Annotated in this window: 50 protein-coding genes and 2 pseudogenes (1 of these 52 running past the window's edge); 15 read left to right on the top strand and 37 right to left on the bottom strand. The window is 62.9% G+C overall.

Going from position 1 to position 57,671, the window contains the following annotated elements:
- The 4 genes from KZO25_RS10490 to KZO25_RS10475 form a co-directional block, all read left to right on the top strand.
- Window positions 1-588 carry the 3' portion of an alpha/beta hydrolase family esterase gene (locus tag KZO25_RS10490; RefSeq protein WP_223136919.1) on the top strand. Its footprint begins 315 nt before the window's first position, so the window shows 588 of its 903 coding nt (coding positions 316-903); its start codon lies beyond the left edge, outside the window; it ends in the stop codon at window positions 586-588.
- 762 nt (window positions 589-1,350) lie between these two features.
- Window positions 1,351-1,557 (top strand): hypothetical protein, encoded by a 207-nt coding sequence (locus tag KZO25_RS10485; RefSeq protein ID WP_066448188.1) that lies wholly within the window; start codon window positions 1,351-1,353, stop codon window positions 1,555-1,557.
- A gap of 508 nt (window positions 1,558-2,065) precedes the next feature.
- Window positions 2,066-3,124 carry a GGDEF domain-containing protein gene (locus KZO25_RS10480; RefSeq protein ID WP_223136918.1) on the top strand — a complete coding sequence of 353 codons (1,059 nt, stop codon included), beginning with the start codon at window positions 2,066-2,068 and terminating at the stop codon, window positions 3,122-3,124.
- A 166-nt stretch (window positions 3,125-3,290) separates the two neighbouring features.
- A complete protein-coding gene (locus KZO25_RS10475) occupies window positions 3,291-4,037 on the top strand; it encodes a dienelactone hydrolase family protein (protein ID WP_223136917.1) in 747 nt (248 codons plus the stop codon).
- A gap of 292 nt (window positions 4,038-4,329) precedes the next feature.
- Here the strand turns inward: KZO25_RS10475 and KZO25_RS10470 are convergent, their stop codons facing one another.
- Together KZO25_RS10470 and KZO25_RS10465 are read right to left on the bottom strand one after the other, a co-directional pair.
- Window positions 4,330-6,144 (bottom strand): diguanylate cyclase domain-containing protein, encoded by a 1,815-nt coding sequence (locus KZO25_RS10470; protein WP_223136916.1) that lies wholly within the window; start codon window positions 6,142-6,144, stop codon window positions 4,330-4,332.
- 393 nt (window positions 6,145-6,537) lie between these two features.
- Window positions 6,538-7,062 (bottom strand): DUF6622 family protein, encoded by a 525-nt coding sequence (locus KZO25_RS10465; protein ID WP_223136915.1) that lies wholly within the window; start codon window positions 7,060-7,062, stop codon window positions 6,538-6,540.
- A 285-nt stretch (window positions 7,063-7,347) separates the two neighbouring features.
- Here KZO25_RS10465 and KZO25_RS10460 point away from each other — a divergent pair, with 285 nt between their 5' ends.
- Complete coding sequence (locus KZO25_RS10460; protein WP_223136914.1) at window positions 7,348-7,527, top strand: hypothetical protein; 180 nt, start codon at window positions 7,348-7,350, stop codon at window positions 7,525-7,527.
- Here KZO25_RS10460 and KZO25_RS10455 read toward each other — a convergent pair.
- Window positions 7,520-7,729, bottom strand: a pseudogene (locus tag KZO25_RS10455) (integrase core domain-containing protein); the annotation flags it as partial. The gene KZO25_RS10460 and the pseudogene KZO25_RS10455 overlap by 8 nt on opposite strands.
- A gap of 12 nt (window positions 7,730-7,741) precedes the next feature.
- Between KZO25_RS10455 and KZO25_RS10450 the strand changes: the two are divergent.
- Window positions 7,742-7,948 (top strand): annotated as a pseudogene (locus tag KZO25_RS10450) (IS3 family transposase); the annotation flags it as partial.
- Between the two features lie 292 nt (window positions 7,949-8,240).
- Here the strand turns inward: KZO25_RS10450 and KZO25_RS10445 are convergent.
- The 4 genes from KZO25_RS10445 to KZO25_RS10430 form a co-directional block, all read right to left on the bottom strand.
- A complete protein-coding gene (locus tag KZO25_RS10445) occupies window positions 8,241-9,002 on the bottom strand; it encodes an SDR family NAD(P)-dependent oxidoreductase (RefSeq protein ID WP_223136912.1) in 762 nt (253 codons plus the stop codon).
- A 27-nt stretch (window positions 9,003-9,029) separates the two neighbouring features.
- Complete coding sequence (locus KZO25_RS10440; protein ID WP_223136911.1) at window positions 9,030-10,373, bottom strand: TRAP transporter large permease; 1,344 nt, start codon at window positions 10,371-10,373, stop codon at window positions 9,030-9,032.
- Entirely contained in the window at window positions 10,366-10,857 is a 492-nt protein-coding gene (locus KZO25_RS10435) for a TRAP transporter small permease (protein ID WP_223136910.1), read from the bottom strand. The genes KZO25_RS10440 and KZO25_RS10435 overlap by 8 nt, the downstream gene beginning before the upstream one ends.
- Before the next feature lie 82 nt (window positions 10,858-10,939).
- On the bottom strand, window positions 10,940-11,947 hold the full coding sequence (locus KZO25_RS10430) for a DctP family TRAP transporter solute-binding subunit (protein ID WP_223136909.1): 1,008 nt from the start codon (window positions 11,945-11,947) through the stop codon (window positions 10,940-10,942).
- Window positions 11,948-12,146: 199 nt separating this feature from the next.
- On the opposite strand from KZO25_RS10430, the gene KZO25_RS10425 reads away from it, so the two are divergent.
- From KZO25_RS10425 to KZO25_RS10410, 4 genes are all read left to right on the top strand, one after another.
- A complete protein-coding gene (locus KZO25_RS10425) occupies window positions 12,147-12,962 on the top strand; it encodes an IclR family transcriptional regulator (protein WP_223136908.1) in 816 nt (271 codons plus the stop codon).
- Window positions 12,963-13,114: 152 nt separating this feature from the next.
- Window positions 13,115-14,284 (top strand): acetyl-CoA acetyltransferase, encoded by a 1,170-nt coding sequence (locus KZO25_RS10420; RefSeq protein ID WP_223136907.1) that lies wholly within the window; start codon window positions 13,115-13,117, stop codon window positions 14,282-14,284.
- Complete coding sequence (locus KZO25_RS10415; RefSeq protein ID WP_223136906.1) at window positions 14,281-15,882, top strand: acyl-CoA synthetase; 1,602 nt, start codon at window positions 14,281-14,283, stop codon at window positions 15,880-15,882. Before KZO25_RS10420 ends, KZO25_RS10415 begins: the two co-directional genes overlap by 4 nt.
- The gene (locus KZO25_RS10410; RefSeq protein WP_223136905.1) at window positions 15,879-16,748 is read left to right on the top strand and encodes a PCC domain-containing protein; all 870 of its coding nucleotides are present in this window, start codon (window positions 15,879-15,881) and stop codon (window positions 16,746-16,748) included. Before KZO25_RS10415 ends, KZO25_RS10410 begins: the two co-directional genes overlap by 4 nt.
- A 256-nt stretch (window positions 16,749-17,004) precedes the next feature.
- Here the strand turns inward: KZO25_RS10410 and KZO25_RS10405 are convergent, their stop codons facing one another.
- On the bottom strand, window positions 17,005-17,622 hold the full coding sequence (locus KZO25_RS10405; protein WP_223136904.1) for a LysE family translocator: 618 nt from the start codon (window positions 17,620-17,622) through the stop codon (window positions 17,005-17,007).
- Between the two features lie 332 nt (window positions 17,623-17,954).
- Complete coding sequence (locus tag KZO25_RS10400; protein WP_223136903.1) at window positions 17,955-19,508, bottom strand: alpha/beta fold hydrolase; 1,554 nt, start codon at window positions 19,506-19,508, stop codon at window positions 17,955-17,957.
- 726 nt (window positions 19,509-20,234) lie between these two features.
- Here KZO25_RS10400 and KZO25_RS10395 point away from each other — a divergent pair.
- On the top strand, window positions 20,235-20,450 hold the full coding sequence (locus KZO25_RS10395) for a DUF3820 family protein (RefSeq protein WP_066448211.1): 216 nt from the start codon (window positions 20,235-20,237) through the stop codon (window positions 20,448-20,450).
- Between the two features lie 27 nt (window positions 20,451-20,477).
- On the opposite strand, the gene KZO25_RS10390 is transcribed toward KZO25_RS10395, so the two are convergent.
- The gene (locus KZO25_RS10390) at window positions 20,478-21,113 is read right to left on the bottom strand and encodes a cell division protein ZipA C-terminal FtsZ-binding domain-containing protein (RefSeq protein WP_223136902.1); all 636 of its coding nucleotides are present in this window, start codon (window positions 21,111-21,113) and stop codon (window positions 20,478-20,480) included.
- 432 nt (window positions 21,114-21,545) lie between these two features.
- Between KZO25_RS10390 and KZO25_RS10385 the strand changes: the two genes are divergently transcribed.
- Window positions 21,546-22,961, top strand: coding sequence for a PhoH family protein (locus KZO25_RS10385; protein ID WP_066448217.1), 1,416 nt, complete (start codon window positions 21,546-21,548; stop codon window positions 22,959-22,961).
- A gap of 35 nt (window positions 22,962-22,996) precedes the next feature.
- Here the strand turns inward: KZO25_RS10385 and KZO25_RS10380 are convergent, their stop codons facing one another.
- The 13 genes from KZO25_RS10380 to KZO25_RS10320 all read right to left on the bottom strand — a co-directional run bounded on the left by KZO25_RS10380 (window position 22,997) and on the right by KZO25_RS10320 (window position 38,158).
- Entirely contained in the window at window positions 22,997-24,805 is a 1,809-nt protein-coding gene (locus tag KZO25_RS10380; protein ID WP_223136901.1) for a complex I subunit 5 family protein, read from the bottom strand.
- Window positions 24,802-26,307 (bottom strand): complex I subunit 5 family protein, encoded by a 1,506-nt coding sequence (locus tag KZO25_RS10375; protein ID WP_066448227.1) that lies wholly within the window; start codon window positions 26,305-26,307, stop codon window positions 24,802-24,804. Before KZO25_RS10375 ends, KZO25_RS10380 begins: the two co-directional genes overlap by 4 nt.
- Window positions 26,304-27,797 carry a complex I subunit 5 family protein gene (locus tag KZO25_RS10370; RefSeq protein ID WP_223136900.1) on the bottom strand — a complete coding sequence of 498 codons (1,494 nt, stop codon included), beginning with the start codon at window positions 27,795-27,797 and terminating at the stop codon, window positions 26,304-26,306. The genes KZO25_RS10375 and KZO25_RS10370 overlap by 4 nt, the downstream gene beginning before the upstream one ends.
- The gene (locus KZO25_RS10365) at window positions 27,794-28,465 is read right to left on the bottom strand and encodes an NADH-quinone oxidoreductase subunit K (RefSeq protein ID WP_223136899.1); all 672 of its coding nucleotides are present in this window, start codon (window positions 28,463-28,465) and stop codon (window positions 27,794-27,796) included. The genes KZO25_RS10370 and KZO25_RS10365 overlap by 4 nt, the downstream gene beginning before the upstream one ends.
- A gap of 15 nt (window positions 28,466-28,480) precedes the next feature.
- Window positions 28,481-28,705 (bottom strand): hypothetical protein, encoded by a 225-nt coding sequence (locus KZO25_RS10360; protein WP_066448228.1) that lies wholly within the window; start codon window positions 28,703-28,705, stop codon window positions 28,481-28,483.
- 119 nt (window positions 28,706-28,824) lie between these two features.
- The gene (gene trpB / locus KZO25_RS10355; protein WP_223136898.1) at window positions 28,825-30,027 is read right to left on the bottom strand and encodes a tryptophan synthase subunit beta; all 1,203 of its coding nucleotides are present in this window, start codon (window positions 30,025-30,027) and stop codon (window positions 28,825-28,827) included.
- Between the two features lie 87 nt (window positions 30,028-30,114).
- Window positions 30,115-31,044 (bottom strand): prenyltransferase, encoded by a 930-nt coding sequence (locus KZO25_RS10350; protein WP_223136897.1) that lies wholly within the window; start codon window positions 31,042-31,044, stop codon window positions 30,115-30,117.
- A 31-nt stretch (window positions 31,045-31,075) separates the two neighbouring features.
- The gene (locus KZO25_RS10345; RefSeq protein ID WP_066448234.1) at window positions 31,076-31,744 is read right to left on the bottom strand and encodes an alpha/beta hydrolase; all 669 of its coding nucleotides are present in this window, start codon (window positions 31,742-31,744) and stop codon (window positions 31,076-31,078) included.
- Between the two features lie 78 nt (window positions 31,745-31,822).
- On the bottom strand, window positions 31,823-33,592 hold the full coding sequence (locus KZO25_RS10340) for an SLC13 family permease (RefSeq protein ID WP_223136896.1): 1,770 nt from the start codon (window positions 33,590-33,592) through the stop codon (window positions 31,823-31,825).
- Window positions 33,593-33,791: 199 nt separating this feature from the next.
- Entirely contained in the window at window positions 33,792-33,998 is a 207-nt protein-coding gene (locus KZO25_RS10335) for a cold-shock protein (protein WP_066448238.1), read from the bottom strand.
- A 265-nt stretch (window positions 33,999-34,263) separates the two neighbouring features.
- On the bottom strand, window positions 34,264-34,470 hold the full coding sequence (locus tag KZO25_RS10330) for a cold-shock protein (RefSeq protein WP_043517745.1): 207 nt from the start codon (window positions 34,468-34,470) through the stop codon (window positions 34,264-34,266).
- A 270-nt stretch (window positions 34,471-34,740) separates the two neighbouring features.
- Window positions 34,741-36,396 (bottom strand): GMC family oxidoreductase, encoded by a 1,656-nt coding sequence (locus KZO25_RS10325; RefSeq protein WP_066448241.1) that lies wholly within the window; start codon window positions 36,394-36,396, stop codon window positions 34,741-34,743.
- A gap of 250 nt (window positions 36,397-36,646) precedes the next feature.
- Entirely contained in the window at window positions 36,647-38,158 is a 1,512-nt protein-coding gene (locus KZO25_RS10320) for a CoA-acylating methylmalonate-semialdehyde dehydrogenase (RefSeq protein ID WP_223136895.1), read from the bottom strand.
- A 171-nt stretch (window positions 38,159-38,329) separates the two neighbouring features.
- Here KZO25_RS10320 and KZO25_RS10315 point away from each other — a divergent pair, with 171 nt between their 5' ends.
- Together KZO25_RS10315 and KZO25_RS10310 are read left to right on the top strand one after the other, a co-directional pair.
- Window positions 38,330-39,232, top strand: coding sequence for a LysR family transcriptional regulator (locus tag KZO25_RS10315; protein WP_223136894.1), 903 nt, complete (start codon window positions 38,330-38,332; stop codon window positions 39,230-39,232).
- 73 nt (window positions 39,233-39,305) lie between these two features.
- On the top strand, window positions 39,306-40,289 hold the full coding sequence (locus KZO25_RS10310; RefSeq protein WP_223136893.1) for a sugar kinase: 984 nt from the start codon (window positions 39,306-39,308) through the stop codon (window positions 40,287-40,289).
- An 11-nt stretch (window positions 40,290-40,300) separates the two neighbouring features.
- Here the strand turns inward: KZO25_RS10310 and KZO25_RS10305 are convergent, their stop codons facing one another.
- From KZO25_RS10305 to KZO25_RS10240, 14 genes are all read right to left on the bottom strand, one after another.
- Window positions 40,301-41,791, bottom strand: a complete 1,491-nt coding sequence (locus KZO25_RS10305) for a mannitol dehydrogenase family protein (protein ID WP_223136892.1) — start codon at window positions 41,789-41,791, stop codon at window positions 40,301-40,303.
- 8 nt (window positions 41,792-41,799) lie between these two features.
- The gene (manD, locus tag KZO25_RS10300; RefSeq protein ID WP_223136891.1) at window positions 41,800-43,011 is read right to left on the bottom strand and encodes a D-mannonate dehydratase ManD; all 1,212 of its coding nucleotides are present in this window, start codon (window positions 43,009-43,011) and stop codon (window positions 41,800-41,802) included.
- A 34-nt stretch (window positions 43,012-43,045) separates the two neighbouring features.
- Window positions 43,046-44,467, bottom strand: a complete 1,422-nt coding sequence (uxaC, locus tag KZO25_RS10295; protein WP_223136890.1) for a glucuronate isomerase — start codon at window positions 44,465-44,467, stop codon at window positions 43,046-43,048.
- Window positions 44,468-44,510: 43 nt separating this feature from the next.
- A complete protein-coding gene (locus KZO25_RS10290; RefSeq protein ID WP_223136889.1) occupies window positions 44,511-45,800 on the bottom strand; it encodes a TRAP transporter large permease in 1,290 nt (429 codons plus the stop codon).
- Window positions 45,797-46,288, bottom strand: a complete 492-nt coding sequence (locus KZO25_RS10285) for a TRAP transporter small permease (protein ID WP_223136888.1) — start codon at window positions 46,286-46,288, stop codon at window positions 45,797-45,799. Before KZO25_RS10285 ends, KZO25_RS10290 begins: the two co-directional genes overlap by 4 nt.
- Before the next feature lie 97 nt (window positions 46,289-46,385).
- Complete coding sequence (locus KZO25_RS10280; protein ID WP_223136887.1) at window positions 46,386-47,345, bottom strand: C4-dicarboxylate TRAP transporter substrate-binding protein; 960 nt, start codon at window positions 47,343-47,345, stop codon at window positions 46,386-46,388.
- Between the two features lie 101 nt (window positions 47,346-47,446).
- The gene (locus KZO25_RS10275) at window positions 47,447-48,178 is read right to left on the bottom strand and encodes a GntR family transcriptional regulator (RefSeq protein ID WP_223136886.1); all 732 of its coding nucleotides are present in this window, start codon (window positions 48,176-48,178) and stop codon (window positions 47,447-47,449) included.
- 208 nt (window positions 48,179-48,386) lie between these two features.
- Entirely contained in the window at window positions 48,387-49,193 is an 807-nt protein-coding gene (locus KZO25_RS10270; RefSeq protein ID WP_223136885.1) for an ABC transporter permease, read from the bottom strand.
- Window positions 49,190-50,077 (bottom strand): ABC transporter permease, encoded by an 888-nt coding sequence (locus tag KZO25_RS10265; RefSeq protein ID WP_066446972.1) that lies wholly within the window; start codon window positions 50,075-50,077, stop codon window positions 49,190-49,192. Before KZO25_RS10265 ends, KZO25_RS10270 begins: the two co-directional genes overlap by 4 nt.
- On the bottom strand, window positions 50,061-51,236 hold the full coding sequence (locus KZO25_RS10260; RefSeq protein ID WP_223136884.1) for an ABC transporter ATP-binding protein: 1,176 nt from the start codon (window positions 51,234-51,236) through the stop codon (window positions 50,061-50,063). The genes KZO25_RS10265 and KZO25_RS10260 overlap by 17 nt, the downstream gene beginning before the upstream one ends.
- A gap of 263 nt (window positions 51,237-51,499) precedes the next feature.
- Window positions 51,500-52,615 carry an extracellular solute-binding protein gene (locus KZO25_RS10255; RefSeq protein WP_066446978.1) on the bottom strand — a complete coding sequence of 372 codons (1,116 nt, stop codon included), beginning with the start codon at window positions 52,613-52,615 and terminating at the stop codon, window positions 51,500-51,502.
- Between the two features lie 213 nt (window positions 52,616-52,828).
- Entirely contained in the window at window positions 52,829-53,908 is a 1,080-nt protein-coding gene (locus KZO25_RS10250; protein WP_223136883.1) for an NAD(P)-dependent alcohol dehydrogenase, read from the bottom strand.
- Between the two features lie 191 nt (window positions 53,909-54,099).
- Window positions 54,100-54,666 carry an NnrU family protein gene (locus tag KZO25_RS10245; RefSeq protein WP_223136882.1) on the bottom strand — a complete coding sequence of 189 codons (567 nt, stop codon included), beginning with the start codon at window positions 54,664-54,666 and terminating at the stop codon, window positions 54,100-54,102.
- Between the two features lie 169 nt (window positions 54,667-54,835).
- A complete protein-coding gene (locus KZO25_RS10240) occupies window positions 54,836-56,326 on the bottom strand; it encodes an FAD-dependent oxidoreductase (RefSeq protein ID WP_223136881.1) in 1,491 nt (496 codons plus the stop codon).
- Between the two features lie 256 nt (window positions 56,327-56,582).
- On the opposite strand from KZO25_RS10240, the gene KZO25_RS10235 reads away from it, so the two are divergent.
- Window positions 56,583-57,074, top strand: coding sequence for a ferritin-like domain-containing protein (locus KZO25_RS10235; RefSeq protein WP_223136880.1), 492 nt, complete (start codon window positions 56,583-56,585; stop codon window positions 57,072-57,074).
- Window positions 57,075-57,671: the final 597 nt, after the last annotated feature.

Genomic DNA, 57,671 nt, shown 5'->3' with positions numbered 1-57,671 from the left:
CATATGATTGAGCAGGTCGTTGAAGATCATGGCATCGACCCGGCGCGCGTCTTCATCACGGGCTTGTCCTCGGGTGGCGCCATGACATCTGTGATGTTGGCGACCTATCCGGAGGTGTTCGCGGGGGGCGCGATCATCGCCGGGCTGCCCTACCGCAGCGCGGACTCCCTGATGCAAGCAATGGTTCGCATGAAGGGAGTTGGGGGCCCATCGGATAGCAAGCTCGACGCGCTAGTACGCGGCGCCTCGACATTCGACGGCCCTTGGCCAACGATCTCGGTCTGGCATGGCGGCAGCGACTCGACCGTCGACAATGCCAACGCCGATTCTATCGTCCGGCAGTGGCAGAAGATTCACGAGGTCGAGGGACCACCGACACGGGTGGAGAAGATTGACGGTTTTCCGCGACAGGTATGGTGCAACGCGGACGGCCGGGAGGTGATCGAGGAATACATCATCGAAGGAATGGGCCACGGCACCCCGATCATGGCCGAGGGAGACGAGGGCCTCGGGGAAGAAGGCAAGTATATGCTGGAAGTCGGCATTTCCTCGACCCGCCACATAGCGCATTTCTGGAACCTTACGTAGTAGGGGAACTGTGGCCGGGCGTTTCATGACGATGCCGCTCAACACGTGTAAAGCACGGCTGTACGGCAACGCTCGGCCGTCGTATTCAGCGACCGCAGGCTGCCATTTAATGGCTTTGTTAAAGCCATTCCGGGCGACCTCTCAGCCTTGCAAGAATATACAGCCATCAGCCCAATAACGATAAAAGTGCCTATCATTGCAATGTAGACATATCCTGGAATCTGCTCTTGGTACTGTTCCATGCTTGTGAGATACAAGACCAAGCTGGGCACATTGTGGGTCACTTGGACTAAAAGCCATAGTGAGAACTACCATAGTACTATTGCTGTGACTTCTTTCGTGGTCATACTTTACCCTTTAACGCTGACGTTAGCTCGCAGCCCCGTCAGGAGCACTCGATCGCGTGGGCTAGTGGCGCCGACATTACAAGATATTCCAGCTCTTCAAGACCTTTGTTGTAAAGCTGATGCGGGACCCCAGCGGGGAGATGACGCCAGCGCCGCTGCGCGCTTCCAAGGCCTCGCAAAAAAAGCTCAAGATTAATATGGGCAAGCCGATGAACTTTATACTAGGCAAAATGCAACTTAATGTTAGCAAATAAGCAATTAGTATATCCGAGTGGACGGCACCGGCAGTGGCTAATGGATGCAGAGGCGCCTTGGCGCCATGAAGCCCGCCGAGCAGACGAAATCGAAGCCGAGCGCAAGCGTGCTGTCGTGAACTGTAGAATCCTGGCGTTGATGCGCCAGTGGAGGTGACGCCATGAACTGGACCAAACTCCCTGACAACTGGTGGTGCAACGAATTCGGCGACCAGATCCACCGCTACGAGATCCTGGACGACGAGGACCGATGCCAGACCGAGTACCACCTCCGCCACGCAGGGGAGCGTCTGCCTTGGAGTGGCAAAACCCACACATTGGCCGAAGCCCAGCGGCAGTTGGAGCACAGCCGGATGTCGATGACCTGAGAATCAGCGTTTCCTCTGGCTCACGGCACTCTATAGCACTGCTCCGCGAAGCCCGTACCCACCTGGCGAACGGAGACCAGCTTCAGCGGCGGGTTCGTAATGCGGCGCTCCAACAGCGGTATTTTCTGACAAGGATGAGCTGCTTCTGGCACCTGGAAGATGAGCTTCGCCACGGCATAAGAAAAATTTATGGTCAGTGCAGCTTTAGCTCGCGACTGGCGCCGTCAGGCGGCTGGATAACAACCCACTCGCTTAATGTAACTTGATGTAAGTCATAACCTGCCTCTGGCTCAGCGCGTACGCTGAACGCATGATTTCCTACTTTTCTAGACGAGCCCTCCTGACCATGGATTCCTGATCTTGAAGGGCCACCTGATGCCGGCGGGATGCATCGGAACAGGACGCCCAGGGACGACCGTAGGGTAGCAATGCCGAAGCCCCGAATGAGGCTAAGCACTGCCGCCGCGAGCCTTCTCACGCAACACCCCACTTAGACAAGGGCCCGTGCATGCATCCTTACCAAGCGAATCAAGACCATCGCCGGGCGGTGCTGCAGGCAATGTTACTGGTCACCATCGCCAGCTCCCTTGTCTTTGCGGCCCTCAACTTCCCCGACAGCATGATTCTGGTCGCCTGGATCCAGGTAGCCCTTGCCGCCTTCGCCGCTGCCCTGCTGGTCGTGGTTCGTCGCACCCAACGAGTACAGGCATGGTGTTTGCGCTTCATGCTGGTGTTGCTGTCAGCGACCATCCTGCTGCTCAGCCGCCCGGAAATTTCGGCGTACGCCTTCATCTGGCTGCTGGTCATCCCGCTGATCAGCCATCTCCTGCTCGGTTCCCGGCTGGGTCTGCTGCTCTCGGTGGGCTATATGTCGGTTGGCGGGGCCATCTATTTGTACCGCTTTGGCGGCAGCCCCGAACTCGTTCGGGTGGAGGTACTGGCCAACGCTGTCATCGCCGCTCTAACCACCCTGGGTATGTCGCACTTTTACGAACGGACCCGCGAACGATCCGAGCTGAAGTTGACGCGCCTGGCGGCAATCGACCCGCTTACCGGGCTGGCCAATCGCATGCGTCTCAACGATGTCTTCCTGTGGGAGCAGGCACAAGCGCGGCGCAAGGGGACTCCGCTTTCGCTGCTGATGCTGGACCTGGATCTCTTCAAGCGGATCAACGACGAGCACGGTCATGAGGCCGGCGACGCGGTGTTGGTCGCCTTCGCCCGTATGCTGCGCGAGTGCTTGCGAGAGACGGACCTCATCTCACGCTGTGGCGGCGAGGAGTTCCTGGTACTGCTGAACAACACCGATGGCAAAGGCGCTATTGCCGTTGCCGAGGCGTTGAGGCAGAGCCTGGAGCAATTGGCCATCGCGTACCGGGACAAGACCCTGAAGCTCACCGTCAGCATCGGCGTCGCCGAATACGGGCCCGACGGGATGGACCTGGATACGCTCAGCCGAGTCGCCGATGAACGGCTTTACCAGGCCAAGGCGAATGGTCGTAACTGTGTCTGCGGCAGCCCGGCAATGGGGGCCGCAGTTGAGCCGACGACGGCTGTCGTCGAATAGCTGGGGCAGCCGGGCCGTATCCGCAAAATGGGCCAAGCCTTGGTCCGCCCGGCTTGGCTGGCATGGGCATTTCATGAGCTGAAGCTATCCTGATTGGCATTGGTTTCTATCAATACGCAGATTCGACCCTGACAACAGCCGTTTGCCAACAACCCGGAGCCCGTTCATGTCACGTGCTATCGACATTCCTGCCGCCGACGGCACCATCGACGCCCATCTCTTTACGCCCGCTGACGCCGATCGCCCCCTTCCGGCCGTGGTGCTGTTCACCGATATCGGCGGCCTGCGCCCCTGCTATCACGAGAAGGCCCAGCAGGTGGCGGACAACGGCTACGCCGTGCTGATGCCCAACGTCTACTACCGCAATGCGCGCGGCCCCGTGGTGCCGGAAGGCAAGTCCTTCCGTGACCCGGACGTGCGCCCTACGCTGTTCGGGTATGCCGGCGAGCTGACTGCCGGAGCGCAAGCACGCGACTTTGCCGCCCTGCTGGACTGCATCGACAGCGAGAGTGAATTCGAGAAGGGAAAGATAGGCGTAATTGGCTACTGCATGACCGGCGCCTTCGCCCTGCGCATGGCCGCCAAACACCCCGACCGCGTGGCCGCCGCGGCGGGCTTCCACTCGGCCAACCTGGCAGTCGCCGGCGACTCGAGCAGCATCGTGCATGGGATCGACACCATCAAGGGGCGCGTTTATCTCGGCCACGCCGACAAGGACGACCTGCTGCCCCCCGACCAGATCGCCCGCATGGACGAGGCGCTGGCCATGGCCGGCGTGCATTTCACCACCGAGCTCTACAAAGGCGCTGCCCACGGCTTCACCGCCAAGGACGCCCCCTCCTTTGACGCCACCGCCGACGCCCTGCATCACAAGCGGATTGCCATGCTCCTGGAGGAGACGCTGCAAAGATAGCGCCTGTCGAATCACAAGCGGCCCCATAAAAGGGACCGCGATAGTGGGAAAGCGAAACCGTCTTTGATTATCTAGCGGTGGCTTCGCCAGCCATGACGCGCCACCGCATAAGAGAAAGAACGCTGTTGGAGGCAGCTTTAGCTCGCGACCGCGGTGTTGCCTAGCCTTACCGATGAAGATCAACAGTAGCGCTGCCACAAAAGTAAAAAAACAACTGCTTTAGCTTCTACCAGGTAGTGACCTATAGCCATCTCCGGCATAGGGGTTGGCCAAACAGAATCGCAAGGGTTCTTCAGCGCTCCCCGGGGGAAGATTCGGTGCTGGAAGAATACAGGCGATACAGGCTACGCCCTTCGCTCTTGGCTTGATACATCGCCTTGTCTGCTCTTCCAAGCACGTCAGAGTGGGTCATTTCATGCTCATCGAGCATCGCGATCCCTATGCTCACGGAAACGTTCAGGCTGATTCCCGCCAGCGAAACGGGATGTTCCAGGGCACGCAGGAACCGAGTGGCAACCGTGATGGCTTCTTCTGCATGCTCGATCCCCTCCAGCAGGATAGCGAATTCGTCGCCGGAGAGGCGGGCAGCCAAGCCGGGCGGCCTGACGCTCTGTTTCAGGCGCTCGGCTATTTCCCGCAGCACCATGTCTCCCATGATGTGCCCATGCTCATCATTGATCGCCTTGAAGCTGTCGACATCGAGGAACATGATGGCAAACCCACTCCTCTCCCCGCCCGCATCACGCCGTCTGGGTAACTGCTCCAGTCGCTCAAGCAGGTGCGCCCGATTGGGCAGGCCCGTCAGGTGGTCGTGCATCACCTCATGCTTGAGTTGCTGCTCCACGGTCTTGCGGGTGGCGATCTCTTTTTCCAGCTCCCAGGTACGTTCCCGCACTCTGAGTTCCAGGGTGGCCTTGGCCTCGCGCAGAGAGGCCAGGGCACGCTTGCGTTCGAGACTGCTGGCGATCTGGCTGGAAACGAACCGCAAGAGCTCCGAATCCTTCGGCTGAAAGAGGGTGTCATCGCGATAGCTCTGCACGGCCATGACTCCCAGTACCCGCCCTTCACAGCGTAACGGCACGCCGAGCCAGGAGTGGGGGCGCCTTCCCTTGATGGTAATGCTGCCCTCGGCCTCGAGAGCTGCGATCTGGCGTTTGTCGAGCAGCACATCCGCGCCGAGGCGCAAGACATGTTCGGTCAATCCATCGCGAAGGCGCCGCTTCGGGCTCGGTGGATCATAGTCGTTGGCATAGTAGGCGAAGTCGATCGCCTCGCCATCGTCAACCAACAGTGCGATGAAGAAATTGTCGGCATAGAGCAAGCTGCCCAACTGGTAGTGGATCGTGCGGTAGAAGTCCTTCTCCCGGCCGGTGTCGCCCGCTTGCTCTGCGATATGATAGAGCGCCCGCTGGATCAGCTCGTTACGCTTGCGCTCAGCGATCTCCTGAAGCAGCTTGGCGTTGGCGTCGGCCAGCTCCCTGGTGCGCAGCGCCACTGCCCGCTCGAGGTTCTCCCGATATTCTCGCCGCTGCAGCGTCGTCAGAATATGGCTGGCCACAAAGCTCAGAAGCGCCTGGTCCTCAGGCCCGTACACTTCGGCCTCTTCATAGTGCTGAACGACGAGAATCCCATGCACCTGACTCCCTTCGAGCATGGGAACGCCCAGCCAATCCTTCGGTGCCACCCCCAGCGGCCGGAACTCCCCCGGCAATTCGGCACCGATCTTGTCGAGGGTTCCGCGAAGCGGTTTGCCCAGGCGAATCGTGTACCAGGTGAGGCTGTACTCGATGTCATCCAGCGGGATCGGCGCCTCCATTCCGGCCGCCGTCACATCGGAGAATGGCGTCGCGACATCGGCAAAATAGAGAAATCGAACGTGCTGTGAGTCCTGGTCATAGCGGGCAATGAAGAAATTATCCGCATACATCAGCTCGGAGATGATGCCGTGCAGCCGGCTGAGTATCACGCTCATCTCCAGCTGTGCTCCAGAGAGCTCAGAGATGGCATAAAGTGCCCGCTGAACCCGTTCTGCCTTTTCGAGTTCACTCACCTTGTCGAGTAGCGCCTGGTAGGCGGAACTCGGCACCACGCCATCGCCAAGTGTCATGCGCTGCCCCTGTTCGCTGCCTCATGCTGCTATATTGGCATCATCCCACCGTTCTTGATACGTGGTTCTCAGGGAACGGGGAACCCGACACACCCTGCTGCGAACAGAGGTGGCCAGCCAGTGCCGGGGCGCTTCAGCGCAAAGGCTACTGCTGCTTCCACTGATACATGATGAAATCGCTCGGTCCATCCGTGTAGCGGTCGTAGAAGGCCCCCGCCAGCCTGCTTGTGAGCCGCGTGGTAACGAAAGAACATGCCGCCTGTCTTGAGTGTACCGAGCTGCCTAGTCTGGGGCCACCTGATTCCCGCAGCATGCAGCTGGTGAAAATCGGCGATATAAAAGCATCTTTCCCGTAAATGTTCATCACCCGTTGGCGGGTAAAAAAAGAAGAACTTATTGGAGCTGCTGTTGTTCAGGCCCATCGATATCGGCAAGCTGCATACTGCGCCAGATAACGACGGCTCGGCCCAGGAACATGCCGCCAAACAAGCCGTAAACCAGGCTGACAGAAGCGGCAAAGGTGGCCGTATCGGCCATGGGCAGCTGCATCCCAACGATGACGCCCACGGTGAACTTGGCACAGAAGATAGCCAGCATGATGATAAGCGGCTGCCAGCTTCCCGGCACCAGAAAACTCTGCTGCTGCGGGGAGAATCGCACGCCTCTTGGGATGGCGAGCTTGATATGCAGCAATACGGCGAGGCCGATGCCAAACGCCCAGAGTGCCAAGTTGATTGGATCGGCGCCGAACGCATGGATAAGACCGTAACATCCAAGGAAGAGAAAAATCGCCGGGATGATGCCCAGCCGGGAGAGGCCGACGGTACGAGCCTTGCTCTGCTGGACTCCCCTATAAAGCAGAAACAGCAGCAACGGCCATACCCATAGGGGCGTGTTTGTGATTATCTCGATCAGCATGGTCGATTCCCTCCGACTTGTATTGCCTCAGCATAGGCAAGAGTAAGACAAGCGCCCCAGTCAGTGCTCACTCACGCAGCAGACCCGCTGGAATGCCCCTTCCCATTCATCGGGGGTAATTTCGCGTACGCCATCCAGCAATCGCTGGCGACCTTTTCCCCAGCCCCCGGTAGTCGACTTGCTACAAGTTGGGCATGGTCTTGGAAACGTGCTCGGCAACTTTAGTTTACCCTTCACGATCCAACGGGATGGCAACAAGGCCTGACGAACCCGAAGGGTGGTCCAATGGAAGAGTCTCGTGTAGAAGACACCAAGCGCTTGCTGAAGCATCGCCTTTACCATGATGAACTGCCGGAGGAGCACGAAGATCCTCTGACGCCGTTCATAACCGGCACAGCCGCAGGCGTGTCCGGCGCCGAAGGCGTGGACTTCCCCCGACAAAGTGGACACGCCACCATCAGTTAATCTCCTCGAACTCTATCGGAGTCCGGTAACCAAGGCCACTGTGCAGCCGATGGCTGTTATAGTAGCCATCAATATAGCCCCTGATATGTTTTCGTAACTGACGCAACGTCATGAAGCTGGTAGCGTGCAGCAATTCTCCCTTCAGCGTTTTGAAGAACGACTCCACTTCGGCATTATCAGTGCATTGTCCCGGGCGATTCACTTCAAACGAGGTAAGGGGCGCTCAGGCACCCCCAGGCTGACTCACGACCTGAACGATGCTGGCGTATCAATCTGCCGAAATACGGTGGCCGCCAGCCTTGGCCGGCAGAACCTGCGGGCGAAAGCCGCTCGCAAGTTCAAAGCCACCAGGAATTCAAGGTATGGTCTGCCAGTGGCGCCGCATCAGAAGTGGGTCGGCGATATCACCTACCTGGAGACAGGGGCAGCGACGGCACAGTGCACTTGGGATGATCAGCCCAGAGGCCTTCGAGGCCCGAATGATCGCTTAGATCAGTGTCCATTAATGCTGGGCAAGATCACTTCCCTATTTCCACTGATAGATGATGAAGTCACTGGGTCCGGACGTGTAGCGGTCATAGAACGCCCGGCCACGCTCGTTGAAGTGCACGGGGTCCAACGGCCAGCTCCAGACGGTATCTACGGTGGCCTCTTCCATCGCCACCTCATCGAACTCGGAAAAGCCCTGGATATGCTATTGGCCGCACGTTAATTCATCGCTCCCTCATCGCCGGCAGGCCAACTCCAGTCGACTGGAAGCCGCCATCCGCGGCCACCACCTGACCAGTCACGTAAGCCGCCTTAGCGGAACACAGGAAGACAATCACTTCGGCGATCTCGCGCTCCGAGCCGTAGCGGTTAAGCGGAATGGCATCGTGGTAGGCGGCGCGGATTTCGGCGGTGTGCACGGCCAGGGCCAGCTTGGTGTCAACCGGACCGGGGGCCACGCAATTGGCGCGGATGCCGTGCTCACCAAGCTCGGCGGCCTGCTGCTGGGTCAGGTGGATAACAGCTGCCTTGGAGGTGCCGTAGGCGACCCGCAGGGTGCTGGCGCGCAACCCTGATATGGAGGCGATGTTGACGATCGCCCCGCGAGTGGCCTTCAGCAGCGGTAACATGGCCTGGGAAGTCAGGAAGACGCCGTCGAGATTGGTGGCCATGACCTCTCTCCAGGTGGCGTAGTCGGTCTCTTCCAGAGGACGAAAGTCGGCGACGCCGGCGTTATTGACCAGGGCGTCGACCCGGCCGTGGAGATGCGTCAGTACCCGGGCCAGCTCGGCCACCTGGTCTGGCTCGGAGACGTCGCATACCTGCGGCTCGGCGCCGGCCAGAGTGGCCGCAACCTTCTCCAGCTCGGTAGCGTCGCGATCGACCATCACCACCAAAAACCCTTGTTCGAGGAAGAGTTGCGTGGTGGCCAAGCCGATGCCACGGGCGGCACCGGTTACTACGGCGATAGGGGGAGAGGTCGTCATTACTGGCTCCTTGTCGGTCGAATCAGTTCAGCGCGTCAGCATCAGCGACAGCGAAGGGAATGCAGCAATTATCGCCAGGCCTACCAGGCAGATCAGCATGAACGGCATGGCGCCCTTGGCCACCTGCTCGATGGAGAGCTTGGTCACGTTGGCCGCCACGTAGAGGTTGATTCCCACCGGCGGGGTGATCAGCCCGATGGAGAGGTTGACCATCAGTAGCACACCGAACCACACCGGATCCCAGCCCATCTGGTGGACCACCGGCAGGAAGATCGGCAGCGAAATGAACATCACGGTGACGGCGTCCATGAACATCCCCACCAACAGCAGGATCAGCATGATCACCAACAGGATCACCCATTCGTTGTCACTCATGCCCAGCAGCAGGCCTGAGTAGGTGCCAACCAGGTCATCCACGGTGACCACCCAGCCGAACAGGCTGGCGTAGGCCACCACCAGCATCACCACCGCCGAGGACGCCGCAGCATCGCCGAGCGCCGCGTAGAGCTTGGGCACGTTCAGGGTGCGGTAGGCCAAGGCCCCGACACACAGGGCATACACGGTTGCCACCAACGCCGCCTCGGTGGGCGTGAAGACACCGGAGTAGATGCCCCCCAGGATAACCACCGGCGTCATCAGGCCCCAGAAGGACTCGCGGAAGGTCAGCCACAGCCGCCGACGGTAGGGTTGGTCGTGATAGGGCATCAGCCCCAGGGCCCTCAAGCTGGGGGAGTCCTCCAAGCTCGCCGCCCCTGCCGAGTGGTGAGAGACGCGCCCCAGCGGCAAGGTCAGCATCATGATCAAACCCATCAGGGTGCCGGGCAGGATGGCAGCGAGGAACAGCTTGGAGATGGAGGTCTCGGCGATCACCCCATAGATCACCAGCCCGATGGAGGGCGGTATCACGATGGAGAGCGCCGCCCCGGTACAGACCAGGCCCGCCGCATAGGCACGCCGATAGCCGTCTTCTTCCATGCCCTTGATGATCATCGGACCGATCGCTGCCACCGAGGCGGGCCCTGACCCGCTGACCGCCCCCCAGAACAGGCAGACCACGGTGCCTACCACCCCCATGCCGCCCGGCAGCCCCCCGACCAGCACACGGAAGAAACGGATCATGCGCTCGGCGATACCCAGCGAGCCCATCAGGGTCCCCGCCAGGATGAAGAAAGGGATCGCCAACAGAGAGAACTTGGTGATGCCGGTGGCGATCAGGTCACCGGCCATATCCAGGCCGAAGCCCATGTGCCACATGGCATACACGGCGGAAAGACCCAGCGAGAAGGCTACCGGCACGCGCAGCAGCAGCAGCAGGAAGAACACCAGGACCATCCGGGAGCCAGCAGTGAGGTCGGTGAAGAGCTCAAACATCGGGAATGCCCTGCTCCGCGGCACGCCCCTTGCGAGCCTCCTCCACCAGGCGCTGCAGGTAGCGGACGATGATCAGCGCGAAGCCGAACGGTACAGCCACTTGATAATACCAGGCCGGCAGACTGAGCCCGTAGGAACGCACGCCGGAGCTCAGCTGATGCATCAGCACCTCCCAGGAGAAGTAGGCCGAAAGGGCCAAGAGGAGAATGGACAGCGCCCCGGAGATCACGAACACCACCCACCGCAGGGCCGCGGGAAGGGCATCGTAGAAGAGGGTGACCGCCAGATGCTCACCACGGCGAGCGGCGATGGCGGCGCCGAAGACGGTCAGGATCAGGAAACCGTTGGTCAGCAGCTCCTCGGTGGCCGCCAGAGAGTAATTGGTGCCATAGCGCACCACCACGTTGGCGAAGCCCAGCAGAGTCATGCCAAGGAATAGCGCCGCGCAGACGATCTTCTCGGCTTCTCGCAACAGGAATCTCATATCAGGCCCAGTCTCGGCAGAAAGCGAAAGGACCAAGCCGTAGCCCCCTGGGGGACACGGCCTGGCATGCGGCAGCGAGAAATCAGTCGCCGCTGGCGTCGATCGCCTCCTGGAAAGCCGCGACGATCTCCGGTCCGACCTTCTCGGCCCACTCGTCGAAGGCCGGCTGGGTCGCCTCGCGGAAGGCGTCGATCTCCTCCTCGGAGAGCTCGGTGATCTCCATTCCCTGCTCGCGCAGGAAGTCGATGCCCTCGGCGGTGCTCTCGCGGGTGATCTCAACCTGGTAGGCCATGGCCTCCTCGGCTGCCTGGCGGATCGCCTCCTGGGTATCGGCGTTGAAGCCGTTCCACTTCGCCTTGGAGATGCCCAGGAAGATCGGGTCGTAGGAGTAGTGCCAAGTCGTCAGGTAGTCCTGCACTTCGTAGACCTGCTGGGGAATGATCACTGCGCCGATCGGGTTCTCCTGAGCATCGACCACGCCCTGCTGCAGGGCTGTCATGGTCTCGGTCCACTGCATCTGCTGCGGGTTCGCGCCCAAGGCGTTCATCACGTCGACGTACATGGGGCCTGCCACGCGCACGTTCAGACCCCTCATGTCCTCGGGGGTGCGGATAGGTCCACCGCTGTTAGTCAGCTCACGGAAGCCGTTCTCGCCCCAGGCCAGCACCATGATGCCCCTCTCCTCGAGAATTGCTTCCAGCAGTTGAACCGGCTCACCCTGGGTGGTGGCGTCGACCTCTTCATAGCTGGAATAAAGATAAGGCAGCGAGAATACCGCCATTTCGGGTACCAGCGGCGTCACGTTGATCGCAGAGGTGACCAGCAGGTCCAGGGAACCGCGCCCCACCATCTCGGCTTGGCGCATCTGGTCACCGCCGGAGAGCTGGGCGTTGGGGAAGACACGTACACTGAACTCGCCATCGGTGTTTTCCGAAACCAGCTCGGCGAAGCGCTCGGCGCCCTGATGCCAGGTGGTGGAGTCACCGGTGTTATGAGACAGGCGCAGCTGCTCGGCTGAGGCGGTACCTGCCGCCATTGCCCCAGCCATGGCAACGGTCAGCGCAAGCTTGCAAAAATTCAGGCTTTTCATTGTGTTGTACTCCTTCTGGCGCGCTCGTTCAGTCGAGCCTAATTCTTGTGATCTATATCTGGCCCTTCTCGATCCACATAGTGGACCGCCATCCATCAATCCAACAAGTTAAACTTGCCAAACCCTTTTGTTAAAGTCAAAGTAAAGCGTAACTACTCATTATAAACACATGAAGCGCTAGTGACCGATGGTCCATATTGTGGAACAAGATAAAATAAATGGCACCGAAAAGACATCAGGCGCCCAGAGCGTCGACCGGGCCCTGGCCCTGCTGAGCCTCCTGGGCCGCCACTCGGGAAAGGGGCTGTCGCTCTCCGAGCTGACGGCGCTGAGCGGGCTCAACAAGCCAACCGTCAGGCGGCTGTTGCTGGCCTTGATCAACGGCGGGATGGTCGATCAGTGCAACCCCACCCATCGCTACCAGTTGGGGCCCGAGGCCTACCTCCTCGGGCTGCGCGCCTCAGAGCACCACAGCCTGGTCAGGACCGCCACCCGCAATGTCGCTCGCCTGGCCAAGGCTACCGAGGACGCCGCCTGCCTCTCTGTCCGGCGTGGGCTCTATTCGCTCTGCCTGCACCGTGAGGATGGCCCCTACCCCATCCGCACCTATGCCCTGGTGCCGGGGGCCTATCACCCGCTAGGTGTGGGAGCCGGCTCGCTGGCCATGCTGGCGGCGCTGCCCGATGACGAGGTCGAGACCACCCTGGATGCGAATCATCAGACGCTGGCCGCAGAGTACCCGTCGCTGATGCCCGAGCGGCTCCGGGAGCTGGTCATGGAGACCCGTCAGCACGGCTACGCCATGAACCCGGGCCTCGTCTTTCCAGACTCCTGGGGCCTCGGCGTTGCCCTGTACTGGCCTGACGGCACCCTGGTCGGAGCGCTGTCGCTGGCGGCTATCGAAAGCCGTATGCAGGAACCGCGACGCAGCCAACTACTACCCCTGCTCAAGCAGGAGGCGAAGGACATCGAGACCCAGATCGCTCGGCAATACGCAAAGCACTCTCACGGCTAGCACTTCATCGGCAGCAGAGGCGCAGCTGGACATATCGAGACATCCGGGACAACGAGGGGCACCGGGGAGAGGTCAAAGAGGAGAGAACGACCTGCCACCGGCCGAGCCCCGAATCGAACACGTGCAGACAACAAGAGTAAGGAGTGACACACGTGACACAGGCACAGATGGTCGGTTGGGCACACTCTCCCTTCGGCAAGCTCACCGAGCCCGATACCGAAACCCTCATGAAAGGCGTGGTGAGTGATGCTCTGGTGCACGCCGGGGTAACCCACCAGGACATCGACGGTATCTTCGTGGGCGTCTACAACAACGGCTTCTCGCGCCAGGACTTCCAGGCCGCCCTGGTGGCCATGAGCGATGAGCGCTTTTCCCATACCCCCGCAACCCGTTACGAGAACGCCTGCGCCACGGGCAGTGCCGCCCTGCATGGGGCGCTGGACTTCATCGAGTCGGGGCGCGGCCGTATGGCCCTGGTGGTCGGCGCAGAGAAGATGAGCGCCACCCCGACCGCTGAGGTGGGCGACATCCTGCTCAGCGCCAGCTACCACCGGCACGAGGCCGACATCCAGGGTGGCTTCGCGGGCCTGTTCGGCAAAATCGCCGAGAGCTACTTCCAGCGCTACGGTGACCGCTCCCGCGAGCTGGCCATGATCGCTGCCAAGAATCACACCAACGGCGTCGCCAACCCCTGGGCGCAGATGCGCAAGGACATCGGGGTCGACTTCTGCGCCACTGTCTCCGAGCGCAACCCCATCGTTGCCGGGCCGCTGCGCCGCACCGACTGTTCGCTGATCTCCGACGGTGCTGCCGCCCTGGTCGTCGCCGACGCCGAGACGGCGGCCCAGATGCGGCGCGCCATCGGCTTCCGGGCGCGCACCCAGGCCAACGACATCATGGCGCTGTCGCGGCGTAACGTGCTCGAGTTTCGCGGCGCTGCCATCGCCTGGCAGAAGGCGCTGGCGGCATCAAGCCTCACCCTCGACGACCTATCCCTGGTGGAAACCCACGACTGTTTCACCATCGCCGAGATGCTCGAGTACGAGGCCATGGGGCTCGCCGCCCCCGGCGAGGGCCATCGAGTGATCCGCGAGGGCCTGACCCACAAGGACGGCAAACTGCCGGTCAACCCTTCAGGCGGGCTCAAGTCCAAGGGCCACCCGATCGGCGCCACCGGGGTGTCCATGCACGTCATGGCCGCCATGCAGCTCATGGCGGAGGCCGGCGACATGCAGATACCCGGTGCCCGGCTCGCCGGTGTCTTCAACATGGGCGGCGCCGCCGTGACCAACTATGTGTCGATCCTGGAGCGCGTCAAATGAGCATGGACCTGGCCAACGGCATGACACCGGTTTCCACCCGGGTGATGAATCTCTCCCACCTGCTCACCGAGACGGCCCGGCGTCACCCCGACCACATCGGCTTCGTGTGGGGCGAGCATAGCTGGCGCTGGGCCGAGATGGAGGCCCGGGCCGAGGCCTTCGCCTACGCCCTGGTAGAGGAATTCGGCGTGCGCAAGGGCGACCGTCTGCTGGTGCAGTCGGCCAACTGCCACCAGATGTTCGAGGCGATGTTCGCCTGTTGGCGGGCCGGGGCCGTCTGGGTGCCCGCCAACTACCGCCAGTCGCCGGAGGACATCGCCTGGCTGGCGGCGTCCTCCGGTGCCAAGGGGCTGCTTTGCGGCGCCGCCTTCGCCGAGCACGCCGCGGCCTGCCAGGCCTATGTTGAATACACCGTGGCCATCGGCGAGAGCGGTTTCGCCCCCGACTACGAGACCCTGGTCGCCCGCCATGCCGAACAGCGCCTGCCAGCGGTGGCAGTGCAGCGCGACGACCCGGCCTGGTTCTTCTTCACCTCCGGCACCACCGGCCGGCCCAAGGCCGCAGTACTGACCCACGGCCAGATGGCCTTCGTGGTCACCAATCACCTCTGCGACCTGATGCCCGACACCGGCCCCGAGGACGCCTCCATCGTCGTCGCGCCGCTCTCCCACGGTGCCGGCATCCACCAACTCGCCCAGGTGGCCCACGGCGTCAAGACGATCCTGCCGGCCGGCGAGAAGTTCGACCCCTCCGAGGTCTGGGCGCTGGTCGAGAAGTGGCAAGTCACCAACGTCTTCACCGTGCCGACCATCGTCAAGATGCTCATCGAGCATGACAGCGTCGACGAGCACGACCACACCTCGCTGCGCTACGTCATCTACGCCGGTGCCCCCATGTACCGGGCCGACCAAGTGAAATCACTGAAAACCCTGGGCCCCGTGCTGGTGCAGTACTTCGGTCTCGGCGAAGTCACCGGCAACATTACCGTGCTGCCGCCGGCCTTTCACCACGTCGACGATGCCCGCATGAAGATCGGCAGTTGCGGCTTCGCACGCACCGGCATGCAAGTGCAGATCCAGGACGCTGAGGGCAACGAGGTCGCCTCGGGTGAGACAGGCGAGATCGCCGTAATCGGCCCCGCCGTGTTCGCCGGCTACCACGACAACCCCGAGGCCAACCACAAGAGCTTCCGTCACGGCTGGTTCCTGACCGGCGACCTGGGCCATATGGACGAGCAGGGCTTCATCTACCTGACCGGCCGAGTCTCGGACATGTACATCTCCGGCGGTTCCAACATCTATCCCCGCGAGATCGAGGAGAAGCTCCTGGCCCATCCGGATATCTCTGAGGTGGCAGTGCTCGGAGTGCCGGATCCCGTCTGGGGCGAGGTGGGCCTCGCCGTCTGCGTGCCCTATCCTGGTGCCGTCCTCGACGCCGACGGCATGGCGGCCTGGCTGGACGGAAAGCTGGCCCGCTACAAACTGCCGCGCCACTATGTGTTCTGGGAGGAGATGCCCAAGTCCGCCTACGGCAAGATCACCAAGAAGTTGATTCGCGAGACACTCATCGAACGCGGGGACCTCGAGGAGGCGACATGAACTCTGATACCCGACATGCCGGGTCGATGCGTCGCATCGTGCATCCGGGACCGTGGGCCGACCAGCGCCATCAAGCAGTGCCCTGCCGAGTAACCCAGCGCCGTCTCGTTCTACGCGGCGGCCAGACGCTGCACGCCGCCGTGGTCATGGTCCTGGAGGAGAGTGGAGCCCGCGCCGCCTATCTCGAACTGGCGGAGGCAATGATGGCATCGCTGCGCTACGTCATTCCGGCAGACGATGAAAGCGGTGAGCACGCCGCCTGGTACAGCGCCACCCACGAACTCGCGCCACCGGCGCTCCTCCATCGCGCCGGTCTGCATGTCGGCTGCCGCGACGGTAAGCCGTTCCTGCACTGCCACGGCCTCTGGGAAGGCGCCGACGGCACCCGGGCCATGGGACACATGCTGCCTACCGAATCGGTGCTGGCAGAGGATACCGAGGCGACCTGCCTGGTGGTGGAGGACGCCCTGCTGGAGGTGATTCACGACGCCGAGACCCGCTTCTCGCTGTTTGCACCACGCTGCGAGGGCCCACCGTCGACGGGTACCAATGCGCTGCTGTTTACCCTTAGGCCCAACCAGGATCTAGGCGAGGCTGTAGAGGCCCTCGCCGACCGCTACGGACTTACCGAGGCGCAGCTATCAGGCCTGGGCAGCCTTGTCGGCACCACCTTCGCCGACGGCAGCGTCTTGAACAGCCACGCCACTGAGGTGTTGATACTCGAAGGTAATCTGAAAGACGGAAAAGCCATCATCGAGCTGGCCTCAGTGGGCATCGACGGTAGGCATCATCAAGGGCGGCTCGCCCCCGGCCACAATGCCGTCTGCGTCACCGCTGAGTTGATACTGCATCAATGTCCAGCCTGAAGCCGTCAGACCAAACGGCGCGGCAAGCACGATACCCCTATAGCGGCATCTTCCAGCGTTCGGGCCACACTTTCGGGAGACTGATAGGGGTCGGGAAGGCTTAGCCTCCCCGCCCCCTATCAGCGTGCTTTTGTGCTCACAACCACCACCAACCTTGGCAGCCTCTACTGAGGCGCCTGCCGGCGCCAGTCGCGACGCGGAGTCGGAACGCCGAACCGGGCGCTCCAACAGCTGATTTTTCTTGCCATCGCAGGCATTACCGACGAGCCACCAGCAAGCCTACCCCGGCACTGCCAAGCAGCGCCGCACAGCCACGATTGAACAGCCGCCGCATGGCGGGGCGGGAAAACCACTGGCGCAGGAAAGCCCCGACATAGGCATAGCCGGCGATGGCCACCCACTCGAGCAGCAGGAATAGCGCACCGAGGACCGTGAACTGCAGCGCAACGGGGCCGGCAGGGTCGACGAACTGCGGTAGGAAGGCGGTGAAGATCAGGATCGCCTTGGGGTTGCCCGCCGCCAGCAGGAACTCCTGGCGAGCCAACCCCAACAGGCTGTGCTGCCGTCCTTCCAACTCCCGCTCCTCACCAGGTTCGGCGAACCACAGCTGATAGGCCAGCCAGAACAGGTAGGCCGCCCCCAGCAGCTTGATGGCAAGGAACAGCTTTTCCGACGCATAAAGCACCGTGGCAAGCCCAGAGGCCGCCAGCGCAATCATCGCTACGAACGCGACCAGGCGGCCGATCCCCGCCAGGCAGGCAACATTGACGCCGTAGCGCTTGGCATTGCTCATGGAGAGCAGGTTGTTGGGGCCCGGCGCCAGGTTGAGCGCGAAGCAGGCCGGTATGAACAGCAATAGCGTCGTCAGGTCCATGATGGCTATCCAATCAACCGGTATTGAGGGTATTGGGTTTCTAAGTTACTCGTAAAATCGTTTCGGAGTAACCCTCTACTCAGAGGACCTGAATTAATCGCTGCCTGTGGCGACAGGCAGCCTTCAAGCTAGTTAGACGCTGATCGTAGCGCCATCCTCGGAGATTTCGACGCGGTCTTCGATACCCTTCCCGACGCCCCCGCGAGTGCTTACTTACCCGCTATCCTTGAGTGTTGCTGGCTTCTTCTATCATACACGGCCGCTAGGTAGCGCCCGCCGGCCTGGCATTGGCTCCAGACCGGCAGTCGCTGTCCGCAAAGCAGTCGGCCCCGCTATTGCGGCGGCTCGATCACCCAGGGCTCCAGCGCCACCTCGTTCCTGCAGCTGTCGTCGACCGGTTCGTTCGGGTCGTCGAGAAAGGCCGTGATCATGGTGGAGCGACACTCATTGACGGGGTTGTGCCCCAGTCCTTGAAACTCGACGTACTGCAGGTTGGGCATGGTCTTGCGAACATGCTCGCTCCAGCGTGTGCCGCAGCAGGGGTCCATCTGGCCATGGATGGCCAGGGCCGGGGTATCCGATACCGGCGGATCGTTGTGCTCAGCGGGCACGGCTCCGTCTTCACCCCACCAGCCGCACACCCACGGGGGCTCGAAGCCCAGAATAGCCGGCTCGGTCTGCACCGCGGCGATCGAGTCTTCGCGCGTGGGCCGATTCGTGCCCATGTCGTTGCACACATGAGCCAGGAAGTAGCCCAGCGCATAGTTGGGGGCTTCCGGTTCGGGGTCGTACGCGTCGATGATGAAGAACTCCTCTAGCCGTGCGTAGTCACCGGCCTGGATATCGGCGAGCAGGCTAGGCAGTTCGGCATAGGACCCAGGCAGCATCAGGTAAAGCGTGTCGAGGAAGGCGGCCCCGTCGAAGTAAAGCGTTTCGCCATCGCCGGTATCGCCCCCGACATCGACCATATAGGGCCTGCTGTCCAGGGTGCGGCGTGCCCTATCAAGCGCCAGCATCCAGTTGGGCAGCATCTCGCGACACGCTTCATCTTCTGCCGCGCACAGCGCCAGGGTATCGGTGAAGGTCTGCTTGGCGGTGTAGAACTCGTCCACTGGCGGCCGATTGCGCAGATGGTTGAACCAGGGCCAGCCGAGGATTGCAGCGCGAATGCTATCCGGGTGGTACTGGATAAAGGAGAGCACGGTCCCGCTGCCCGTCGAGGAGCCGAAGGCTTCGATGACGTCGTACTCCAGCAGTTGGCGTATCTCGTCGACGTCACGCGCCACGGCATACTGATTGTAATGGGCGACATCGATGCCCTCTTCGGTGAGCTTCTGGTAGCACGCCTCGACCTCGCTGGTGATCGCCTCCAGCCGTTCCATCGGCTTCAGCGACGAGGTGATCGCTGGGGTGTGGATGATGTTGTGATACGGCGATACGGCGGCGTAATCAGGGCACTCCAGCGCCGGTTCGCTATGGATGAAGCCTCGGTGATCCATGGTCACCAGCGTGCGGTTACCGATATCCTTGCGTAGCTGTTCCATGTAGTCGCGCAGGCCCAGCGAGGAGTAGCCCGGCCCGCCTGGGAAGAAGAAGACCGGTATCTCGTCCGCCTCGCCGTTTTCCGGCTCGATCACCGCTACTGGCACCTGAATCCGATTGTCGCCAGGTTCGTCCCAGTTCTCGTGGCCATGAAAGGTGTAGCAGTCAGCGCCTAGTTCAGTCAGCGCCTCGGTCACGCACTCCGTGGATTCCAATCGGGGAATCGTGTCCGATTCGCTGGATTGCGCATAAGCGGTTGAATGTGCAATGAACAGCGCAAGCGAGAGAGCACCTGTCACGAACCGGCCACCCCCGTGGCCGTCCTGCCAGGGAGAAATAGTCATGGGATGCCTCCAATACGGTTGTTCTTGCTGTTATCGGGGCTTGCCGATTCAAGCTAGTTAGCCGATATGGGGGCGTCAAACGGCGATATGGGGGTCCGTTCTCCGCCAGTGGTGGAAGAACCCAAGGCGCCTGACGGCGCCAGTCGCGACGCAGAGCGGCGCTCCAACAGCTGTTTTTTCTTGCCATCGCAGACATTTACCATCTTGTTGGAGGAAGCTTCAGCTCACGACTGGAGGCCGAAGGACTCCCGGCGGTGTTGCCGATGTACACGACCACCACTTACGTGGGCAACCTCCGCCAAGGCGCCTGGCGGCGCCAGTCGCGACGCAGAGCGGCGCTCCAACAGCTGTTTTTTCTTGCCATCGCAGACATTTACCATCTTGTTGGAGGAAGCTTTAGCTCACGACTGGAGGCCGGAGGACTCCCGGCGGTGTTGTCGAGGTACAAGACTACCACTTACGTGGGCAGCCTCCGCCAAGGCGCCTGACGGCGCCAGTCGCGACGCGGAGCGGCGCTCCAACAGCTGTTTTTTCACCGACAGTGCCACACCTTGCACCACTTACGTGGGCAGCCTCCGCCAAGGCGCCTGGCGGCGCCAGTCGCGATGGGAACCAGCGCTCCTACAGCGGTATTTTCCGTCAAGGAGACAGCTGGCGAGTGGCGACGCGACGTCGTAGAGTGGCGCCACACTATCCTGGCTAGCAACGGCAAAGGAGCGATAAGGCGTGAACCCCGAAGATCTGGAAACGCTGGTGACACTCAGGATGCCGTTCGGCAGGTACGGGGGCTGGCTGATCGCCGACCTGCCCGGCTCCTACCTTAACTGGTTTGCCCGAGAGGGCTTCCCGCCCGGCGAAATCGGCCGGCTGCTGCACCTGATGCATGAGATCGACCATAACGGCCTCAGCGATCTGCTCGATCCGCTGCGCCGGAAGGCCTGAGCGGGCGGGCTGGACTGAAAGCCGGTTTCAAATGACCTGCTTCCGTAGCTGTTCGAACTCCTCTTTGCTGACTTCGTTGCGATCGGCGTCGAGGATATGTCCACCGATGGCGACGATGGACTGGGTGATGCGAATCAGCGTTTCCGGGTTGCGCGCTACGCTGCGCTTGTTGATGAAGTGGATGAGGATCGAAACTCCCGGTACGATCGGCTGGTCATCACCCTCGTGAATAGGCGGCAATGTGCCGGGGGGCGAGGAGTTGGCGATGGTGAGCTTGTAGCCGGCCTGGGGGTCGCGGAGCACATAGACGCCGAGCTTCTCATCGTAGTGAGCATTCACCTCCCGGAACAACTTGGCCAGCCGACGGTTGGTATCCAGCCCCGGCCAGTCGAGCACCACGAAGAGGCACTGCTTGATATCGGTGCCCGATACCGTCTGGAAGCGATGGGTGGAGGGCTGTGGTGGCTCCGCGGGCTCAGCGACCGCTTTCCGAGCAGGGGCCTCTGGCTCGGCGGGCACGGCTGGCTCGGCCGGTTCCACAGTTGGGGCAGCCGGCGGGGTGGCGCTGCGCCTGGCGCGGCCGGAAAAGTACATCACCATGCAGATCATTGCCAGCAACAGCGCCCCGCCGGCCAATAGCAGAACCACGATAGCCGGTTCCATTCCGTTCCCCTTGTTGTTATGCCTTGTTGTGTCTTGTTTCCAATCGCTGGGACGATACCTGCCTCATACAGCACAATCAATGTGGGGAAGGCGAGCACGGGCTTGCGGAAAGCGCGATGTCCAGCGGGGTCCATTCGGTTCAACGGTCATTCAATAATATGCCGATACACTTTGCCAGGCCATGGGGGGCTATCAACGCAACGGCATACGTCAGTCGCGCCGATCCGGGCAGTATGACGCTGATCGTTGAAGCCTGCCTATGGCAGGCTGGAGATGAAAAAGCCATTCTAGAGTCAAACGTCAGGAAGACGGTGGAAGAGGAGGAACCAGCCTTTCGTAGTGACACTGGCCAGTGAGGGTGCCGGACTGTCAGTAGATGGAAAGGCAAGCGGGCCAGTGTCTGAGGTGCCCTCTACTCAGGAGCGTTGCCCGATGGTCCGACTCGACAAGAAAGCCAAGCGGCTCTATGTGCTGGACACCAATGTCCTGATCCACGACCCCGCTGCCCTGTATCAGTTCGAGGAACACGAGGTGGTCATTCCCATGACCGTGCTCGAGGAGCTCGACAAGCACAAGAACGGCCTGCGCGAGATCGCTCGCACCGCCCGCCAGGTCAGTCGCACCCTCTCCGACCTGACCAACCAGGTCTCATTCGACGAAATCCAGCAAGGCATTCCCATTCCCCGCGCCGGTGGCACCCCGATGGGTCGGCTGCGGTTTCTCTGCTACCCCGAACTGAAGTCCCTAGAGCACCTGGAAGAGAGCCCCGACAACCGCCTGCTGGCGGAGACCTGCCGGCTGCGTGACGAACGTCCCGACGCCTCGGTCATCCTGGTTTCAAAGGATATCAACCTCCGGGTCAAGGCCGCCGCCCTGCGGGTACCGGTCGAGGACTACCTGACCGACCGCGTCTTCAGCGACAGCGATGCCATGCTCGAAGGCGTCCGCATCTATCCCGACTCGGAAGCCGGCGACAACGGCCCCTGGGGCCAGCTCGAGGTGGACGTCACCGTCGAGCGGGTCGACCATCACACCTTCTACCACCTGGAAGGACGCATGCCCGCCGACTGGCACCTGGGCATGCTGGTATCCGACAGCGAGAATGGCGCCAGCTTCGAGGCTATCGTTCGCGAACTGGGCCCCAACCACGCCCGGCTGCAGTTGCTCACCAACTATCGCCACAAGGCGGGTGTCTGGGGGGTCCATGCCCACGACAGCCGCCAGAACTTCGCCCTCAACCTGCTGATGGACGATGACATCGACCTGGTGACCATCGCCGGCAGCGCCGGCACCGGCAAGACCTTCATGACCCTGGCCGCGGCGTTCCAGCAGACCCTGGACGCCAAGCGCTTCGAGCGCATCGTCTTCACCCGGGCACCGATCACGATGAGCGAGGACATCGGCTTCCTGCCCGGCACCGAGGAGGAGAAGATGTCACCCTGGATGGGGGCCTTCCATGACAACATGGACAACCTGCTGCGCGACGAGCATGACGGCAGCACCAGCTGGAGCCAGGATGCCACCCGAACGCTGATCGGCTCCCGGGTGCAGATTCGCGCCCCAGGCTTCATGCGCGGCCGCACCCTCAACGATACCTTCCTGATCATCGACGAGGCGCAGAACTTCACTCCCAAGCAGCTCAAGGCCCTGGTGACCCGCGCCGGGCGCAACACCAAGATTGTCTGCCTGGGCAACGTCGGCCAGATCGACACGCCCTACCTCACTGCCAATACCTGCGGCATGGCGGCGGTGGTCCAGCGTTTCAGCAACTGGGCACATGCCAGTCATGTGACCCTGAGAAGCGTGGAGCGCTCACGCCTGGCACTCGCCGGCGAAGAGCTGCTCTGACACCATGACCCTCTGGCTGGAGCGGGCATACCGCCCTACTCCAGCCAGAACCCCAGCAACAGCAGCACCGCCACCCCGATCATCAGCGGCACGGCCAACTGCCGAAAGCGCCGCTCGTAGCGTGTCAGGCCGTCGATCCAAGCCATCGCCCTTTTTTCCTGCGCCACCAGCCGGGCTCGCAGGCGTGAGCCACGTGTTTCGAGGCCATCGCCGAACGCCTTCAGGCCGGCGCCGAAGCGTCTCGTCAGGGCAGCATAGAGCCACCAGAGATCCCCCGGCATCAGCCGCCAGACGACGCGCCGTCGCCGGGTGATATCCTCAAGCCCGTAGAAACCCAGGCCCGCCAGCGCCAGGCCTGCGCCCGCCGGCCACAGCAGGCCCGGCAGCTCGTCGGGCGGTGGCCACGGGGCGTCGACCACGCCTCCGGCAACGGGTAGCCAGAGCGGCAAACTGGTGGCGGCCACGATCGCGAACAGCCAGGCCAGGGGCATGGCTCCGAGCAAGGGTATGGCATGGAGACCCCGCTCGCGCCACTGCCGCCATAGCGCCCGTGCCATCAGTAGCGTGGTGCCCACGGCAGCCAGACTCAGCCAGGTGACCAGGGCGCCATGACCTCCCTCGTACAGCACGCCCTTGAACGCCCACTTGCTGGCCAGACCGGAAGCCAGCGCGCCTGTCAGCGAGAGCGCCGGCAGCGCCAGCAGCGGCCACAGCAGCCAGGTCGGCAGCCTCGGCGGGTGTTCGCTGATGCCGATGCCCAGGAACAGCGCCCCCTTGGTCATGCCGTGGTGAGCGGCGAACAGCACTACCGCCACCGACAACGCCGGCCATAGCGCCGGGTCGGTCAGGCCGATGCCCACCAGGGCGGTGAGCATGCCCATCTGGCTGACGCTGGAGTAGGCCAGCACCGCCTTGGGATGGCGCTGAGTGATGCCGAACAGGGCCGCGCCCAGTGCCCCCGCCACGCCCAGCACCGTCACCAGGCGCCCCAGGGGCTCGAGCCCGGCAGCCGGGTCACCCAGCGGCAGTACGCTGAGCCAGCCCACCAGGCCCGCCTTGATCATCACCCCGCTGAGTATCGCACTGGCCGGCGTCGGGGCCACCGGATGGGCCAGCGGCAGCCAGACATGCAGCCCCACCACCCCGGCCTTGACGCCGAACCCCAGCCACAGCATGGCCGCCATCCAGGGACCCTGTTCGGCGACCGCGATGCTCTCACGCAGGCCGGTAAGGGTCAGCGTTTCCGCACTGCCCGCCGCCCAGAGCAAACCGCCGAGGATCAGCGCCTCGCCGAACAGGGCCATGATCAGGTAGGCCCGCCCCCCAAGGTGGGCGTCGCGGTTATCGGCGTGGACCACCAGGCCATAGGCGGCGAAAGTCATCACCGCGAAGCCCAGGTAGAAACTGGGAATGTCCTCGGCCAGCAACAGCAGCAGATTGCCGGCAAGGGTCAGCGGCCAGAGCATGGCCAGGCCCGTCAGGCGGCGAAAGGTGTCGCCATCTCCCGCTTCGCCGGCCTGCTGCTCGGCAATCAGATACCCCCGGGCATAGACACCGGCCAGCCCCCATAGCAGGGCACTGAACAGCAGCCAGGGCCGACGCGCCTCATCGAGCTGCCACACGCCGCCAAGCAGCCACCCCTCCAGCAGCAGGGACGCCTCACCCGGCCATAGCGCCAGCACCAGGGCCGGCAGCGGTGCCGAGGCCCACCAGGTATCCAGCAGCTTCGGCCGGGGGCCCGGTCGCCACAGCGCATCCTGCTCCATCACCAGCCGCAGCGGGCTTCGCAGCATCAGCACCAGGGGCCAGAGAACGGCCAGTATCAGCAGCAGCGTCGCGGTCATGGCAGGTACTCCTCCGTGGCCACGAGCGTTGCCAGGTCCAGCGGGCTGAAGGGCAGCCCGGCCAGCAAACCCGCCAACAGACTGAACAGCGCCGTGGCCAGGGACGGCCACAGCAGCCAACCGCTGGTCTCGAAGCGCCCCAGGCAGCGCTCTTCGGGCCACTGCCCCTTGCCGTGTGCTGGCCCGGCACGAAACCATAGCCGGTGCAGGATCGGCAGGAAGTAGGCGGCATTGAGCAGGCTGCTGGCCACCAGCACGCCGATGACCCAGGGCATGCCGGCCTGCACGGCGCCCAGGCCCAGATACCACTTGCTGATGAAGCCGGCCACCGGCGGCAGGCCGATCATCCCCAGCGCGCCGACGGTGAAGGCCAGGCTGGTCAGCGGCATGCGCCGTCCCGCCCCGTCGAGCTCGTCAATCCGGTGAATGCCCAGTTCCTCGGCGTAGTTCCCGGCGCAGTAGAACAGCGTTACCTTCATCAGGCCCTGGTGCATCAGATGGGCCAGCCCGGCAATGGTGCCGAAGGGGCCGAACAGGCTGATGCCAAGCACGATGTAGGAGACCTGGCTGATGGTGGAGTAGGCCAGCCGCGGCTTCAGTTCCTGCTGCGCCAAGGCACGGATCGAGCCGTAGAGAATGGTGAAGACAGACAGCACAGTCAGCACAGTGAGCAGCCCCAGCTCGAAGGTCAGCTGGATGCCGTAGACGTCGTACACCAGGCGCACGATGCCGAAGGCGCCTGCCTTGACCACCGCCACCGCATGCAGCAAGGCGCTGACCGGTGCCGGTGCCACCATGGCCCGCGGCAGCCAGCCGTGCAGCGGCACCAGGGCGGCCTTGACCCCCAGCCCCAGCAGCATTACCAGGAACAGCCCGATAAGCAGCGGATGATACGACGGGGCCAGGTCGCGCAGCATCTCGCGCTCACCGAAGGTGACGTCCCCCACCAGTGCATGCATCCCCACGACCCCAAGCAGCAGCACCAGGCCCCCGGTCAGTGTGTAGCGCAGATAGACGGTACCGGCAGCCAGCCCCGCCGGATGCCCCCGATGCACCACCAGCGGGTAGGTGGAGAGCGTCAGCAGCTCATAGAACAGCAGGAAGGTGAATAGATTACCGGCCAGGGAGATGCCAATGGTGCTGGCCACGCAGAGGCTGAAGAAGGCGAAGAAGCGCTTGCGATTGGGGGAGTCCTCCAGGTAGCCGATGGCGTAGACCGTCGTGGCCAACCACAGCAGCGACGATAGGCCGGCAAACATCATCCCCAACGCATCGACCCTGAGCAGGAACTCGACCCCTGGCACCACGGTGAAGCCGAACGCAAACTCTCGTCCCTGATAGAGCCCCACCACCATCAGCCCCACCAGCAGCAGCTTGAGCAGCGCCGCCGAGAGGTTGAGCGCAGCCCGTGCCCGCCAGGCTCGTTCCGGCAGCAGCAGGATCAGCGGCGCCACCAGCAGAGAGGTAGCAAGGGTGATCAGTGGCAGCCATGCCTGGCTCATGGCCCACCTCCCGCAATCTCCAGCAGCGCCAGGGGCCACGTCGCGGCCAGGCCCAGCAGCAGCGAGGCAAGGGCCAGGATCAGGGCGATCAGGTCCATCCTCAGGGGAACCGCCCGGTAGTCCTCCAGCTCCACATCCTCGACGAAGGAGTAGCGGAACACGCGGAACACATAGGCGGCGCTGAGCAGGGTGCCCACCGCCAGCACCAGGAGCCAGGGCCACTGCCCGGCGGCCAGTGCCGCGTGGAGCAACAGCCACTTGGCGGTGAAGCCGGCGCTGGGCGGCAGGCCCACCAGGCTGATGGCGGCGATCCCGAAGCTCAGCAACGCCAGCGGGAAGCGCCGGCTGGCACCGGCCAGGCCCGACACCCGCGACTCGCCGGTGGCCAGCATCAGGTTGCCGACGGCCAGGAACATGGCGGCCTTGGCCAGGCTGTGGGCCAGCAGCTGCAGCCAGACGCCGTCCCAGGCGATGCTGGCCACCGCCGGGGCCGTGCCGATGAGCAGCGGGAAGCCGATCAGCAGGTAGCCCAGCTGCGACACCGTGGACCAGGCCACCACGTCCTTGAGCTTGTCGGCCCGCCAGGCCAGCAGGCCGCCCCAAACCACGGCCGCCGCCCCCATGCCACCCACCACCCAGGCCGCCACAGCTGCCTGGGGTGCGAATACCAGCCACAGCTGCAGTGCGATGAAGAACGAGGCCTTGATCACCAGGGCGGCATGCAGTGCGCTGACCGGGGTCCAGGCCGAGCCATGCACCGGCGCCAGCCAGGCATGCAGGGGAAAGGCCGCCGCCTTCAACAGCAGCCCGGCGCTCAGCAGCGCCATGGCCACCCACAGCACCGGACCCGCCTCGACCGTCTCGGCCAGCCCCGCCAGGTCCAGGCGCCCCCAGGCCCCCAGCAGCAGCGCCACGCCCAGCAGGAAGGCGAGCGAACCGATCAGGGCGAGCAGCAGATAGCGCATGCCCGCCGCCAGCGCATCCTCCCGCCCTGGCAGCAGCATGAGGCCCACCGCGCTCAGCCCCATCAGCTCCAGGCCGATGTAGAGCGTCAACAGGTCGGCGGCCAGCCAGATCAGCGACAGGCTAGCCGCCAGCAGCCCCATCAGCGGCCAGAGCCAGGCCGGCCCCCTGCCCTGGGCCTGCACCGCAACACGCAGATAGGCCGGGGCATAGGCGGCGCTTGCCAGCACCAGCAGCTGGGTGAGCAGCAGCAACAGCAGCGTCAGGCCATTGGCACGCCAATGCAGCATCAGGCCGCCGAGCTCAAGCACCCAGGCCTGGGTGCCCTGGGACACGACCAGCGGCGTCAGGGTCAAGAGCGGCAGCAGGGCCAGCAGCGACGCCAGAACCGCAGGCCAGCTGCGCTTGGGCCGACAGGCAGCGCCGAGGACACCCAGCAGCAATGGCAGAACGACGACCAGCAGCGCCATCACGCTGCTACCCGTCGTGGGTAGCTGGGTCGTCACCAGGCCCAGGCGTTCGATCATGACGCCTGCCCGCCGCTGGCCGAAGCCGGCTCCCGGCTCGGCACCAGGGCACCCAGGCGACGAACCAGCAGCGCGCCCAGCGCCGTGCCGAGCAAGGCCACGACCAGGCCGGTAAACACCAGCCCCTGGCCCGCAGCGGGCGCCGTCTCGCCCACCAGGGACATCAACAGCAGGAAGATACCGGTACCGGTGATATTGAATGCCAGCAGCCGACGCAGGAGATGGGTATGCAGGGCGAAGGCCCATAGCCCCAGGCCGATCAGCACCAGCCCGCTCCAGCGCGCCAACAGGCTGCCATCGCTGGCCGGCAAGCTGTCCAGGGCGGTCGCGAGCATGCCAAGGATGGCCAGAACGGGTAACAGGTGGACGAGCCCCCGCCGCCAGATCAGCGGGACAGGGTCCCTGGCATGGGCCAGCCGAGCCGTCGGCGTTCTCCCGGCGAGGCCAACGCCAAGGGCGTGGAACAGGAAGCCGCCCGTCAAGGCGGCTCCCAACAGGGTTTCCAGCAGCGCCAACCAGAGGAAACCCAGCTTCCACCAGGCCAGCGCCACGGCGAGGGCAAACAGCACGAACAGCGAACAGGCGCGAACCAGATGGCGATCGAGAAGGACAAAGGCCGCCAGCAATAGAGGCAGCGTTACCAACAGCACATCGTCAAGTGGCGGCATAGGCAGCGCGACGCCTTATTTATCGTTACGGTTGACGACCTTCTCGATCAAGGCTTCGCTTTCGCTGCTTGAGCCCTCCTTGAGCATTTTAGCGGCTTCTTCATAGGAACAGAGATGGTGGTTGCAGGAAGCACAGACCACCTTGTCGTCGGGATTATGAGCTCCCGACACGCGGTAGAGGTGGCTGCCGCAATTGGGGCAGGCCTCGGGCAGGCGTAAGTCCTCGGAAAGATCGGGCATCGTCACAGTCTCCTTGTGATTGATTGCAAAGGCGTCAAAGCCAAGGTTTCAATAAAGAAACCTTGGGGTTTATCCTGCCTGACTCAACCCCAAAGGGCCAATTCCTACCCGGCTATCGCTTACAGACCCAGTTTTTCCGCAACGTAGTCGGCGTCCTTGTCACCCCGGCCGGAGAGGTTGATCAGGATATGTTCACCCTTGGGCAGCGTGGGGGCTACCCGCATCGCCCAGGCCACCGCATGGGCACTCTCCAGCGCCGGGATGATCCCCTCCACGCGCGACAGTGTCAGGAAGGCTTCCAGGCACTCATCGTCACTGGCCGTCTCGTAGTCGACCCGACCCAGCTCCTTCAGGTGGCTGTGCTGCGGACCGACGCCAGGATAGTCGAGGCCGGATGCAATGGAGTGAACCGGCATCGGGTTGCCCGCCTCGTCCTCCAGCACGTAGCAGGCCATACCGTGGATCTCGCCGGGCTTGCCCAGGGTCAGGGTGGCGGAGTGGCGCTGGGTGTCGAGTCCCTCGCCGGCGGGCTCCACGCCCACCAGATGCACCGACTCGTCTTCGAGAAAGGCGGTGAACATGCCGATGGCATTGGAGCCGCCGCCGACGCAGGCGGTGACGTGGTCGGGAAGGCGGCCGTGGCGCGCCAGGAACTGCTCGCGCGCCTCGCGGCCGATTACCGACTGGAAGTCACGGACCATCTTGGGAAACGGGTGCGGCCCCACCACCGAGCCGATGGCATAGATATAGTTCTGGGGATCCTTGAGGTACTCCTCGAAGGCGCTGTCGACGGCATCCTTCAGCGTCGCGGTGCCGCGGGTCACCGGCACCAGCTTGCAGCCCAGGATCTTCATCTTGGTGACGTTGGGGTGCTCCTTCTCGATATCCACCTGCCCCATGTGAATCTCGCAGGGGATCCCCACCAGGGCGCATGCCGTGGCCAGGGCCACGCCATGCTGGCCGGCACCGGTCTCGGCGATCACCTTGGTCTTGCCCATGAACTTGGCCAGCAGGGCCTCGCCCAGGCAGTGATTGATCTTGTGGGCGCCGGTATGGTTGAGGTCTTCGCGCTTGAGGTGGATCTGCGCCCCACCGAGCTTCTCGGAGAGCCGACGGGCATGGAAGATCGGGCTGGGCCGGCCGACATAGTCAGAGAAGAGCTCGGCAAGCTCCTGCTGAAAATCCTCGCGCACGCGGATCTCTTCATAGGCGGCATCGATCTCGTCCATGACCCGCTTCAGTTCGGGCGGAATGAGCTGGCCGCCGAAACGGCCGAAGTAGCCCTGGGAGTCGGGAAGATTGGCAAAGGGGGAAGTGCTCATGGCGTAATCCTGACGGCATCCGAAGTATCCGCTCATCTTGCCCAGCCCGGCCATGGCTGTCGAGGCAGACCTTGGATGAAACGGGCCTCAGGCGGCCAGCAATAGTCCCGCATTGAGCAGGATCAAGCTTCCCAGCAATACCCCGACCTTGAGGCCCATCAACGGAAGCAGCGGCTCAAGCACGCCCCGCTCCACATCGGCCGGCAGACACCAGAGCCCACGGGCCAGCCAGACGGCAGCTGGAACGGCCAGCCACATCAGCCAGGCCCCGGCGGGCAGCGCACCGGTAAGCCAGGCCAGCGGAATGACGGCGAAGGCGGCAAGCACCAAGGCCGCCGAGAGCCGGGCCGCACGAAGGGCCCCTAGTCGGATGGCCAGGTGATCGCGTCCCACGCGCCGGTCGGGCTCGATATCGGGAAGCTGGTTGACCAGCAGCAGCGCGCTGACGAGCAGCGTCGGAACCAGCGAGGCCGTCAGCACCGTAAGCGAAAGCGTTCCGGTGAGCGCCTGGTAGGCACCCGCCACCATCAGGATGCCGAAGCCTGCTCCCGGCGCCATCAGGCAGAGCCAGGGCCGCCGGGTCAGCCAGCCGGTATAGGCGACAACCAGCAGCAGGCCCAGCAGCCCGTAGGCCAGCATCACCGCTCCCACCTCCCACAGGAAGCCGGCACCGATCGCCACTACGCCGGCCAGGCAGGCCCAGGCGGCCACCCGCACGGCACCGGCGGCCGCGGGATTCTCCGGCAGCGAGCCGCTTCCCCCCGAAAACGGCGTCCGGGTGGTGAGACTGTCCAGCCCGCTATGGTAATCATGATGTTCGTTGAACAGATTGACAGCGGCATGGGCCAGGAGCGCCGCGATCATGACCAGCAGGATATCGAGCCCCGCCGGCGAATGGCCGTCGAACCAGGCAGCGGTAACCGCCAGGCCGGCGCACAGGGGAGCCAGCACCAGGAAGTTGGGTCGACTGCTGCGCAGGCAGGCGTGCAGGGACGCACCTGGTGCAACCCGTTTCATGTGATTTCCGCCCTGGGTCTGCGCGCCGACCCTAACGGGCCAGCCGCTGGCTCAGCCACTTGCCGATATCGCCGATCTGCTGGGGGCAGACCGCATGGGCCATGGGATAGCTGCGATAGTTCGCCGGGTGGCCCAGCGACAGCAGCTTCTCGTAGCCCGCCTTGCCCAGCTGCTCGGGTACCACCGGATCGAAGGAGCCGTGGTGTACTTCCGCCGGCAGGTCACGGTTGGCCTCGGCCAGGGGGACGCTGTCGGCGGTGGCGAAATAGGTGGAGAGCGCCAGCAGGCCGCCCAATGGCTCGGGGAACGAGAGCGCCGCGTGATAGGCCACCGCGCCGCCCTGGGAGAACCCGGCCAGAATGATCCGCCGGCTGTCGATGCCGTGGCCGATCTGCTCCCTGATCAATTCCTGGATGCGCTCGGCGGAGGCCACCAGCTGCTTCTCGTCGACGCGGCGATCGAGGCTCATCTCCAGGATGTCGTACCAGGCCGGCATGACCATGCCGCCATTGATGGTTACCGGGAGGCGCGGCGCATGGGGCAGGATGAAGCGAACGTTGGCATCGGCCGGCAGCGGCAACGCCGGGACCAGCGGTTCGAAGTCGTGGCCGTCGGCGCCCAGGCCGTGAAGGATGAAGACGCAGGCATCGGCGGGCTTGCCGCTCTTCGGCTCGATGATCAGTTCATCGTGGCTACTCATGAGCTTGGTTCCAATCTAGGGAATGGGCGAAAAGCGACACCCTATCGTAAAGCCGGGTTCACCGCGAGCAAGCACCGCTCAAAAGCCCCAGAACAGGGGGATCAGCGTCAGCGCCGTGGCCGCCACCAGCAGGTTGAGCAGCCCGCCCACGCGGAGGTAATCGCCGAAACGGTAGCCACCGGGTCCGTAGACCATCAGGTTGGTCTGGTAGCCGATGGGGGTGAGGAAGCTCGCCGAGGCGGCGAACATGACTGCCACCACGTAGGGCATAGGACTCACCCCCAGGCTTTCGGCGCTGGCCATGACCACGGGAAAGACGATGACAGCCGCAGCGTTGTTGGTCACCAGTTCCGTAAGCAGCGCCACCAGCACATAGGTACCGAGCAGTAGCAGCCAGGGGTTGCCACCGGCGAGCTCCAGTGCCATGCCTGCCAGTATGCCGGCGGCACCGGAGCTCTCCAGTGCCGCCCCGAGGCCGAAGGAGGCGGCAATGGTCAGCAGTACCTGGGTGTCCAGGCCCCGCTTGGCCGCTCCCACCGAGCAGCATCCGGTGACCAGCACCAGCAGGGCACCCAGCATGGCGGCGTTCATCATGCTCATCACGCCGAAGGTGGCAAGCCCCACCACTCCAAGCAGGATGCTCCAGGCCAGCCAGGCCTTCTCATGCACCGGGCGCGCTGCGCCATTGAGCTGGCTGATCAACAGGAAGTCCCGGGACTGACGGTGGCGCTCGATGAACGGAGGGCGTGCCTCCAGCAGCAAGACGTCGGAGGGCTGCAGGCGCACCTGCCCCAGGTTGCCGGCGACCCGCTCACCGCCGCGGCATACGGCCAGCACGGCAGCCCCGTATAGCGTACGGAAGTGGCCATCGCGTATGCGTTGTCCCACGAACTGGCACTGGTCGGAAACCACCGCCTCGACCAGCCTGCGCTCCTTGAAATCCTTCTCCAGGCTGGAATCGCCATGGAGCGACGGCACCAGCCCGCGAATCTGCTGCAACTCTACTGCCGCCGCCGAGGTCCCGGCGAAGACCAGCCGGTCGCCGGCCTTGAGCCGCTCCCCCGGCCCCACCACGCTGACGATATTGCCACCACGCTCGATCTCCACCAGGAACAGCTCCTGCAGGTGCCGCAGGCCAGCCTCCTCCACCGTCTTTTCGACCAGAGGGCCGCCAGGCTCCACCTCCATCTCGATGGTGTATTCCCGGGGGTTCTCGAAGGCCTGGGTCGCGTCACGGCGCTGGGGCAGCAGGCGGTGCCCAATGAAGAGCAGATAGATCAGGCCAACTGCGGCAACAGGGATGCCAACCAGGGCGATATCGAATAGCCCCATGGCCAAGTCCGGGTAGCGCTCTACCAGCAGGCCGTGTACCACCAGGTTGGTACTGGTGCCGAACAGGGTAATGGTACCGCCCAGGATCGAGGCAAAGCTGAGCGGCATCAGCAGTCGGTGCGCGGGTATCCTCAGGCGCCGACTCCAGCTGAGCACGGCGGGGATATAGGTGGCCACCACCGGCGTGTTGTTGAGAAAGCCGCTGAGCGCCGCGACAGGTATCAGGAGCCTCACGCGCGCACCGCCCGGGGTTCGCGGGCGCCCCAGCACGAAGCGAATGATCAGATCGATGCCGCCGGTGTCGCGAATGCTCGCCACCAGCACATAGAGAAAGGCCACGGTGAACAGGCCGCTGTTGGAAAAGCCGGCCAGCGCCTCACCGCTATCGATGACCCCCAGCGTCAGCAGCAGAACCAGGGCGCCAAGCAGCACCATGTCAGGCCCGATCCGCGTCAAGGCCATCAGCGGGAAGACCGCGATGACAACACTGAGTGCGATCCAGGCGTCGAAGGGCATGGGGTAGTTCCGTCGGAAATTAAGGCCCCATTGTGCCAAACGACACTTATTCCATAAAGATATTTGTGGAGATTTATCTATTCGTTAATCGAATATAATGATTTGGTATACCCTATCAAAAAGCAGGGTCCGCTTTCGCGGACCCTGCTCAGCACTGCCTGAGGCAGCGCACATCAGATCAAACCGGGTCGGTGAAGACTCAGTCGACGACCTTGATGTTGGAAGCCTGGAGGCCTTTCTTGCCCTGGGTGACGTCGAAGGAAACCTTCTGGCCGTCTTGCAGGGTCTTGAAGCCGTCAGCCTGGATCTCGGAGAAGTGGGCGAACAGGTCGTCGCCGTTGTCGTCCGGAGAGATGAAGCCGAAGCCCTTGGTGTCATTGAACCACTTGACAGTACCAGTAGCCATTGTCGAATGTCCTCGAATAGCATTGTGATTTACCGGGAAATACCCGAGTTGCAGTGGGTAAGACAAGAAACTGTTCACCGGGAAATCGATGCCATGAGCCTTCGATGACCACTTGCGATGTTCGTCTTGCTACCAACTGAGCCTAGCTTGGCTCCTGCGCCTGCAGACGTCAAATGCTAATTCACAAATGCCGAATGCAGAAAGGGCTCGCCTAAGCGAGCCCTAACCTGTGCTACCTCACGGTAGCGCACATCATGTCAATCGATTAGTCGACGGACTTGATGTTGGAAGCCTGAAGGCCTTTCTTGCCCTGGGTGACGTCGAAGGAAACCTTCTGGCCGTCTTGCAGGGTCTTGAAGCCGTCAACCTGGATCTCGGAGAAGTGGGCGAACAGGTCGTCACCGCCTTCGTCCGGAGAAATGAAGCCAAAACCTTTAGTGTCGTTGAACCACTTAACTGTACCAGTAGCCATTATCGAATTCCTCGAATAGCGTTAGATGTTACCGGGAAATACCCGAGTTATGCTGGGTAAGACAAGAAACTTTCACCGGGAGATCGACGCCATGAGCCTTCGATGACCACTTGCGATGTTCCACTTGCTAACCAACTGGCGCCAAGAATGCGCCTTTGGCAGGCCCACGTCAAACACTATTTCATCGAAAAGCCTCAAAAGCGACCAAACACAACACCTCCTTGACGGACCGCACCGGCCCGTACTGGGCCTGGGCACGGCGCGGTCGTATTACGACCGCTCCGCCAGGATCCAGCCTGCCGCCTTCTCGGCAATCATCAGGGTCGGGGAGTTGGTATTGCCACTGGTGATGGTCGGCATGATGCTGGCATCCACCACCCGCAGCCCCTCGACGCCGCGCACCCGCAGGTGCGAGTCCACCACCGCCGTGGGGTCGTCGTCGCGCCCCATCTTCGCCGTGCCCACCGGATGAAAGATGGTGGTGCCGATATCGCCCGCCAGCCGTGCCAGCTCGTCGTCTGTCTGATACTCGAGCCCCGGCTTGACCTCCTCGGGACGATACTTGGCGAAGGCTGGCTGCTCGGCAATGCGGCGGGTGACCCGCAGCGAGTCCGCCGCCACCTTGCGATCCTCCTCGGTGCTCAGGTAGTTGGGCGCGATGGCCGGCGCCTGGCGCGGGTCACGGCTCTTGATGCGCACGCTGCCGCGACTGGTGGGATTGAGGTTGCACACGCTGGCCGTGATCGCCGGATAGTCGTGCAGCGGCTGGCCGAAGGCTTCCAGGCTCAGCGGCTGGACGTGGTATTCAATATTGGGGTGCTCGTACTCGTCGCTGCTGCGGGTGAAGGCGCAGAGCTGGGAAGGCGCCATGCTCATGGGGCCGGTACGCTTGAGCACATACTCCATGCCGATCTTTGCCTTGCCCATCCAGGAGGCGGCCAGGGTATTGAGCGTCTTGGCCCCCGTGACCTTGTAGACAGAGCGGATCTGCAGGTGGTCCTGCAGGTTCTCCCCCACGCCGGGCAGCTCGTGTACCAGAGGAATGTCGTGCTCGGCCAGCAGAGACGCCGGCCCGACGCCAGAGAGCTGCAAGAGCTGCGGCGAGCCGATGGCGCCGGCGGCCAGGATCACTTCACGGGTCGCCCTAACCTGGCTGATGACGCCGTCGCGCTCGAGCTCGACGCCGGTAGCACGAGGCTTGCCCTCGCTGCCACTCTCAAACAACAGTCGGTGTACCTGGGTGGAGTGCCAGAGGACGAAGTTATCGCGCTTCACGCATGTCGGACGCAGGAAGGCCTTGGCCGCGTTCCAGCGCCAGCCGCTACGCTGATTGACCTCGAAGTAGTCGACCCCCTCGTTGTCGCCGCGGTTGAAGTCGCGGGTACGGGGGATGCCGGCCTGCACCGCCGCCTCGGCGAAGTCGTCCAGCACCTCCCACTTGAGGCGCTGCTTCTCCACCCGCCATTCGCCGCCATGGCCGTGGTAGTCGCGGTGTGCGGCATCCGCATCGCCTCCCTCGTCGAGGCGGTAGTGGTGCTCGTGCTTCATGAAGTCCGGCAGGCAGTTCTCCCAGCGCCAGGCGTCATCGCCCACCAGCTCGGCCCAGCCGTCGTAGTCCCGGGCCTGGCCGCGCATGTAGAGCATGCCGTTGATGCTGGAGCAGCCGCCCAGGGTCTTGCCCCGGGGAAAGATAAGCGAACGGCCGTTGAGCCCCTTGTCGGGCTCGGTGCGAAAACACCAGTCGGTGCGCGGATTGTTGATGCAGTAGAGGTAGCCCACCGGGATGTGCACCCAGTGATAGTTGTCGCGCCCCCCGGCCTCGATCAGCAGCACCCGGTTATTCGGGTCTGCACTCAGGCGGTTGGCCAGCAGGCAGCCGGCGGTGCCGGCGCCTACCACGATATAGTCGAATTCCTGCTCTGCCATGACGTGCTCTCTCTCGACATGCCGCCGGCAATCTAGGCCAACAGCAAAGCGTCTCTTGTAGTACGGCAGTTGATGCCCGTTCGAGGCTGCTCCGAGGGGAAGACCCCGGATCGCCGGACCGTCGATGAGGCGCTGTAAACCCATCCCTGGGCGCTACATTTGCCATCCCTGGCAAATGACCTCCTCTTCGGTCTCCCCTCGGCGCCTCTCACTAGCGTCTTTGCCCATGCTGAAGCCTAGTCGGCAGGGACTACTTATGGGTCGGCATGGCGAACTCGGCGCCGGCGTTGATCGAGTCCGACCAGCGCTGCATGATCGACTTCTGCTTGGTGTAGAAGCGCACGCCCTCTTCGCCGTAGGCGTGGGTATCGCCGAACATGGAGCGCTTCCAGCCGCCGAAGCCGTGCCAGGCCATGGGTACCGGGATCGGTACGTTGATGCCCACCATGCCCACCTGAATGCGGCGACCGAATTCCCGCGCCACGCTGCCGCTTTCGGTGAAGCAGCTCACGCCGTTGCCGAACTCGTGGTCGTTGATCAGCTGGATTGCCGTGGCGATATCGGGCACCCGCACGCAGGCCAGCACCGGACCGAAAATTTCCTCGCGGTAGATGGTCATCTCCGGTGTGACGTGATCGAACAGCGAGCCGCCCATCCAGAAACCCTCGGCGCAGCCCTCGCCGGTCGTGGCGCTATCGAAGTCACGGCCGTCGACCACCAGTTCGGCACCCTCTTCAACGCCCTTGTCGATGTAGCCGGTGATGCGCTGGTGTGCCTGAGCGGTGACGATGGGCCCCATCTCGGCATCGAGCTCCATGCCGTTCTTGACCTTGAGCGACTTCGCCCGCTCGGCCAGGCGCGGCACGATCTGATCGGCCACGTCGCCCACCAGCACTGCCACGCTGATCGCCATGCAGCGCTCGCCGGCGCTGCCGTAGGCGGCACCGATCAGGGCGTCGACGGCCTTGTCCAGATCGGCATCGGGCATCACCACCATGTGGTTCTTGGCGCCGCCCAGGGCCTGGACACGCTTGCCGTGATGCGCACCGCGCTCGTAAATCAGGTTGGCGATGGGGGTGGAACCGACGAAGGAGAGCGCCTTGACGTCCGGGTGTTCGATCAGCGCCTCGACCGAGGCCTTGTCGCCCTGGACCACGTTGAACACGCCATCGGGCAGGCCCGCCTGCTTGAGAAGGTCGGCGATCAACAGCGAGGGGCTGGGGTCGAGGGGGCTCGGCTTGAGGATGAAGGTGTTGCCGGCGGCGATGGCCAGCGGGAACATCCACATCGGCACCATCACCGGGAAGTTGAAGGGGGTAATACCCGCCACCACGCCCAGCGGCTGGCGCATCGTCCAGTTGTCGATGCCGGTGCTGACCTGCTCGGTGTAATCGCCCTTGAGCAGCTGCGGGATGCCGCAGGCGAATTCGACGATATCGATGCCGCGAGCCACCTCACCCTGGGCGTCGGTGAATACCTTGCCGTGCTCGGCGGTGATGGCCTGGGCCAGCTCATCCTTGTGGGCGTTGAGCAGCTCCAGGAAACGGAACATCACCCGGGCGCGGCGAATCGGCGGGGTATCGGCCCAGCTCGGGAAGGCGGCCTTCGCCACTGCCACGGCGCGGTCGACGTCGGCCGAACCGGCCAGGGCCACCTGACCGGTCACCTGGCCGCTGGCGGGGTTGGTCACCGCCTGGCGCTGGGTGGCCTCGGCCGCGATACGCTGGCCGTCGATATAGTGATCGATATTGGTCGTTGTCATAATGGTTGCCTCGGTTCGATGCGTTCTGCCAGGAAATCTGTGCTAGCTACCAGAGTAACGCGCTACTCGTGGCAATCAATTGAGTAATTCCTAACCAGGATATAAGCTTTTCTTATAATACAGGGGAGACCCCTCTCCCCCGCCACTCCCTTCTTCTCCCTGGAGCGCGCCATGCAGGACCTGCAAACCCTCCGCGCCTTCATCACCGTGGCACGGGAAGGCAGCGTGTCCCGCGCCGCCGAAAAGCTCCACCTGACCCAGCCGGCGGTCAGCCTCAAGCTCAAGCAACTGCAGGAAAGCCTCGGGCTGGCCCTGTTCCAACGACGCCCCCAGGGCTTGAAGCTGACCGCCGATGGCTACGCCCTGCTGCCCGCCGCCGAAAGGACCCTGGCGGCCATGGCCGCCTTCGAACAGAGCGCCCAAGCACTGCACAGCACGCTGCGCGGACGGCTGAAGATCGGCACCATCGTCGACCCGGAGTTCATCCGGCTGGGTGCCTTCCTGCACCGGCTGGTGGGTCGCGCACCCCAGCTTGAGACAGAACTACAGCACGGCATGAGCGGCAGCGTACTGAACTGGATCCGGCGCGGCGAGCTGGATGTGGGGTTCTATCTGGCGCCATCGGGCGAGGGGCCGGGAGACGATTCGCAGGATGTGGCGCACCGGGAACTGACACAGTTTCACTACCACGTGATCGCCCCCGCCGGCTGGAGCGGGCGACTTACCCGCACCGACTGGCCGAGCCTGGCCGCCCTGCCGTGGATCGTGACCCCGCAGGAATCCGTCCATCACCGGCTGCTGCAGGGTGTGCTGCAACCCCAGGGGCTTGCCCCCAATGGCGTGGCCCAGGTGGATCAGGAGGCCTGCATGCTGGACCTGGTGCGAGCCGGCGTGGGACTTAGTCTCGCCCGCGATGCCCTGGCCATGGCCGAGCGGCAGGAGCGGGGCCTGGTAGTGGTCGAAGGGGTTCGCCTGCCCTGCTCGCTGAACTTCGTCTGGCAGCACCAGCGCGGCGATGAACCTGCCATTGCCGCGGCGCTGGAGGTACTGGAGAGCGTGTGGGACGGTAGCTAAGGTTATTCGCACAGTTGCCGCAAAAGAACGTGCGGCATAGTATGGGAACGTTCCCATCCTGATCGAGGGCACCATGCGCCATTCACCAACCACCCCTCCCCCCGAGATTCTGACCTTCGGCGAGGCGATGAGCCTGTTCATCGCTGGTGCCCCCGGCAACCTGGCCGAGGTGGAACATTTTCAGCGTCGCATTGCCGGCGCCGATACCAATGTAGCCATCGGCCTGGCACGCCTGGGGTTTGGTGTCGGTTGGCTGAGCCGCGTGGGTGCCGACAGTTTCGGCACTTTCATTCGCCAGACCCTTGAAGCCGAAGGCCTGGACTGCCGCCATCTCACAGTAGATCCCGAACACCCCACTGGCCTGATATTCAAGGAACGCGCCCTGGGTGGTGCCGACCCGCGAGTGGAATACTTCCGTCGCGGCAGTGCCGCCAGCCGGCTGTCACCGACCGACGCCGCTGAGGTGGACTTCACCGCCCTGCGCCACCTGCACGCCACCGGCATTCCCCCGGCATTGTCGGCCAGCGCTCGTGAGCTCTCGCGGCATATGCTGGTGGAAGCGCGCCAGGCAGGTGCCAGTATCTCGTTCGACCCCAACCTGCGCCCCAGCCTGTGGAAAAGTGAGGCCGAGATGCGCGACACCCTCAATGCGCTTGCCGGCCTTTCCGACTGGGTGCTGCCAGGTCTGGCCGAAGGTAAGTTGCTGACCGGCCGCGACACCCCTGAGGCAATTGCCGACTATTACCTTGAACAAGGCGCCTCGGCAGTGATCATCAAACTCGGACCCGAAGGCAGCTACTATCGGGGCAATCTCGCCGGACGAGAGGAGTCATTCACCGTGTCCGGCTTCACGGTGGCAGAGGTAGTGGATACGGTTGGCGCCGGAGACGGCTTTGCGGTGGGCGTCGTCAGCGCCCTGCTCGACGGCCTCGCTCCCGGGGAGGCGGTACGCCGCGGCAACCTGATCGGGTCACTGGCGATACAGGTGGTGGGCGATATGGAGGGGCTGCCGAGCCGCGCGCAGCTGACCGAACTCGAGGCCCGACTACCGGATTGAACGCATGGCCATCAGGTAGAGCCAACGGCCTTGATGGCTTCAGCAATACCCCCGCGAATCAGAACGCGATAGGCCGACACTACCGCCTCCGCGAAGCCGGGATGCTCGGCCAACGCCGGGGGAACCACGGCATCGAGTTCGAGGAAGGCCAGCACCAGGTTCTCTTCGTCATCACCATGTGCTTCGTGAAGCAAGAAGAATGTGCCTGACATCGGATCATCGACACCGTAGGCATTGCCGTGCAGATCGCTCCCGGCGGTGTAGCGGATCCACGCCGCCACGCCGAGCGCCGTACACGGCACCTCTGCACCGGCTTGAAGTCGCGCCATGGCGCCGTGCAACCAGCGCTGGGGCAACTTCTGGCTGCCGTCCATGGCGATCTGCTGCAGGCGATGACGCAGGCTGTCATTGGCGAAACGCACCAGAAGGGAATCCGCGTAAGCCGCCAGGTCGGTTTCCTTGGGCATGCCCGGAGTCGACGCCGCCTCTTCCAGCATGTATCGACGCAGCAGCGCCTGCAGATCGCCGCGGCTGACCGCCTCGAAGACCGTTTCGATACCTTCCAGCGCCCCCAGGTATGCCAGCAGCGAATGACTGCCGTTGAGCATGCGCAGCTTCATGGTTTCGAACGGTGCCACGTCGGCTACCATCTCCACACCCTCGTCCTCCCAGGCCGGTCTCCCGAGAGGGAAGTGGTCTTCGACCACCCATTGCGAGAAGGCCTCTCCCACCACCGCATTGGCATCCTCGACGCCCAGCTCGGCCAGGCGAGTAACGTCTTTTTCGGTCATGGCCGGCACGATGCGGTCGACCATGCTGCAGGGGAAGGCCGCCTCGCGTTCAATCCAGTTAGCCAGTTCGCCGTCACGGCAGGCGGCGAGCTGCACTACTGCTGCCTGTGTACGCGTCCCATTGTCGGGCATGTTGTCGCAGCACAGCACGGTGAAGGGCGCTATGCCTGCATCACGCCGTCTAGACAGGGCCTCGACCAGAATACCCGGCGCGGTGCGCGGAGCCTGCGGCCGGGCGATATCGTGCGCGATCAGCGGGTCGTCACGCAGCAAGCTGCCCTCGGCGGGGTTGAGGAAATAGCCCTTCTCGGTCACCGTCAGAGTGACCAGGCGTGTATCAGGCGAGGCCATGCGCGTTAGCAGTGCCTCGAGGTCACGCCCCCAATGACCGGCATCGTCGCGACCGCTACGCTTGTCTTGCCCCGTGAAGTACGCCGCCTCGATCACTCCGATCTCGCGTAGGGTGACGTTATCGCTATCGGCATACTCGGCGACATGGTAGCGGTAGCCTGCATCACGCAGCGCGTCGACCAGCGCCACTCCACCGCGCAGGTTGGCACTGGCCACGCCCCAGGCATCATCACCGCTACGCTGGCGATAGCGCTCCAGATAGACCGCCTGGTGGGCGCGATGAAAGGCGCCGAGGCCCAGATGCACGATTCCGATTTGGCCAGAGGCTTCAGCGCTGTGAATTGAAGTCACGTTGGACATGGCTCTCCTCACCAATGCCATAGCGTGCCATCTTCCAGCCGGTTGACCGGCAGGCTGGCGCGCTTGTAGGGGTATTGGCCGGCCAGATTCTCATCGATATCGACCCCGTGTCCCGGCGCCTCACCGACCAGGAAGTGGCCATCCTCGAAGCGGTAGTCGTGGGGAAAGACGGCGTCTGTCTCCGGCGTATGGGGCATGTGCTCCTGAATGCCAAAGTTGGGCACCCAGGTATCGAAGTGGATCGCTGCTCCCAGGCACACCGGCGAAAGATCCGTGGGTCCATGGAAGCCGGTACGCACGTGGTAGAGCCCGGCCAGGTCGGCAATGCGACGCACGTGGGTGATGCCGCCGCCATGGGAGAGCGGCGTGCGAACGTAGTCGATCCACTGGTTCTCGAGCAGCTCGCGGTAGTCGTGGATCGAATTGAACACTTCCCCCACCGCCAGCGGCGTGGTGGTGTGCTGGCGAATCAGGCGGAAGCTCTCCTGATTTTCGGCCGGCACGCAGTCCTCGAGCCAGAACAGGTGGTAGGGCTCCACCGCCTTGCCCAGGCGCGCCGCCTCGATGGGCGTCAGCCGATGATGCACGTCGTGCAGCAGGTGAAGCTCGTCGCCGAAGCGCTCGCGCACCGCGGCAAACAGCTTGGGCACGTGGTTGAGATACTTCTCGGTGCTCCAGACGTGCTCGGCGGGCAGCTCGGAATCCGCCGGTTCGTAGCGGTCACCCTCGTGCTTGGCCACGCCGTAGATGGTGGGAATGCCGGGCACACCGGCCTGTACTCGCACGGCTCGATAGCCCAGCTTGACGTGCTTTTCCACCTCGGCCAGGCAGCCCTCGATGTCGCGCCCGGTGCAGTGGGCGTAGGTCATCACTCGCTCGCGGCTCTTGCCGCCGAGCAGCTGATAGAGCGGCATGCCGGCCGCCTTGGCCTTGATGTCCCACAGCGCCAGGTCCACCGCCGAAACCGCTGCCATGGTCACCGGCCCCCGGCGCCAGTAGGCGCCGCGATAGAGGTAGTGCCAGATGTCCTCGATACGACTGGCGTCGCGGCCGATCAGGGCCGGCAGCACGTGCTCCTCGAGGTAGGCCACCACCGCCATCTCGCGACCGTTCAGGGTGGCGTCGCCGATCCCGTAGGTGCCCGACTCGGTGACGATCTTGAGGGTGACGAAGTTGCGCCCCGGCGAGGTGACGATCACATAGGCATCGCTGATTTTCATGAAGCTTCCGTCGCAGTCAGGTGGAGGGGGAGCCCTATCTTTCGAAGAGGTAGCGTTGCACGTTGTCGTAGCACACCGCCCGCACCAGCTCGCCAATGCGGTCGAGATCGTTCGGCAATTCGCCGCGCTGGATCTGCGCGCCGAGCATCTGGCAGAAGATGCGACGGAAGTAGTCGTGGCGGGAAAACGACAGCAGGCTGCGCGAATCGGTGAGCATGCCGACGAAGTGCCGCAGCAGGCCGAAGTTCATCTGCGTGACGAGCTGGCGTTCGATGCCGTCGCGCTGGTCGTTGAACCACCAGGCGGCACCGAACTGCAGCTTGCCGGGGATGCCGTCACTGGCAAACGAACCGACCAGGCTTGCCAGCATCTCGTTGTCGCGTGGGTTGAGGTTGTACACCACGGTGCGCGGCAATGCCCGGTCACGGTCGAGTGCATCGAGAATCGCCGCCAACGGCTCGGCGTAGGTGACGTCGCCTATCGCATCGAAACCGCTGTTGGCGCCGATCTCGGCCAGGCCGCGCTGGCTCAGGCTGCGCAGCGCACCGAGATGCAGCTGCATCACCCAGCCGCGGCGGGCGTACTCGCGTCCCAGCCACAGCAGCAGCGCGGTGGTGAAGCCGGCGCACTCCTCGCCCGAGAGCGTTTTTCCATGGCGGCGGCACTCGAGCGTCCGGTCGAGCTCGGCCACGCTCGGCGGCGTGACGAATACCGGCTTCTCAAGGCTGTGGTCGGAGAGGCAGCAGCCGTGGGCGGCGAAGTGTTCTAGGCGCTGGTACAGCGCTGCCAGCAGGTCGTCGTAGCCCCGGATCGCCACACCGCTGGCGGTCTCGAGTTCGTTCAAGTAGTCGACGAAACCGGGCTCGCCGACCTTGAGCACGGCATCGGCGCGAAAGGTCGGCAGCATGCTGGGCGCCGCCCCGCTCTCACCGTGGCGGCGATGCAGCTCCAGCGAATCGACCGGGTCGTCGGTGGTGCATACGGTACGTACGTCGAAGCGTTGGAGAATGCCCTGGGCACTCAGCTGCGGCGTGGCCAGCCGCTCGCGCGCTGTCGCCCAGACCTCCTCGGCCGTGGCGGGCGAGAGCAGCAGGTTCTCGATGCCCAGCGGATGACGCAGCTCCAGATGGGTCCAGTGAAAGAGCGGGTTGCCGAGGCAGTCCGGCACCGTTTCGGCCCACGCCTGGAAGCGCTCCCGGTCACTCGCCTCGCCGGTGATGCGCCGCTCGTCGATACCGGCCATGCGCATCGCCCGCCACTTGTAGTGATCGCCCTTGAGCCACAGTTCGGTGAGGTTGTCGAAGCGCACGTCGCCGGATATCTCCGCCGGACTCAGATGCGAGTGGTAGTCGCAGATCGGCATGGCGGCCGCATGCTCGTGGTAAAGCCGGCGCGCCGGCTCGCACTCGAGCAGGAAGTCGGGCCCCATGAAATCGATGCGATCATTGAAGGTCATGACACGCTCCATCGTTGTCGGCACGTTGTCGCTTGTTCGATGCTCAGCCCATCAGCAGGTTGGGCAGGAACAGCACGATATCCGGAAAGAAGATAATGCCCACCACCACCACCAGTACCGCCAGGGCGAAGGGCAGCAGCTCACGGCTGTAGTCGAAGAAGGAGCAGCGCAGGATGCCGCACACGGTGTACATCGAAATGCCTACCGGTGGCGTCATGCCGCCGAAGGTCACCAGGGTCATCATCAGCAAGCCGAAGTGAACCGGGTCGATGCCGGCAGCCTTGATCACCGGCACCAGGATCGGGGTGAGCAGCATCACCACCACAGTGGCCTCCAGCAGCATGCCGAGCAGTACCAGCAGTACGGCCAGCGTCAGCAGCAGCGCGGCTTGGCTGGAGAACACGCCCAGCATCAGCTCGGCAATGGTCTGCGGCACTCGCTCGAAGGAAACCACATAGCCGATGATTCCCGAGAACATGATGATCAACATGATCATGCCGATGTCGCGCACGCTGGCATGCATCGCCATGAGGACTTCGCGCAGTCCCATCTCGCGGTGTATCACACAGCCCACCAGCAGGGCATAAGCCACCGCGAAGGCGCCTGCCTCGGTCGGGGTAAACAGGCCATAGCGGATACCCACCAGCAGCCACACCGGAAAAAGCAGCGCCCAGATACTGCTGCGCAAGGCCGCAAGCACCTCACGGCCCGAAGGCAGCCCATCGCGCACCGGCGTATAGCCGCGTCGCTTGGCGACGAAGTAGGTTGTCACCATCAGCGCCACCATCAACAGGAAGCCGGGCACCACGCCGGCAATGAACAGCCGACCGATCGACACCTCGCCCAGATACCCGTACAGGATCAGCCCGATGCTTGGCGGAATGGTGGCAGTGATCAGCCCACCGACGGCAAGTACCGCGCCGGAGAAGCCGGGGCTATAACCCTCCTTGACCATGCTCTGCCCCAACACCCGAGACTGCATGGCGGCATCGGCCACCGCCGAGCCCGACACCCCGCCCATCAGCGTACTTAGTACGATGCTCGCCTGAGCCAGGCCGCCGCTCATCCAGCCCGCCAGCAGCGTGGAGAGACGGATAAGCCTGGGCGTGATGCCGCTGGCATTCATCAGGTGGCCAATAAATATGAAAAGCGGAACCGCCAGCAGCGGGAACGACTGGGTCGCCGAGACGATGCGCTGAGGCCCGATATTGGTGGGCAGGAAGGTATCGGGCAGGAAGAAATAGGTAAATCCGGCAATGCCGATGGCAAAGGCCACGGGCATTCCGATAGCCATCAGTACCAGTCCCAGAACCAGCAGGAGCGCGGCTGTCATGACGTCTCCTTCACGATGTCGTGATCCGGTGCCAGGCTCTCTACGATGCCTTTCAAGGCAATGCGACGCACAAGAGAGATGATCATCAGCACCGCTCCCACCGGCAGGGCCAGGGTGATGTAGCCATAGCTGAGCCCTGCCACGCCCATGGGGCGCTGCCAGTTGTTGAGAGCCAGGGGAAAGCCGTACCACACGAGCAGGGCCAGAAAACCCAGCATCAAGAACAGACAAAACCCGGTGACCAGGCGCTGCAATGGCAGCGGCAAGCGTATCGCCAGGGCGTCGATGCGCACCTGCCCCCCGTGGCGTAGTGTGATGTCAGCCCCCAGCACCGCTGTCCAGATGAATAACAGCTGGGCGAGTTCGGCGCCGCCGGCGAAGGGTTGGCCGATAGCCCGCGCCGTCGAGCTCGCCAGCAGGGTCAATGAAGTGAACCCCAGCAGGGTGATGGCAAGCCCCGCTTCGAGTCGGTCATACCAGTACCACATAGAGGAGATCCTCTGTGCCGGAACACCTCCGGCCGATTCCTGGAAGTCGTGCGACCTGTCAGACCCTTGCCACGCTTGGCGGCAAGGGCCGCCTGGCTCACTCCGTGGCGGTCAGTTGTTCGCGATACTGGTCGTAGCCAAGTTCTTCGTAGACGCCGGCAACGCGCTCACGGAACAGCTCGATATCCACTTCGGTGAAGGTCACCCCTTCCGCTTCCATCCTTTCGCGGACGGCATCCTGCGCATCGGCGGTCGCCTGGCTGGCCTCTTCACCCGCTCGCTGCAGCTCCTCATCGAGGATCACACGCAGCTCCTCAGGCAACGCCTGGTACCACTGCTCGGAGGTGGCGATACCGGTCATCAGGTGGATATGGCCAGTGAGGGCGATATGACTGATCACCTCGTGCAGGTTCTGGCCCTCGGCGGCAGTCAACTGGGCCTCGGCACCGTCGATCGAACCGAGCTGCAGCGCCGAGTAAACCTCCGACCAGGGTAGCGGAGTAGGCGTGGCACCCATCGATTCGATCGTACGCAGCCATACCGGCGAGTTGATGGTGCGCACACGAACCCCACGCAGATCATCCGGCGTCTCCACGAGCTTCTGGGTCAGCATGTGGCGCGAGCCCTGGAACCAGTTGTAGTTGAGCAGCCGCAGGCCGCTACCTTCAGCCAGGCCATCGACCCACTCCTGGTAGAGTTCGGACGAGGTAATGCGGTCGTAGTCGGCATGGTCCTCGACCAGGTAGGGCGCACTGAGAATGCCCAGCTCCGGCTGGTATTCGGAAAGGCGGCCGGCGTCGATCAGGATGGCGATATTTGCACCGCTTCGTATCTGCTCGACCACATCCTCATCGGAACCGAGCTGGCTATTGGGGAACACCTGGATGGTGAGCTCGCCGTCAGTGCGCTCCTCGATCGCTTCCTTAGCACTTTCCATGGCCTGAACAATAGGGTCCTGGGCACTGAGCGCCGAGGAAAGGTTGAGCTGGTAGGCTGCTTGTGCGGCACCGCTGGCCATCAGCAGCGCTAGCGCGGGTACGAGTGTCTGGATCTTCACAATGGACTCCTGAATGCTTGTTGTTGCTATTGAGTAGCCGATATTTCGGCCGGAATCGGGTGTAGCAGGACAACTTGGGTCTTGTTTGTGTCGCCGCCCCCTTATGCCTCTGCCAAGGACGCTGATACCGCCGACACCTCGAAAAGTGCCGGAAATCTCCGCTCCAGTTCTGGCAAGGAAACAAGGATCTCGCGCTGATGTGCAGCCATGGCCTGAGCGGCCTGCTCCGGCTTCCGGGCAGCGATTGCCTGCACCACGGCCTGATGCTGATCAGTGAGCTTGGGGATCGGCGTTGAATCCGGGATACTCAGATAGCGCACCCGGTCCAGTTGAGCCTTGACGTCCTCGATGACCCGCCAGGCCATGGTGTTACCGACTTCCATTGCCATGGTGCGGTGAAAGGCCTCGTCGAGCTGGAAGAAGCGGTCATGGTCTGCTGGCTCAATACAGCTACGCTGCCGCTCGATCAGCTCATTCAGTTCCCGTAGCACAGCGGGGACCAGGCCCTTCTCCGCAGCCGCTCGCGCTATCGCCACTTCTAGCGCTTCCCGTATGAAGCGCGCCTCGAGGACGGCCTGTCGGGAAATACCTACCACATAGGTACCTCGCTGGGGGCGTACCTCCACCAGCCCGGCCTCCGAAAGACGAATGAACGCCTCGCGAACCGGCTGGCGGCTGACTGAAAAGGCGTCGGCGAGTTCCTTCTCGGAAAGTGCCTGCCCGGGCTCGAGCACCATCTGGATGATCGACTGCCGCAATACCTGAAAGATCCGCTGGCGTACCGAATCGCTCTCACGGGTCCCCTGCCACAGTGCTTGTAAGTTCGTATTCATTTGAATCTCTCTATTCGCGGGCAAAAGGACATGCCCTCTACCTGACATGACTAGTATGGTAGTTAGTCTAGAAAACAGGAAGCCAGAGCCACGTAGACTTTGGTCGGAGAGAAAATGGATAAGGCGTGCACAGAATCCACCAGCACACGCGGGTGCTGGTGGCATCAGGTCTAGTCGCGAGGAAAGCCCATGGGTTGGCGAGCGGTGCCTACACTCCCTTTACGCTACGGGCGGCCTCGCGGCGTCGCTTGAGTTCGTAGAGAGCGGCGATCAGTACGGTCACCAGAATAAGAATCAAACCCAGGGCATTGACTGCGGGAGTCAGCCCCGTCCGCACCTTGGACGCGATGTAGACCGTCAGGGTGGTGTCATAGCCCACCACGAACAGGGTGGTGTTGTAGTTCTCGAAGGATTGCAGGAAAGCGATGACCCCCGCCGAGTAGATCGCCGGCTTGAGGTACGGCAGCAGGATTCGCCGGAACATCTGCCACTGGCTCGCCCCCAGGTCCAACGCGGCCCGCTCCATGGTGCGGTCGAAACGCTGCAGCCGGGCGGTGACCATCAGCATCACATAGGCGGCGATGAAGGTGGCCTGGCCCAGTACCGTGAGGAAGATGCCGCCGCTCACCCCGAACTGGCGCCAGAAGATCAGCGTCGAGATGCCGATGATCACGCCGGGCGTCAGCAGCGGAGAGAGGATCAGCGCATACAGGAACGGCTTGGCGCGGCTAGACACCGTGTTGAGAAACAGCGCCGTGGCAATGCCGATGGGCACGGCCAGGCACAGCACCCCGACGGCGACGATCGCGCTGTTGCCCAGCGCCTGCCACATGCCGCCATCGGCCGCCAGCTCACCGAACCAGCGCAGGGTGGTGCCATCCCAGGGGGTCACCGTGGGGAAGCGACTGTCGTTGAAGGTGGCCGCCGCCATGATCAGCAGTGGCAGGAACAGGTAGGCGAAGAAGACCACCACGTAGAAGCGCAGGCCGAAGGCCATCAATCGCTGCGAACTCATTTGGCAATGTCCCCCAAGCCCACCTTGAAGATCTTCATCACCAGCGACATGAAGCCGATGCACAGCACCAGCAGCAGGAAGGCGTAGGCCGCCCCTTGGTTCCAGTTGCCGCCCTCGAAGAACCAGTTGTAGATGATCTGGGTAAACCAGCGGCTGCCGGGCGAGCCCAGCAGCGCCGGCACCGCGTAGCTGCCGGCGGCAAGCATGAAGGTCATGATGCAGCCGGTGGCGATGCCCGGCTTGGCATGGGGAATCACGATGCGCCGGTGGGTGCGCACGGTGCCGGCTCCCAGGTCCCGCGCCGCGCGCACCTGATTGTCGTCGAGGCTCTCGATGGCGTTGTAAACCGGAAAGACCATGAACAGGATGTAGGCGTAGACCATGCCCACCATCACTCCCGCGTCACCGCTGAGAAAGCGGATCGGGCGGTCGATCAGGCCCAGCATCAGCAGGACCTCGTTCAGGGGTCCGCGAAACGCCAGGATGATGAACCAGGAGTAGGTGCGCAGGATCTCGTTGATCCAGAAGGGAATGATCAGCAACAGGATACAGAGCGCCGCCTGGCGTGGGGTGGCCACCTTGGCCAGATACCAGGCCAGCGGATAGCTCACGATCAAGGTCAACACCGTGACCAGTACGCTCGACCAGAGGGTCTTGAAGAAGATGGCGCGATGGATATCGTTGTTGAACAGCGTCGCGTAGTTGGCGATGGTCAACCGATCCTCTGGCCCCCCGACCTGGGCCGGCAGCAGGTTGGGTCGCAGCGAATAGTCGATCATCTGCAGCTGCGGCAGGGTCACCATCACGATCAGCCAGATGCCGAGCAGCGTGAGGATGGCTACCGCCAGCGGCCCACCGAAACGAGCGCTAAGCTGACGAAACATGAGCGCCTCCCGCTGCGGTACGGCTTTCCACCATCTCGCCGGTGGTTTCGTCGACCACGGCGCTACCATCATCGGGCAGCACCACCGCGTCCGCCGGGTCATAGCCGAACGTCATTCGCTGGCCCACAGTGAGCGAGTCGGCATACTGGCGTGAGACCTCATGCCCAAGCTGGACCCGCAGCTTCTCGCCGGAGGCCGTCAGTCGCGTCTCCAGCATCACCGAGGCGCCCTCGAAATGGACCGCCTCGATTTCCCCCTCGAGCCGCGGCCCGGCGGCATCGGCGGCCACCGGCTTGAGATGCTCGGGTCGAACGTAGAGCGCCACCCGGTCGCCGTTCCCCAGGCTGACACCCTCTCCCGCGCTGCCGGCAAGCTCACCCAGCGCACCACCGTCGAGACGAACCCGCTGACCTTCCCGGTCCACGAGCCTGCTCTCGAGGCGGTTGTTCTCGCCGACAAAGGCGGCGACGAAGCCCGTCGCCGGGCTGCGATAGAGCGTCATGGGATCGGCAACCTGCTGTATCCGCCCCGCCGACATGACCGCCACCCGGTCGGACATGGTCAGCGCCTCACCCTGATCGTGGGTGATATAGATGAACGTAATACCGGTCTTGCGCTGGATGGTCTTGAGCTCGGCCCGCATATGCTGGCGCAGCTTCAGGTCCAGCGCCGAGAGAGGCTCGTCGAGCAGCAGCACCCGGGGCTCCACCGCCAGCGCCCGGGCGATGGCCACTCGCTGCTTCTGGCCACCAGAGAGCTCGGTCACCTGCTTGGGGCCGCTGCCCTCGAGTGCGACCAGCGCCAACAATCGCTCGGACGTCTCACGGCGCTGCTTCTTGCCGACACCGCGTACTTCCAGGCCGAACTCGATGTTCTCGAATACCGTCATCAGCGGAAAGAGCGCCAGGTTCTGGAAAATCATCGCCGTAGGGCGACGGTTGACCGGGACGCCGGCGACCGGCTCCTCGCCGATGAAGACCTGCCCCTGGCTCGGCACGAGGAAGCCACTGACAATATTGAGCAGGGTCGTCTTGCCACACCCCGAAGGGCCGAGGAAGCTGAAGAACTCCCCCGAGCCGATCGTAAGCGATGTCTTCTCGATGGCGGTGAAGTCGCCGAAGCGCATCACCACCTCATCCAATCTAACGCTACCGTCCATTCAATCGTTGCCTTCTTGAACTGAATGCCGAAGTGACAGCTGCTGACTCTCCCCTCGGCAAAACGGCACGTCAGCGCAATCGCTGACCACAAAGGCGTGGACCTGGCACTTCAATTGCGGCCTGCGCGTCGGATAGGAACAACATCCCTGTTGCCTATCCTCGATCGACATCCCTGTCGATCGCCGCGCGCCGCTGCATTCAGTGCCAGCGCCTTTGCGATGTCAGCCTATTGCGCTACGTGCCTCTATGCTTATGACCCAACTCACGCGCTCAAATAACGATCCTGGTACTCGTTCCGCAGCGCCACGTACCAGGGCTCCTGGATCGGCCACCACCAGAGGTTGGCCAGATCCTCTTCGCTGTAGGAGTCGGTGAAGAACTGACGCGTCTCCTCGGGCAGCAGCTCGGTAGCGCCCTTGGAGGTTGAGTTGTAGCCGGTGGCCTTGACGAACATGGCGCCGGCTTCGGGGGTGTAGTACCAGTTGATCAGCTCGTAGACGGCATCGGGGTTCTGGGCGTTCTTGGGAATCACGAAGCCTTCCATCCAGGCCAGGGCCCCCTCCTTCGGTGCGCCGTAGGCAATGTCCTCACCCTCCTGCTGCAGTCGGAAGGCGGTGGAATCCCAGGTCTGGCCGATGATGGCGCCATTGGTACGGAAAGCGGCCTGGGCCTCGTTCTCGGTATCCCAGAACTGGGCCAGCATGTGCTTGTGCTTGGCCGCTTCTTCGAGGATGACGTCGAAGTTGGCACGCATCGCCTCTTCGGACTTGTAGGAGTCGAGCATGGGGAACGGCAGCCTGCCTTCTCGCTCCAGCCACAGCCCGACACCCACCAGCGCCGAGTGGCCACGAACCGTTACGCCCTGGCCATGATCGGGATTCCACAGGTCGGCATAGCTGAGGTTGGCACGATCCACATCGGCGAAACGACGATGCCAGGTAATAGCCTCGGTCCCCCAGTCGCTGGGAGCGAAGAAGCGCTTGCCATCCACCACGCCGCCGACCTCGGAGCCCTCGATGGCACTATCCAGCGCACCATCCCAATTGATCCGTGACTCGTCCAGCGGTTGCACCAGGTCATAGTCGAGGTAGCCCGGCACCCGGTCCACCGTGGGCATGATCACGTCGAAGCCGCTTCCATCGGTGGCCCGCAGCGAGTTCATCAGCTCATCGTTGGTGCCATAGGGCGTGAAGGTGGCGCGTATGCCGGTCTTCTCGGTGAAGTCGGCCAGCATTTCATCGGTGAAATAGCCGGCCCAGGCGTAGATACGCAGGGTCTGGTCCTGGGCCAGGACCTTGTTGATGTAGAACGACGGCACGGTAGCGACCGCGCCAGCGGCCAGGGTACCTTGCAGGAAACGGCGACGAGTGAACGACATGACGGGTCTCTCCATGAGGGCTCTGACATTGGGATAACGAGACCAGTGGGCTTCGCCGCCACCGATCTCGCGATGCGCCAATTCAAGTTTCACGCTAATTCATTACGGCGGGATGAACATTTCATTGAATGACCGTTCAATACCGTTGAACTAGGTTAGCACTATGTGAGAAAAGGTCCGTATGTCGTTTCAACGTTTATCGTAATGGCGCCCTCAGCTCGCCTGTATGGCCACCTTCAGTACGCCGTCGCGCTGATGTGAAAAGAGGTCGTAGGCTTCGCTGATCTGCTCCAGTGGATAGCGATGGGTCACCATGGGCCCCAGGTCGATTCGGCCTGACTCGATCACCTGCATCAGCCGACGCATCCGCTCCTTGCCGCCAGGGCAGAGCGACGTGACGATCTTGTGATCGCCTAGTCCGGCACAGAAAGCATCCAGCGGGATGGTGAGGTCGCCGGAATAGACGCCGAGACTCGAGAGCGTGCCGCCTGGCTTGAGTACGCGCAGCGCCGATTCGAAGGTGGACTGTAGACCGAGCGCCTCGATGGAGGCGTCGACCCCACGACCACCGGTGAGCTTGAGGATTTCCGACACCACGTCGACCTTGCGGAAGTCGAGTGTGATATCGGCCCCCATCTGCCGCGCCATCTCGAGCCGCTCGTCGACGCCATCCACGGCAATGATCAAGCTTGCCCCGCGCAGCCGAGCCCCTGCAGTGGCGCATAGGCCGATGGGCCCCTGGGCAAAGACCGCCACCGTGTCACCAATCCTGATACCGGCCGATTCCGCCCCAGCAAAGCCGGTCGACATGATATCGGGGCACATCAGCACCTGCTCGTCGGTGAGGCCATCCGGCACCGGCGAGAGGTTGGCCTGGGCGTCCGGCACCAGCAGGTACTCCGCCTGGGCGCCATCGATGGTATTGCCGAAGCGCCAGCCACCCATGGGCTTGTAACCATGGCTGTGGTGCCCACCATCCTGGGCGCTACAGCCATCCTGGCAGGCGTAGGAAGTAAAGCTCGGACAGATGGCCCCGGCAATGACCCGCTGGCCCTCGGTGTAGCCCTGCACGTTGGCGCCAAGCTTCTCGATCACCCCCACCGGTTCATGACCAATGGTCAAACCCTTCTCTACCGGGTACTCCCCCTTGAGGATATGGACATCCGTACCGCAGATGGTGGTGGTAGTGACGCGAACAAGGGCATCGTTGGGACCGACTGCCGGAATCGGCTTGTCATCGATCTCGATGCGTCCCGGCTCGACGAAGATGGCGGCTTTCATCATGGCTGGCATGGTCACTCCTGTTTGGGCTCGCTGCACTCAAGAATCTGCACCCATGGAAAAGGCACCCGTTAGGTTTGGCACAGAGCCCGGCCTTTCGCCTTGATTCATGTCAAGAGTATGGAAAGCCCGCAAAGATGAGCCTCATTAACGCGACGCGCCGGCAAAAAGCCGGCGCGGTTGGAGACAGAAGCGAGGGAAATTCACATGACCGGCACGCCGGTAATCCAGACGTGGAGATGAAAGGCGAAGAGATAATAGGCAATAAGGCCGCCAATTACGGTAATGGCCGTACCAGCCATGCGGGGCGTCGTCTGCGGAGCCGGCTGGCGCCGGCGCGCGGAGCGAAAGTCCAGCACCGCCCAGACCAGGAAGGCACCGAAAAAGACGATGTCGCCCAAGCGGCCGTTGGCCAGCAAGTGGGCCAAGGCCCACACCTTGACCGCCAGCACCATCGGATGGCCCAGCTTGGCCTTGATATGATTGCCAGGGACATAGGCAGCCACCAGCAGGATGAAAGCGGGAATCATCAGAAGCGCAACGGCATGGCGCAGCCCTGTGGGCGGAAACCAGACCCAGATGGGGTTGAGGCGCATCTGGCCGTAACCCCAGATGGCAATGGCCAGACCGATGATAGAGATCACCGAGAAAATGGCCTTCCAGCGCAGCTCCCCTGTGCGCTGAATCTGTGTGCTACGCCAATCGTCAGCAAAGATGCGCACGGAGTGCATACCAAGAAAAATCAAGAGACCAAGAATCATCACGAACATGCCGGGGCTTCCTTTGCGTTGGGTATCGAACAGGTATCGAAACGGCTTTCGAAACAGCATGCAGCTTAACGACACCGGCTCGTTACACCAAGGGCTCGGCAAAAGATTCGTCTGGCGCAGCGATGGACTTCGTCATGCTAGAGTCATGGACCTGGCGAGCCGGGACTCGCTACCCGAGGCCCTCCGGCCGGGACAAGGGACGATAGGCCGGCCCCTCTATCACCTCGCCATCCGTGTCGAAGCGACTGCCGTGACAGGGGCAGTCCCAGGTAGACTCCTCCGGATTCCAATGCACGATGCATTTCAAATGTGGGCAAACAGCTGATAGCACCTTGAGTTCGCCGGCCTCGGTGCGATGAATAGCCAGTTTTTCGCCGCTTTTCGTGGCAACCCTTGCCTGCCCCGGTGCAATGCCATCGAAGGAGTCGATTCTTTCAGTTCCCAGATAGTCCCTGGCCAGATGCTTGGTAACGGTGGCGTTCTCCTTTGCATACTGAAGCGCCGACTTGCCCGGCGTAACGCGTCGCGATGCGAAGCGGGGCTGCCAGGGGTTGTCGTGGCCAAGTATCTGGTCGGCGATGATTCGACCTGCCAACGCCCCCCAAACCAAGCCATCAGCGGCGAAGCCGGTGGCCATGTAAAGATTGTCGTGACCATGCATCCGTCCGATATAGGGCAAGCCATCGGGCGAGCTGTACTGCTGGGCAGACCATTGACGGCTGAACGCTTCAATCTCGAAGTGACTGCTAAGGTAGTCGCGCAACCGTTGATAGTACTCACCCTGTTGTTCACCGGTCTTGTGCTTCTCGCCGACTACCATCAGATATGACGTGTCGCCATGACGATAGCTGCGCAGTGAATGGAACGGGTCAAGCAGCCAGAAAATGCCCTCGGGGTACTCGCCACGTTTCAGCCTCGCTGCGACGGTATATTCCCGTGACACCAGCATACCGGCCTGCAACAGGCTGATACCCTTGGGTGTATGGGTCGCATAAACGATATGCCGGGCCGTGACGCTGGCAGTGTCGGTCTGCACTACGCCCTCTTTCGCCTCCACCCGTCGCACGGGGCAATGTTGATGAATGGCCACCCCCATGCCGATCAAGACGGATGCCAGACCCTGGACGTAATGCAGCGGATTGAACTGGGCCTGGTCTGGGATACGAATACCCCAGCTGTCAAAGGGCAATCCAGGACCTTCGGCTGATGCAACGTCGAGCCCCGCCCTGAGCAGTGCGTCACGCTCGTCGTTCAGGCTGTGGTCGCTGTGCTGCCTGTCGCCGGTCAGCAGACGATAAGCCGATTGACGTCGAAACTGGCACTCGATGGAGAAACGCTTTATCAGCGCCTCGATATCATCGATTGCTTCGCTTCTCGCACACACGACGTCGGCTGCCACCTCATCGCCCCATTTCCTGCGCAATGCCGCCTGGCCTGAGGCCAGAGTGCTGTAGAGATTGCCCGTGGAGCCACCCGTCACACCACTGCCTACGCCCTTAGCCTCGAGTACGACGACTCGCTGTCCGGCCTCGACCAGCGGCAGGGCCGTCGTCAGACCGGTAATACCAGCGCCGATCACTACCACATCGGTTTCAGCCTGCTCCTCCAGAGGGGCACAGACCGGCAATCCAAGGCTCCCCAGCCTCCATATCGCTTCCATAACAACTCCTTTCGTCAGGGCAATGCATGCATGCTGCTACTAGGTATAGAAGGTAGTGGGGAGCGGTGCGAATCCGGATGCACCTGAATGTTTTTTCAAGCTGACAAACAGGTGAACGGGCTCTTACACAAGCCAACATTTTGCACGACCGTCCTTAACAACTTTCTTGCCATAAGCAGCCTCTCCCTCGCCCTACGCCTGCTATGTTGAAACAGCTCATCTGAGCATGGAATGCAATCGCAAAAGGGAGCAGAACATGAATATCAAGAGTGCCAACGAGCTTTTCGTCCGCCTGCTATCCGAAGCCAACAGTGGGGAAAAGCAGATGACTCGCGCGTTGCCCAAGATGGCACGAGCGGCCCACGACCCCAAGCTGGTCGATGCCTTCAAGGAGCATCTCGAGGAGACCCAGGGTCAACTGGAGCGAATCGAGAAGGCAGCGGACTCCATTCCGGAGATACGGGTCAAGCGTATCAAGAGCTATGCGATGGAGAGTCTGATCGAGGAGGGCCAGGAACTGATCGAGTCCACCGAGAAAGGTCCCGTGCGTGATGCCGGCATGATCGGTGCCGCACAGAAAGTGGAACACTTCGAAATCGCCGCCTACGGCACCCTGTGCGAGCTGGCCGAACAACTTGGCTATACCAAAGCCAAGGAAATCCTGGCCGAAACGCTCAAAGAGGAAAAAGCGGCCGATGACAAGCTATCAAAGCTGGCCAAGGCCGACGTCAATCGCAAGGCTGGCTGAGCCGACAAAATCATTATCCCTGGCTGTTCTGGATGCAAGCCAATACCCCGGCTGCTCTTTTCTCACAGATTTGCGAGCAGCCGATTTTATTGATCTCCCGTGACGCCGGAAGTGCAAGCTTCAAGCGGCACTATTATACAACTGAACGTGCAACTCGCCCGCGTCAACCTTGCGCCGGGAAACTCCCAATACCGAGCGTGATGGTACAGTGGATCTCGGTAAGGTCAGCCGCTTACTCCGCCTGGAACCTGGGCTATGGAGGGCGATTCCTTCATAGATGTTGAGAGTGTAGGTGTTGCAAGCGCGGAGCTGCTATTGGGCTTGGACAAGGTATGACGAGCCAACGCCGGCCGGCCCGCTTGACTGATGGGTGATGGGCATCCATACCTAAGCGGAATGCCCAAACGAAAAGGAGTTCGTATGCTACGTTTGCTCGCGTTGGCTGCCGGCGCATATTGGCTGCGCAAGCCTGAAAATCGCAAACTCGCCGAAGACAAGCTGAAAGAGGCCTGGAATCGTGTCGTGCATGGACCTGACAAGCGCAAGCAATGTTCTGGTCAAGTCAGAGCGGACACATTTTCAAGCCGCAGCTGCCAA

The sequence above is a fragment of the Halomonas sp. ANAO-440 genome (genome assembly GCF_019915905.1).
GTDB lineage: Bacteria > Pseudomonadota > Gammaproteobacteria > Pseudomonadales > Halomonadaceae > Halomonas > Halomonas chromatireducens.
This window is presented reverse-complemented; position numbering and strand designations above follow the sequence as displayed.

Coding starts and splice junctions, on each gene's coding strand:
- KZO25_RS10485 (WP_066448188.1), top strand. CDS start 1,351: ATGAACTGGACCAAACTCCCTGACAACTGGTGGTGCAACGAATTCGGC.
- KZO25_RS10480 (WP_223136918.1), top strand. CDS start 2,066: ATGCATCCTTACCAAGCGAATCAAGACCATCGCCGGGCGGTGCTGCAG.
- KZO25_RS10475 (WP_223136917.1), top strand. CDS start 3,291: ATGTCACGTGCTATCGACATTCCTGCCGCCGACGGCACCATCGACGCC.
- KZO25_RS10470 (WP_223136916.1), bottom strand. CDS start 6,144: ATGACACTTGGCGATGGCGTGGTGCCGAGTTCCGCCTACCAGGCGCTA.
- KZO25_RS10465 (WP_223136915.1), bottom strand. CDS start 7,062: ATGCTGATCGAGATAATCACAAACACGCCCCTATGGGTATGGCCGTTG.
- KZO25_RS10460 (WP_223136914.1), top strand. CDS start 7,348: ATGGAAGAGTCTCGTGTAGAAGACACCAAGCGCTTGCTGAAGCATCGC.
- KZO25_RS10445 (WP_223136912.1), bottom strand. CDS start 9,002: ATGACGACCTCTCCCCCTATCGCCGTAGTAACCGGTGCCGCCCGTGGC.
- KZO25_RS10440 (WP_223136911.1), bottom strand. CDS start 10,373: ATGTTTGAGCTCTTCACCGACCTCACTGCTGGCTCCCGGATGGTCCTG.
- KZO25_RS10435 (WP_223136910.1), bottom strand. CDS start 10,857: ATGAGATTCCTGTTGCGAGAAGCCGAGAAGATCGTCTGCGCGGCGCTA.
- KZO25_RS10430 (WP_223136909.1), bottom strand. CDS start 11,947: ATGAAAAGCCTGAATTTTTGCAAGCTTGCGCTGACCGTTGCCATGGCT.
- KZO25_RS10415 (WP_223136906.1), top strand. CDS start 14,281: ATGAGCATGGACCTGGCCAACGGCATGACACCGGTTTCCACCCGGGTG.
- KZO25_RS10410 (WP_223136905.1), top strand. CDS start 15,879: ATGAACTCTGATACCCGACATGCCGGGTCGATGCGTCGCATCGTGCAT.
- KZO25_RS10405 (WP_223136904.1), bottom strand. CDS start 17,622: ATGGACCTGACGACGCTATTGCTGTTCATACCGGCCTGCTTCGCGCTC.
- KZO25_RS10400 (WP_223136903.1), bottom strand. CDS start 19,508: ATGACTATTTCTCCCTGGCAGGACGGCCACGGGGGTGGCCGGTTCGTG.
- KZO25_RS10390 (WP_223136902.1), bottom strand. CDS start 21,113: ATGGAACCGGCTATCGTGGTTCTGCTATTGGCCGGCGGGGCGCTGTTG.
- KZO25_RS10385 (WP_066448217.1), top strand. CDS start 21,546: ATGGTCCGACTCGACAAGAAAGCCAAGCGGCTCTATGTGCTGGACACC.
- KZO25_RS10380 (WP_223136901.1), bottom strand. CDS start 24,805: ATGACCGCGACGCTGCTGCTGATACTGGCCGTTCTCTGGCCCCTGGTG.
- KZO25_RS10375 (WP_066448227.1), bottom strand. CDS start 26,307: ATGAGCCAGGCATGGCTGCCACTGATCACCCTTGCTACCTCTCTGCTG.
- KZO25_RS10370 (WP_223136900.1), bottom strand. CDS start 27,797: ATGATCGAACGCCTGGGCCTGGTGACGACCCAGCTACCCACGACGGGT.
- KZO25_RS10365 (WP_223136899.1), bottom strand. CDS start 28,465: ATGCCGCCACTTGACGATGTGCTGTTGGTAACGCTGCCTCTATTGCTG.
- KZO25_RS10360 (WP_066448228.1), bottom strand. CDS start 28,705: ATGCCCGATCTTTCCGAGGACTTACGCCTGCCCGAGGCCTGCCCCAAT.
- trpB (WP_223136898.1), bottom strand. CDS start 30,027: ATGAGCACTTCCCCCTTTGCCAATCTTCCCGACTCCCAGGGCTACTTC.
- KZO25_RS10350 (WP_223136897.1), bottom strand. CDS start 31,044: ATGAAACGGGTTGCACCAGGTGCGTCCCTGCACGCCTGCCTGCGCAGC.
- KZO25_RS10345 (WP_066448234.1), bottom strand. CDS start 31,744: ATGAGTAGCCACGATGAACTGATCATCGAGCCGAAGAGCGGCAAGCCC.
- KZO25_RS10340 (WP_223136896.1), bottom strand. CDS start 33,592: ATGCCCTTCGACGCCTGGATCGCACTCAGTGTTGTCATCGCGGTCTTC.
- KZO25_RS10335 (WP_066448238.1), bottom strand. CDS start 33,998: ATGGCTACTGGTACTGTCAAGTGGTTCAATGACACCAAGGGCTTCGGC.
- KZO25_RS10330 (WP_043517745.1), bottom strand. CDS start 34,470: ATGGCTACTGGTACAGTTAAGTGGTTCAACGACACTAAAGGTTTTGGC.
- KZO25_RS10325 (WP_066448241.1), bottom strand. CDS start 36,396: ATGGCAGAGCAGGAATTCGACTATATCGTGGTAGGCGCCGGCACCGCC.
- KZO25_RS10320 (WP_223136895.1), bottom strand. CDS start 38,158: ATGACAACGACCAATATCGATCACTATATCGACGGCCAGCGTATCGCG.
- KZO25_RS10315 (WP_223136894.1), top strand. CDS start 38,330: ATGCAGGACCTGCAAACCCTCCGCGCCTTCATCACCGTGGCACGGGAA.
- KZO25_RS10310 (WP_223136893.1), top strand. CDS start 39,306: ATGCGCCATTCACCAACCACCCCTCCCCCCGAGATTCTGACCTTCGGC.
- KZO25_RS10305 (WP_223136892.1), bottom strand. CDS start 41,791: ATGTCCAACGTGACTTCAATTCACAGCGCTGAAGCCTCTGGCCAAATC.
- manD (WP_223136891.1), bottom strand. CDS start 43,011: ATGAAAATCAGCGATGCCTATGTGATCGTCACCTCGCCGGGGCGCAAC.
- uxaC (WP_223136890.1), bottom strand. CDS start 44,467: ATGACCTTCAATGATCGCATCGATTTCATGGGGCCCGACTTCCTGCTC.
- KZO25_RS10290 (WP_223136889.1), bottom strand. CDS start 45,800: ATGACAGCCGCGCTCCTGCTGGTTCTGGGACTGGTACTGATGGCTATC.
- KZO25_RS10285 (WP_223136888.1), bottom strand. CDS start 46,288: ATGTGGTACTGGTATGACCGACTCGAAGCGGGGCTTGCCATCACCCTG.
- KZO25_RS10275 (WP_223136886.1), bottom strand. CDS start 48,178: ATGAATACGAACTTACAAGCACTGTGGCAGGGGACCCGTGAGAGCGAT.
- KZO25_RS10270 (WP_223136885.1), bottom strand. CDS start 49,193: ATGAGTTCGCAGCGATTGATGGCCTTCGGCCTGCGCTTCTACGTGGTG.
- KZO25_RS10265 (WP_066446972.1), bottom strand. CDS start 50,077: ATGTTTCGTCAGCTTAGCGCTCGTTTCGGTGGGCCGCTGGCGGTAGCC.
- KZO25_RS10260 (WP_223136884.1), bottom strand. CDS start 51,236: ATGGACGGTAGCGTTAGATTGGATGAGGTGGTGATGCGCTTCGGCGAC.
- KZO25_RS10255 (WP_066446978.1), bottom strand. CDS start 52,615: ATGTCGTTCACTCGTCGCCGTTTCCTGCAAGGTACCCTGGCCGCTGGC.
- KZO25_RS10250 (WP_223136883.1), bottom strand. CDS start 53,908: ATGCCAGCCATGATGAAAGCCGCCATCTTCGTCGAGCCGGGACGCATC.
- KZO25_RS10245 (WP_223136882.1), bottom strand. CDS start 54,666: ATGTTCGTGATGATTCTTGGTCTCTTGATTTTTCTTGGTATGCACTCC.
- KZO25_RS10240 (WP_223136881.1), bottom strand. CDS start 56,326: ATGGAAGCGATATGGAGGCTGGGGAGCCTTGGATTGCCGGTCTGTGCC.
- KZO25_RS10235 (WP_223136880.1), top strand. CDS start 56,583: ATGAATATCAAGAGTGCCAACGAGCTTTTCGTCCGCCTGCTATCCGAA.